The following is a 54,609-nucleotide window of genomic DNA, read 5'->3' as shown; positions in this document are numbered from 1 at the left end:
TTCTGCGGCGCGGGACGCGGCCTGACCGCGCGGAACGCCATCCAGGGCACGTTCGACGAACGTCGAGGTCCGGGTGCCCGCTTCTGGCCGATGACCAGCAGCGTGGTTGGCTACTACTTGCGTACCAGCATCTGTAGCGCTGATGCCCGGCGCCCGTTCATGGTCGCGGTGTCGACATGGCGTTCGCCGATCAGATCGAAGCGTGCGAAGAGCCTGCGCAGGTGTCCCGGGTCATGATGCCGGCACACAGCACCGTCCTCGGTCATGAAAGTCCCGTACGGCTCGCGGGCCGACCGGACGTACGCGGCATAGCGCTGTCGATTTCGTTCGTCGGGTTGCAGCACGAGATCACTGACATAGATCAGGCCACCGGGAGCCAAGACGCGATCCAACTCCGCGACGAGCGCATCCTGTACCTGATCGTCAGGAATGCAGGTGAGCACCGCCAGCACCATGATGACGTCGAAGCTGGCAGCCGCGTGGGGCACAGAAGGCGGTGAGTCGATGACGGACAGGTCAAGACCGGGCCGAGTACGGCGGCCTCGTTCGATCAGCGCTGTCGAGATGTCCACGCCGGACACGTCGGCGAAGCCCAGATCACGGAGCTCGGTCATGGTCCGGCCGTAGCCACAGCCGTAGTCGAGGATGCGCGCGCTTCGGCCGACTGTTGCCAACCATGCAACCTCGAGAGGATGCATAAAGGTCTTACCCGCGCCGGCCGTGTCCCAGTAGCGCGTCTGATGCGCAAGGTCATCCATGCGAGGTCACCATACCGATCAGCACCATGGCAGCCGTCGGAAGAAACAGGGACGTACCGCCACCGCACTGCTCAGCGCGTCACCTTCTCCAGAGCCGCGGCAGCGCCGGCGTCAAGAATCGTACGCACGTGCTGAGCGACTTCAACGGCGAGCCGCTCCGCTGCGGCGGGAACCGCACCCGGCAGAGACGGCAGCAGTCCGGCGAGCCAGGTATCCGGATCGGCCGTCGAGAAGCCGTCCCGTACCCGGCTGATCACCTCGGCATCGTCGCGGGCCGGGTAGGTCCCGAGCCCGCCCGCGTACCCGGTCAACAGCACTGCCAGCGCGAACGCGGTCAGCGGCGCGTCGCCGCCGGCTTGCCAGCGGTCGAGCAGGACGGGCAGGTTGCGGGTGTGCCACTTGGCGACCGCGTTGAGCGAGATGTCGGCGAGACGGTGCTGGAGGGCGGGGTTGCTGAACCGTTCGAGGGTCGCGCCGGCGAACTCCACGGCGGCCGGCGGCAGCGTCGGCAGCACCTCGTCGTCGAGCAAGCGCCGCACGTAGCCGCCGGCCAGCGGGTGCGCGACCGCCTCCGCCACGGTCGTGCAGCCCAGCAGCGGGCCGACCGCGGCGAGCGCGGTGTGCGCGCCGTTGAGCACCCGGACCTTCTTCTCCCGGAAGGGCCGGATGTCGTCCAGGAACTCGACCGGCAGCCCGGCCCGGTCGAGCGGGAACTCGTCACGGATCGCCGGGTCTCCGGCGATGGCCCAGCGGGCGTAGTGCTCGGCGCGGACGGCCAGCCGGTCCCCTTCGACGTCGGCCAGGCCGGGCACGATCCGGTCCACGATGGTGTCGTAGAACCGGCAGTGCGCCGCGACCCACCCGGCGAAGTCCGGCGACAGCTGCCGGGCGTGCCGCAGCACGGCGTCCCGCAGCGCCTGCCCGTTGTCCTCGTTCAGCTCGCACGGCAGGAAGAACAGTCCCCGCGCCGGGTCGCCGCCGAAGTGCCGCCACCGCTCGTGCAGCAGCACGGCCATCTTCGCCGGGAAGGAGGCGGGTGGCGTCGCGGTGAGATCGTCGTCGACGTAAACGATGCCGGCCTCGGTGGTGTTCGAGACGACCAGCCGCAGATCGTCGCCGCACGCCAGCTCGCGGCAGCGGTCCCAGTCCGCGTACGCGTCGACCGCCTCCCGCACCACGTCGACAAGCGTGACCTCGGTGAACGGCTGCCCGTCGCGCATGCCGTCGAGCACCACGTGGAACCGGCCGTCCTGCTCGGTCAGGCCGCTCATCACCTCGCCGGCCCGGGGCGTCACCTTCAGCACCGCCACACCGTGCTCCAGCACGCCGGCCACGTTGGCCTGGTGGATCATCCAGTCGGCGAATCCGCGAAGGAAGTTACCGGCACCGATCTGCATGACGCGTACCGGCAGTGAGCGCCGTTCGATGACAGCGTTGCCGAGTGGACTCACGCGTGTCTCCCTCCGGGCCGGTGGACGCCACCGGCGAAGCCGTGTGATGATGCGTTTTGCAAACGTTCCCACAATTTCCAGCGCTGCGGAAGGGTGCCGCCATGTCCGACAAAGCCGCACCGCTGGCCGAGCACGCACTGCTGCTGAGCCCGGATGACGACGTCGCGGTCGCGCTGCGCGACCTGCCGCCGGGACTTCGCCTGCGGCACGGCACGGTGAGCATGACGGTCACGGCTGCGATCCCCCAGGGTCACAAACTGGCGGTACGCGCACTGCCGGCCGGTTCCGCCGTGCACAAGTACGGCCAGGTGATCGGCTTGACGAGCTCCGACGTGCGGCCGGGCGACCACGTGCACGGTCACAACCTCGCGATGGGGACGGTCGAGCAGACGTACGAGTTCGGCACCGCCCGCGTACAGCTGCCGGTCGCCCCGCTCACCCGTACCTTCGAAGGTTTCGTCCGGGCCGGCGGCGCGGCCGCCACCCGCAACTACGTCGGCATCGTGACCTCGGTGAACTGCTCCGCCTCGACGGCCCGGATGATCGCCGACCAGTTCCGCGGCCCGATCATGGACGCCTACCCGAACGTCGACGGCGTGGTCGCGCTGACCCACGACTCCGGCTGCGGGATGGTTCCGACCAGCGAGGGCGGGCAGTTGCTGCGCCGCACCCTGCGCGGCTACGCGGCCCACCCGAACGTCGGCGCACTGCTGGTCGTGGGCCTCGGCTGCGAGATGCTCGCCGTCGAGTCCCTGCTCGACGACCTCCCCGCGCCGGCCGACACGCTCGTCGAACGCCTCGTCATCCAGGAGCAGGGCGGCGTACGCGCCACCGTCCGCGCCGGAATCACCGCCGTACGCAACCTGATCGAGCAGCTCGACCAGCGGACTCGCAGCACCGTGCCGGCGTCGAAGCTGATCCTCGGCCTCAACTGCGGCGGCTCGGACGGTTACTCCGGCATCACCGCCAACCCCGCTCTCGGGCACGCCTCGGACCTGCTGGTGGCCCAGGGCGCCACCACCGTCCTGGCCGAGACCCCGGAGGTGTTCGGCGCCGAGCACCTGCTCACCCGGCGTGCGGTGAGCGAGGAGGTCGGCAAGCGCCTGCTGGATCGCATCGACTGGTGGCAGCGGTACGTGCAGGCCGGCGGCGGCACCCTGGACAACAACCCGTCGCCCGGCAACAAGGCCGGCGGGCTGACCACCATCCTGGAGAAGTCGCTGGGCGCCGTCGCCAAGGGCGGCACGGCCGAGCTCACCGCGGTCTACGAGTACGCCGAGCGGGTCACCGCGTCCGGCTTCACCTTCATGGACACCCCCGGCTACGACCCGGTCTCGGTGACCGGCCTGGTGGCCGGCGGCGCCACCATCGTCTGCTTCACCACCGGGCGCGGCTCCGTGCTCGGCACCAAACCGGTTCCCACCATCAAGATCGCGACGAACACCCCGATGTACGAACGGATGCGCGACGACATGGACCTCGACGCCGGCGGGATCGCCACCGGAGACGCCACGGTGGAGGGGATCGGCGAGCGAATCCTGGACGAGATCCTCGCGGTGGCATCCGGCCGGGTCACCGCGAGCGAGGATCTCGATCTCGGCCGCGACGAGTTCGTCCCCTGGCAGATCGGCGCCGTCACCTGATCCTTCCGGGGCACGGTGAGCCTTTCACTCACGCCTTTTCGAGGTACGCGTCCGCGCAGTGACGACGATTCACCCCGTCCCGCACTCCCGCGCGATCCAGGCGCTCCGTCCCGGCCGCAGCGCGGCCGCCGGGAAACACCAGTCCGTCCCGCCCGGCGCCGATTCAGTAATGGGCGTGAACCTGCGTCACCGGATGCCCCAGAACGGCCCCGGCCGCGGCCAGTTCCTCGCCGCTGAGTTCCCATGCACCGCGCGACCAGTTCCGGACGCTCACCTCGAATCGCGCGAATCCGATCGGCGCCTCGAAACGCAGTGCGGACAAGGAAAGCGCGGCCCCACAGCACGGAACTGTCACGCCCAGGTCCCCGACTGCGGCCTCCGCGTGCAGCAGTTCCCAGAACCAGTCCATCCCGATAGCACCGCCGCACCGGGGGCAGAAGACGTCCTCCATGTACTCGCCGCCGTCGATGAGCGTGACGCGCTCGTAAAACACCGGCTCGACCGCCTCGACATGGTCGCCCGACCCGGCGAACAGCCCAGCCACGTACTCGGCAGTCCCGGCGGCCGCCTCGGCCGTGGGCTGCCATTCGGGATCTGTGGGAATCACCCTGATATAGAGCTCGCTCATCCCGTCCCCCGCAGTACTCGCCGGACGCCCGCCGACGCAGATTACCCGGGACAGTTCGTCCACCGGTTCCGTCAGAGCGAGGGACGCTCACCGTCCACCAGATCCAGCGAAGCCGCCGTATCCGGGCTTCGCTGCGCGCAGGGCAGGCGCAGCACGAACCGGCCGCCGTGCGGAACGACGTCCTCGTACCAGACCTGGCCCTGGTTGGCCTCGGCGAGCAGCCTGGACAGGTACAACCCGAAACCGGCGCCGGTTCTCGCTCCGCCGGACTGCTCGGCCTGGGTGAACCGGTCGAACAGGTGCTCGACGAAGTCCGGCGGTACCCCGTTGCCCTCGTCGGTGACGGCGAGCAGGACTTCGTCGCCCGTCTCGTCGAGGGCCGCCGACACGTGGATGTCGCCGGGGCTGTACTTGACCGCGTTCGTGACGAAGTTGGTCAGCACCTCGTGGGTGTGCACCGGGTCGGCCCACACGGCCGCGCCGGGCGGGCCGTAGTTGACGCTGACCCGCACACGGGCCTGCTTGGTCAGGTTCTCGGTGACGCGGGTCAGCGCCTGCTCGACCGGCAGAACGACGGGCTTGGTATGGATCTCGCCCGGCTCGGTGCGACAGAGCGAGAGCAGGTGCGCGGCCATGTCGAGCAACTGGTTGACCCGGTTGCCCAGCGCCTGGACGGCGGCGCGGCGTTCGTCGTCGGTGGTGGAACCCCACTCTTGGGTCAGTTCCTCGGAGTAGGCCGAGATCACGGCCAGGGGCTGGTTGATCTCGTGGGAGAGGGTGGCGATGATGTCGCTCTTCCAGGTGCCCGCGGCCTCCAGCTCACGATTGACGGTGGCCAGATGTTCGGCCCGGCGGCTCAGCTCGCGGTGCGCCCGGTCGAGGTCCTCGTGGGCTGCCGAGAGCCGGCGGTAGAGGCTCGCGGTTTCGGCGAGCAGGGCCAGCAGCACCACCCCGGAGGAGAGCAGCAGAGTAATCCGTGCCACGTAATAGCCCAGCGTGTAGCGATACGGAGCGAACATGAACAGCGTCGCGGTGGCCACAGATGCGCTGATCGCCACCACTACCCACTGTTCCACCGGTGGCCGGTAGCACAGATTTCTGATCACCGCCAGCAGGCTGAGCGCCGTGACCAGCAGCGTCGCGGCCACCACCCATCGACCGGCCACGGTCGGCGTACCGCTCTGATATATCCGGGGCAGCCGGTCCGCGGCAGCGAGGACGCTGCCCGTTATCGCGACCACCAGCGCGAGCACCGCGGTGGCGGCGATCGCGACCGCGGTCCGCCGCCGGGTCCGGGCCAGCTCGCTCAGCCGGGCTGGTAGCGCCGCGACAACGTACTGTTGCGCCGTCACCAACGCGGGAAAACCGCCTAAAAGTAGCAAAAATAGCCACGGTCCGCTGACCTCGGACCAGGTGGAGTCGGCGCCCAAGCGCTGTATCTGGGTGACGATGACGGCGTAAGGCACCATCAGCAGGGTGGAGTAGAGGTAGGCCGACGACAGGCCTAGCGTCGCCAGCCGGCCACCGGCCAGGAACTGCTGGATCAGTAGATGCGCGGTCAGCAGATCAGCCGACGCCATGAGGACGAAGAACGCGTTTATCAGGTTCGTGTGAAGGGCCAGGCGGTAGTCGGCGATCGGCACGACGACAAGGGTTACCGCGATCACCGTGGCCGCGCACACCCACAAACCCCGGCGTACCGGGACCTCCTCCGGCCGCCCCGCAACGCTCCCCGGGTTCACGGCCATCGCCCCCAAACCATCACCGATTCCCAGGTCAAAGGCTACCCGGGGCGGCCGCCGGACTTGCCGGAATCCGAGGACGGCCACTCTGCGTCCTAGCCCGGACTCTCGGCACCGCTACCGGTCAAGATCTGCCGGACGATCATGAAACATGCCGGTGACGCGTTCGCACGTACCCTGATCTTCGCCGTGATGGCCGACCACAGTGGAGCCCGCGCCTACGGATCAGATCTTGCCGAGCAGAGCCGGGAGATCTCGCATGTCGTCGAAGACGATCGTGTCGGGGCCTTCGAGCCGGTCGGCGGCGGTGAGTCCCCCCGCATAACCCAGGCACCGCATGCCCGCCGCGCGGGCCGCCTGAACCCCGTACTGGCTGTCTTCCACCACGACGCACGCCTCCGGTGGCACGCCCATCCTCGCCGCGGCGTGCAGGAACAGATCAGGGGCGGGCTTGCCGACGGGAACCTCGGTGGCGCTGAAGATCCGGCCGGCGAAGCGCGGGTACAGGCCGGCACGGCCCAGGGTGTGCCGCAACTTCTCGTGCGTGCCGCTGGACGCCACACACGTCGGTACGGTGATCTGGCTCAACGCCTCCGCGATCCCGTCCACCGCCGCCAGCTCGGCGTCCACAGCCTGGTGGAGCTGGGTCTCGAACCGCTCCGTCCAGGTCGCCGCCGCCTCGTCGCCGAGCTTCGCACCGATGATCTCAGCAATGGACGCATGGGAGCGGCCGATGAAACGATCGATCACCTCGGCCGCCGTCATCGGCCAGCCGAGGTGGGCCGTGATGGCCACGTTGACGCGCACCGCGATGCTCTCGCTGTCGACCAGCACCCCGTCGCAGTCGAAGATGACAAGCCCCACCCCGTTGATCATCGCGCCAGCATAGTCACGGGGAATCGGCTCGCCTGGCACGAAAAGCCAGCCAGGCTGTCCAGTGGAGGAGCTGATCGCGTTGCGCCCGCGTAGGGCGCCGGAGTGACTTGAAGTCGGCAACGGCGACGTCGAGCCGGCCGAAGGCGAAGTCGGGCCGGACGCCCGCCGGTGGCTGCCAATCGCCGACCTGGACGACCAGACAGATCCAGGAGGCTTCTGGAGAACCCTCGTACAGGTAAGCGATAAGCGCGAATGCGTCGTGGCTTCCCGGGTGGAGACCCTTCGCGGTACGGCTGAAACCCCGCTGCGCGGCAACCTTGATGAGTCTCATCAATTCGTCGCCCGAGGCGACACGCGGCTCAGCGGGCACAGGCCAGCCGAAGTATGACCGCACCGAATTCCGCCTCACGCCACGACCGCTTCCTTGACCTCAGAGACGGAGCCGGGCGTTGTCCGCTGTGCCCCACAGCTCGGCGATGCGCCCAGCGGTAATCCGGTACATGGCGAACTCGTCGGTCTCGACCGCAGACAGATCGCCGGGTGCGCCGAGGAATTCCTGATGTCGCGTACCCGTGTCGTGAAGGTGGACCGCGAGCCAGGGCGGCTCTTCCACCACGTGCCGGAGCTCCCAGACGTAGTCCGGGAACACCGCGATCGTCTTTCTGATGTCGTCCACATATTGCTCCCGGGTTCGCGGGATGCCGTTCACGAGCACCGACGAGTGCACAAAGTCCGCGATCGTCTCCCACGCCCGGTCATTGCAGGCGGCGAGATAGGCCGTATACATCTTCAGCATTTCGCCTCTTCTACCGGCGCCGGCTCCAGCCGCACGCGGCGCCGCGGCCGGTCCACCTCGGCGATCGTGACGGTCACCATCGTTCCCATCGCCGGCTCCTGAGTCAGGACCGACTCGTGAAGGAGTCCCGCGATGCCCGGCGCCACGCGAACGAAGACACCGAACGGCACAACCTTGACGACAGGCCCGGACAACACCTCACCGACCCGATCGGCGAACCGGACGAGTGGGTCCTCCTGCAAGGCTTTCAACGAGAGCTGCACTGTCCGCGAGTGGAGTCGAAGTCAAGCACCTCAGCGGAGATCTGCTGGCCTACGTGCACCACGTCGGCGGGGTCGTCGAAGTACTCCCAGGTCAGCTCCGGAATCCGGATGAATCCGGACCCGGACTGGTCAGCCGGATCCCCGGCAAGGCGCACGAAGACGCCGAAGTTGCGAATCTCTGAAACGGTTCCGCACACCACCGTGCCGCGCTTGGGCTGACCATCGGACACGCCCGGACTATATGTGCAGCCACTGACCAGCGCGAGTGCGCGCGCCCGTAGAGTGTGGCCGGTGGGGTGGGAGGCACTCGGGCAGTGGGGTGAAGACGCCGCGCGCACCGAACCGCTTGCTGGCGGGGTCGCCAACGACGTGTGGAGCGTACGCGTCAACGGGCACCGCGCGGTCGGTCGCCTCGGTGCCCGAAGCGATGCCGATCTGGCGTGGGAGACCGAGCTCCTGCAATACCTCGACCGTGAAGGCCTGACCGTGCCGGTCCCGATCCCGACCAGGGACGGCCGGCTGTTCGCCGACGGTCTGGTGGTGATGACCTTTCTGGAGGGTGGACCGCCCGAGACGCCGGCCGACTGGCGTCGCGTGGCCGGCACGCTCCGGGAACTGCACCGGTTGACACAGGGCTGGCCGCAGCGCCCAGGTTGGCGATCGTCGACCGATCTCCTCCGTGTCGAGTCCGGCACGAGGATCGACCTCGCTGCGATGCCCGTGGAGAGCGTCGCTCGGTGCCGGGCAGCGTGGGCGCGGCTCGCCGGGCGTCAGACATGCGTCGTCCACGGCGACCCCAACAACCTCGGCAACGTCCGGATGACCGCGGATCGCGTCGCGCTGATCGACTGGGACGAGTCGCACGTCGACGTCCCCGACCTCGATCTGGTGCTGCCCGACAACGCCGCCGGCCTCGACGACGGCGCCTACGACATCGCCGCGCAAGCGTCAGCCGCGTGGGAGGCAGCTGTCTGCTGGGACGACGAATACGCCGTCAAGCGGCTCGCCGAAGTCCGAGCCGTCCGAGAACGGTGACATGCGGCGGACCGGATCCTTCCGCTCAGGACCGATGAAGGCCGGACATCCCGCCTAGCGTGGGATACCCGATCACGGCGAGGTCGTCGCGCAGGTCCGCAACGGTGATGCCGGGGTTCAGGGCCTGGACCACAGCGTCGGTAAGCGGGCGATGCCTCACGATGTCCTCGACGCTCGCCCGGTTGGTTTCCATCTCGTAGTAGTCGTCAGCGAACTCGAGATCCTGCTCGACGATGTCGTCGAGCAGGATCTCGAGCATCGCGGTCCCGTCAGGATCACCGTCGTACGGACCGCGCCGGAGCGCTTCGCCGTCGCCCCACGTCGTCGTATAGACGTAGGACGGCTCACCCCGGTCGATGATGCGCTCGAGGACGGCGAGAGCCTGGCAACGGCTACGCAGTACATCGATTGCGGGCAGCTTCGTGCAGAGCTCGTACACGGTCACCGGCCGACCCTACGCGGATCATTCCGCCAGCTAGGTCGAGGTCTTGTTTCTTTCGGGGTACGCGTGACCGGTCGTCCCGCCGAAGCCGACCCGTCCCCGCTCTCCCGGCGCAAGCCAGGCTTCCCCTCACCGCCCCAACGCGACCGCCGGGAAACAGCATCACCTGCCGGTCACGACCGTCCACGGCCCGCCGCCTGGTATGTCTACGGGTCGGCCCACGGCTGAAGTGACATCGGGTAGCCGGGGCCGGCCGGGGTTGCGGCCGGTCTCGCGGATCATGGTGGTTCGGGTGGGTGAAAGCGCGCCGGATCCACCGCATTCCGCAACCCACCACGCAACGGCGACTACCGTCAGTGGTTGCCGCGCCGATCGCCGAGCCGTGGGGGGAGGGATCGTATACGAAGCAGGGCCGTCGCTCTCCCCGACGTCGCTGCCGTTCGCCCCCCGATCGCAAGCCCGCCACCCCCGCCAGTCATCATCCTCCGATGATCAACTACCGGGCCGGCCTCGCCGTCCTCGCGACGCTTTCGGCGGCTGCCTGCGCCGCTCCCGGGACCACCCCGGCCACCGTTCCGTCCGGCTGTGCACCTGCGGAAGTGCGATGGTCGGCTCCGACGACGGAGCCGCGCCTGACCCGGGTCACGCTCAGTGAGAGGCCCGAGGACCTGGCCGGCCGGGACGTTCTCAACGAGCCGTTCGCGCCGTCGATCACCGGCGTGACCGCCCCGGCCGACTGGACCGGCATGCTCGCCACCTCACTCGGCGCCGAGACCGGCACGAAGGTCGAGACCGGTCCGGCCCAGCTGCCGGACGGCGGCTACAGCTTCCCCATGGGCTCCGCGGACGTTCCCGGCATCCCGCAGAGCCTGTTCTACGAGGGCGTGACGAGCCTGTCGGCCGAGTTCACCGTCTCCTGCGCCACTCCGGTCACCGGCGTCTTCACCACGTGGACGACGATCGAGGTCGGCGGCCTCCAGTGCGGCAGCTTCACCCCGCCGGAGGATCCGCTGGGCCGCCTGGCCCGGGTCCACTGCCCGGCCACCCCGGCGCCTCTCCCTTCCGGGTACATCGACGCCATCCCGTTCGACGAGCCCACACCGTTCTGAGCGACCGTCAGGGCCCAAGTCACGCGTGAGTGGGCCGCAACGGCGCGAGAACCGGATACGGTTGGCCGCTATGACCACCTATTCCGGTCCGGCGAGGCTGACCCTCGTCGACGGCACACACGTCTCCGGCATGGCTTCGCTCAGTACCAATCAGCGCGGAGGTACCGATGGCTGGGGCGGCACGTTCCGCCCGGACCAGACCAGCGCGGACATCCGCAACGCGACTGACGGCCTGTCGTTGGAACTGCCCTACGACCAGATCGGCACGGTGGCCGTCACCGGCGTCCGGAAGCTGCTCGCGACCCAGATACTGGTGTCACTCACCGGCAGCGGCCCCGCGCCCTTCTGATCCTGCGTCAAGGCGGCGGACAAGTCGGCCATCTAGGCGGGAACGACGCCGGAGGACGCCCGCACGACCAGACCGGTCGGCAGGGTGACCTCGCGGTCGCGTACCGCCGTGGCCGGCTTGCCGGCGCCGCCGGCCCGGCGCAGGAGCAGCTCGAGCGCGGCCGCGCCGGCCTTGTCCTTCGGCACGGCGACCGTGGTCAGCGGCGGGTGGCTCATGGCGGCCAGGCTGATGTCGTCGTAGCCCACGACGCTGATCCGCTCCGGCACGGCGGCACCGCGCGCCGCGAGCCGGTGCAGCAGGCCCATCGCGACCAGGTCGTTGTAGGCCAGCACCGCGGTCGCCGGGCTGGCCAGCACCAGGTCGCCGGCGAGCACGCCGCCCTCGAAGGTGGGCGAGACGGAGCCGAATCGGAGGATCTCGGCGCCGCCGCCGTCGGCGTACTCGGCGAGGGCGGCCAGCCGCTGCCGGCCGGCCCAGGAGTCGTCCGGGCCGGCCAGGAAGGCGATCCGCCGGTGGCCCAGCGCGCGCAGGTGGTCGATGGCCTGCCGGGTTCCGGCGGCGATGTCGGCCGCGATCGACAGCATGCCGGGGACCTGGCGGTGCACCAGAACCGTGGTGTCCGGGTCGGCCGCCTCCAGCAGCTCCGCGTCGGTGGCCCGGGGTGAGCAGAGCAGCACGCCGTCGGTGTTGCGGCCGAGCGTGGCGAGGGCTTCCAGCTCCGCCGCGACGTCCTCGTCGGTGTCGGTGATGAAGACACCGCAGTCGACGGCGCGGGCGCGGGCCGTCACGCCCTTGGCGATGTCGGCGAAGAACGGGTTGCGCAGGTCCGGAACGATCAGACCGTAGTTGCCGGTCCGGCCGGTGATGAGCCCGCGCGCGGTCCGGTTCGGCCGGTAGCCCAGCCGCTCCGCGGCGGCCATCACGGTCTCCCGGGTCGCCGGGCTGACGCTGCCGCCGGTGAGGGCACGCGACACCGTCGACACCGACACTCCCGCGGCGTCCGCGACGTCGTGCACGGTCTTGCGCACCGGCTGTCCCCCTCGCCATCCGGCGCCAGCATATGACACGTTCTGCAAATTCTGTGGATACGTTTCCAAGAGTAGGCTTGGCGCGTGCGGATCTTGGTCTACAGCCGGACCACCGAGTACCGGCACGAGTCCATCCCGGCCGGTGTCGCGGCTCTCACCGGGCTGGGCCGGGCGCACGGGTTCACGGTTGTCGCGACCGAGGATCCCGCCGTGCTCACCCCCGGCGAGCTGTCCGCCTTCGCGGCCGTGGTGTTCCTCAGCACGAGCGGTGAGGCCAGCGGTGGACCGGAGGGCCGGGCCGCGCTCGAAGGCTACGTACGGGGTGGAGGCGGGTTCGCCGGCATACACAGTGCGTCCGCGAGCGAGTACGACTGGCCGTTCTACGGCGAGCTCGTCGGCGCCTGGTTCGACCAGCACCCGGAGCCCCAACCCGGCCGGATCCTGGTCGCCGACCGCGGTCACCCGGCGACGGCACACCTGCCGGCCGTGTGGGAGCGCACCGACGAGTGGTACGACTTCCGCACCCGTCCGCGACAGGTAAAGGTCCTGCTGCGACTGGACGAGACGTCGTACGAGGGCGGCCGGACGGGCGCGGACCATCCCCTCGCCTGGTGCCACGAGAACCTCGGCGGCCGGTCCTTCTACACCGCACTGGGCCACACCGCGGAGTCGTACGAGGAGCCGGCCATGCTGGCCCACCTGCTCGGCGGCATCCAGTGGGCTATGCCTCACGTCACCCTCGATGATCGATAAGACGACTCCCGCTGATGGGTACGGTGGGACCCGTGGCCCAGGACCCGTCGCACGCCCTGCCGTGGTGGTCCGTCCTGCGCCACCGTGCCCGGCGACGGACCGACGCGGTCGAGGCCCAGCGCTATGCCGACGAGGTCTCCGTGGCCGCCTCCCGGGCGGACGACGCCGCCCAGCGCTGGCAGAACTGCCGGCGCCAGGCCGAGCGCCACACCGACGAAGCGTGGCACGCCTGGCAGGAGGCCGAGCAGCGGCTGACCCGGACCCGCACCGCCGCGGCGTTCCCCGCGCCCTACGGCTTCGGCACGGCGACGGAGTTCGCCGACCGCGAGCGGTTCATGCGCCGGTCGGTGGCGGCGGCCGTCGAGCGTGGTGACCTGCCCGCCACGGTGATGACCGACCTGACCACCGGCGACGGCGGCTGGAATCCACGACTCCATCCGGTGGAGCAGGAACTGGTGCTCCACCGGGCGATCGCCGCGGTCCGGCACCACCTGTACCGGCAGGCCACGGCCACCGAGGCGACCGCCCGGCACGACGCCGAGCTCGCCAGGGCGGCGCGCGACAGCCTGCGCCTCGAGGCGGACGCCGCTGCCACGCGAGCCGCCGCCCTGCGTCAGTACCTGCCGGCCCGGGATCGCCGCGTCATGCCGGCACGCCGCCGGGGCTGGGTCCAGCAGACCGCCTGACAGCAGGCCAGGCGCCGCGGTGACGGGCGTGTTTACCACCGCCCGTGCGGGGAATCCGACGTCTCCCCGCAGAGAGGACGGCGCTGACATGCCGAAACCGCTATCCGAGCAGGTCGTCGTGATCACCGGCGCGTCCAGCGGCATCGGGCGCGCGACCGCGCTGGCCTTCGCCGCCCGGGGCTCGACGGTGGTCTGCGCGGCCCGGGGCAAGCCGGCGCTGGACTCGCTGGTCGACGAGATCACCGGAAGCGGCGGGACGGCCGTGGCGGTACCCACCGACGTGGCGGATCCGGAGGCGGTGCGAGCGCTCGCCGAGGCCGCCGAGCAACGGTACGGGCGCATCGACACCTGGGTGGGCTGCGCCGCCGTCGGGGTGTGGGGCCGCGTCGAGAACATCACCGGCGCCGAGTTCGAGCGGGTCATGCGGGTGAACTTCCTAGGCCAAGTCCACGGCGTGCACGCCGCCCTGCCGGCGCTGCGGCGCGCCGGCGGTGGCACGCTCATCGGGGTCGTGTCGGCCGAGGGCGTACGGTCGATGCCGCTGCAGAGCCCGTACGTCGCCAGCAAGTTCGCGATGCGCGCGTTCTACGACAGCCTGCGCGTGGAACTCGCCCAGGAGGGCGCGCCGATCACGGTGACCACGATCCTGCCCGCGTCGATCGCCACCCCGTTCTTCGAGCACGCCCGGTCCAAGCTGGGCGCCATGCCGAAACCTCCGCCACCGGTGTACGCACCCGAGGTGGTCGCGAACGCCATCGTCTACGCGGCCCGCCACCCCCGCCGCGAGATCCCGGTCGGCGGCGCCGCGGCCGCGATGTACCTCGGTCAGCGCCTCTCCCCCGCGCTGACCGACGCGCTGCTGTCTGTGCGGCGCCTCGGCGCGGGCACGCAGCACACGGACCGCCCCGACAACGGCACCGACAACCTGGAGGCGCCGCTCGACGAGCCCGGACGCGTCCACGGCACGCACCCCGGGCGGATGCTGCGGCGCAGTGTGTTCACCACGCTGCTCGGGCGGCAGCGGCGGCCCGGTGAGCTCGTGTTCGAGGCCGTGCGCCGCGGGCGTCAGCGGCCGGCGTCCGCCCCGGTGCGCGCGGCTGCGGTCGCGCGTACCGGATGGGCCGGCGTCCTGCTGCTCGCCCCCATCGTGCTGCGGCGCGCCGGCCGGCGGCCTCCGGCGGCCGCCGTCACCGTCGCCCGGGTACTCGCCGCACGCCAGCTGGTCCAGGCCGCGGCGACCGCCACCGAGCCGGCACCGCGGGTAGCCGGTGTGAGCGCCGCGGTGGACGCGCTGCACGCCGGCACCGGGGTGGCGTTGGCCGCCGTGTCGGCACGCTGGCGCCGCGTCGCCCTCCTGGACGCCGCTGTCGCCGGCGCCCTGGCCGCCTCCGGATGGCGCACCGCCCGGCAAGCGAGGAACTCCCGCTAGGGGTCGAGGTCTGCCTGCCGGTTTCGCTTCTTCGGGGTACGCGTAACGGCGTCCCGCCGAAGCCGACCCGTCCCCGCTCTCCCGGCGCGAGCCCGGCTCAGCCTCACCGCCCCAACGCGACCGCCGGGAAACGGCATCACCTGACGGCGAACGCGGGCAATCGCGGCCCGCCGCCGGCAGCCCGGCGAGCGACCACGCCCGGTTCTCCCGCAGCGGGACGGACTGGTGTTTCCCGGCGGCCGCGCTGGGGCCGGGGCGCAATGCCCGGCTCGCGCCGAGCAGGGCGAGCAGCCGTCGGCTTCGGCGAGACGCCGGTCACCCGTACCGAAAAAGGAGGGTGACCGGCGAGCAATCCCGGCGTCAGCTCCGGTCGGCCGGCAGGCTGTCCATGAACGAGCTGACCGAGAAGACCGCGTTACCGGGACCGGCCGGGCCGTATCCCGGCGGGCTGGCCAGGCCGTACTCGTCCATGGTCGCGCGGTACGCCTCCAGCAGGCGGATGTGGTACTCCAGCGGCGCACCGTGCGGGTTGGTCCGGCCGAGCGGGGTCGTCGGCTCCGGGCACCACGTGGTGAACCGCGGGGTGATGCCACGCGACATGAAGTAGTGCAGGCCCTCCGTCGTCGACGCGATGGCCTCGTCCACGGTGGTGAACCCGAACGGCTCGGCCATCTCGATGCCGGCGACGAAGTTGGGGATTACATTGCGCGGCCCGAAGATCTCGGCCGAGTCCAGGATGCGGCGGTGCCACTCCTCGCGCCCCACATAGCGCTCCTTGCCGGGGCAGTAGAGCTCGAAGAGGCGTTTGTCCCAGACCTCGTAGTTCGGGTGGTAGATCTGGATGCCGTAGTCCTTGAACCGTTGCACGTCCGCCCTGGGCAGCGCCTGGGCGACGACCTTGCCGATCCACCGGCCCGGGAACCGTTCCTCGATGGCCTGGGCGTACTGGCCGTAGAAGTCCGCCTCGGCCTTCCCGCCGACGTGCGAGGTGACGCTGCCGCCGGTCAGTGTGTACGCCGTCGACACCTTCAGCGTGTCGTGCTTGTCGATGATCTCGAGCGCCTCGAGGACCTCGTCGACCGGCTTGACCCCGGTGTACGGCCGCCCGGCCGCCTTGTGCTGGCGCCAGTTGTGGTTGATGTCGCAGTACTGGCACTCCTCCTTGGCGCCGAAGTACTGGCACACGCGGAAGACGGTCAGGTAGACGAGATAACCCCACTGGATGGTCGGGGCGACCTCCATCACCTGCTTGCCGTTGGCCAGGGTGTGCCGGTAGTAGTCCGGCATCGGCGGCAACCCCACCTCGGCGATCGCCCGGCCGTCGAGGAACAGCATCAGCCGGCCGTCCGCGTCGGGCTTCACCCGGTACGGCGAGTCCGGGTTGATGCGCACCGACACCACCGTGCGCCGCAGCCCGTACGGTCCCCCGGTCAGCACGATCTCCTCCGGCGGCCGCCGCAGCGCGGCCTCGCCGAGCTCGGGCAGCGTGCGGTGGTCGAACGAGAAGATGAAGTACGACTTGGGCTTGACCTCGCCGTTCTCGTTGTCGGTGAGCGCCGAGTCGTCGAAGGCGAGCCCGCCGCGCAGCAGATCCTCCTTGATCACCGCCTCGCGCGGCACGTGCGGGAAGCGGGCCATCAGGTCTTCGACGAGATCGGTACGCGACTCCATGCGTCCTCCTGTCAGCTGCTTACCGGGGTCTGCCGGTCAATGGTGCGTCACCACATCCCATGCCATCACATCCGGGCGCCGTCATCGGGGTCGGAGAATAGAGACGCTCGCGACAGCCCGGTGTGATCTTGTAGCCTCCGGCGATGGCGAGTTGGCAGATGAGAGGCGTCGCGGTGTTCACGCGGCTGGCCTACCGGCGGAAGTTCGGCACCGAGGCGGCCGGTCATCGCACCCTCGCGCGTGCCAAGGGGCCGTCGGCACCGCCGAGCGCGCTCACCCGGCGGTTCGACGTGACCCGCGACAGCGTCCAGGGCTTCGACGTCTACCGGGTCCGCAGCCGGCCCGCGGACGACAAGCCGGTCGTGATCTACCTGCACGGTGGCGCGTACACCAGCGAGATCGTCGCGGAGCACTGGTCGCTGATCGGCCACATCGCCGACCGGACCGGCTACGAGGTGCACGTGCCCATCTACGGGCTCTCTCCGCACCACACCGGTCTCCAGGCGCTGGAACTGGTCACCGGCATCGTCCGTGACCTGGCCCGGGCAGGCCGCCGCTGCTATCTGGCCGGCGACTCGGCCGGCGGCGGCCTGGCACTGCTCGCCGCCCAGGCCACGCCCGGCGACGTCGCCGGGCTGACCCTGCTGGCGCCCTGGCTGGACCTCACCATGTCGAACCCGGGCATCGACGCGATCGAACCCTACGACCCGTGGCTGGCCCGTCCCGGCCTGCGCCCGCTCGCGGCCGCCTGGGCCGGCGGGCTGGCCCTCGACGATCCCCGGCTCAGCCCGATCTACGGCGATCTGGACCACCTGCCGCCGCTCCAGGTGCTGGTCGGGACCCGCGACATCACCCTGGCCGACTGCCGGACGCTGCGTGACCGGCTGCCGGCCAGGGTGCCGCTGACCTACCACGAGGAGCCGGGCGCGCTGCACGTCTATCCGCTGCTGCCCGTGCCCGAGGCGAAAGCCGGCCGGCGGGCCATCGTCGAACACATCCGCGGCCGCTAGCGCCGGTCGAGCACCCAGCCACCGCCCGAGCGCCGCCACGGCAGCCCGTCGTCGGGACGTGAGCCGTCGGGGCTGTACCGGGCGGGTGCCGGCTCCCACCCGCCGCCCAGCTCACGCATCCACCGGTAGGCCAGCTGGACGGCGAGCCGTTCCCCGTACCTCCGGTTGTCGAAGACGTACGCCGCCTCGCCGTCGTAGCGGGCGGCGACGCCGTAGCCGGCGCACTGCGCGAACCACCGCCCGTCGCGCAGCTGACCGACGGTCACCTGAATCAGGAACGCCGACCCGGATACGGCGTTGCGCCACTTCCGGCGCCGCTGAACACCGTATTCGTACGTCAGTTCGATGCGCTCCACGCAGGAGACGATAAATGATCTTGGCGTACCGCGGGTCAGGACTTGAGGGCTTGCTCCACCAGCGCGCAGGTCTCCGCGGTGTGGACCGCTCCGGCCCCGGCCGCCTTGAAGAGCAGCCGCCGGAACACCGCGCGCTCCTCATCGCCCAGGGCGCCGAGCGCAGCGTCCTCCGCTGCCCGGACCCGCCCGCAGAGTTCTTCGAGCGTGCCGCGCCCACGATCGGTCGCCACGATGCGCCGCTGCCGCCGGTCGTCCGGGTTGGGCCGGCGCTCGACCAGGCCGGCCTCGACCAGGTCGTCGATCAGGTACGTCATCATCGTGCGGTCGATGCCGAGCCGGGCCGCCAGGGCCGCCTGGCTGGGCTGCCGGCCGTGCACCACCTCGCACATCGTCTGGTAGCCGCGGGAGCCGTGCGGCAGGTCGCCGAGTGCTGGTGTCACGGCCTCCGCGTACGCCCGCAGCAGCAGACCCAGTGCCGCCCCGAGGTCCTCGGGCGTTGTCGACTTGCTCACGGCGCCATACTATCTCTTGGAAATACCGTCTTCCACAAATACCTTCTGTGGGACAGACGAAAGAGGATCGAGTGGCGGATGAATGGGGAATCGCCCTGTGCCTCGCCGGCGCCCAGGCCGAGCCCGAGCAGTTGACAGCGCTGGCCGGCCGAGCGGAGGCCGGCGGCCTGGACGTCGTCGTTCTGCGTGACGACGAGGGCGGGCTGGACCCGTGGACGACGGCGGCCTGGCTCGCCGGCCGGACCGATCGCATCCAGATCGGCGTGCCCGGCGCGCTGGACGGCCTGACACCCGCGATGGCCGGCAAGGCGCGCGAGAGCCTCGGCATCCTGGCCGGCACGCGCGTGGTCACCACGGAGATGGCATGGGAGGCGGTGCCCGCGGCGGCACCCGAGGACGTGGATCGCCTCATCCAGGAAGTCGGCGTGCGGGACCGTCCGCGACGGCCGGCGGCGGTCCGGGCCCTGCGCCGGGACGGCATCGACTACGACGGGATCCCGGCGTCCCTCGCCGACGTGGCGATCGAGCCCGGCGATCCCGGCTACCGCGGGCACCGGTCGACCTACATGCGGGGCGGCTCGCCGGGGCTGGTGCTGCGTCCGCGTACCCCGGCCGAGGTCGCCGACGCCCTGGCGTTCGCGCGCCGGCACCGGCACCTCCCGCTCGGCCTCCGCAGCGGCGGGCACGGAGTCAGCGGCCGCTCCACCAACGACGGCGGCCTGATCATCGACCTCGGTGCGATGAACGAGATCCGGGTGCTCGACGAACAGCGGCGCATCGTCCGCGTCGGGCCGGGCGCGACCTGGAAGCAGGTCGCCGCCGTCCTGGACCGGTACGGCTGGGCGCTCGGCTCCGGCGACTACGGCGGTGTCGGGGTGGGCGGGCTGGCCACCGCCGGCGGGATCGGCCTGCTGTCCCGCGAGCACGGCCTCACCATCGACCATCTGCGAGCCGTCGAGGTGGTCCTCGCCGACGGCACACCGGTCCGGGCGAGCGAGCGGGAGAACCCCGACCTGCTCTGGGCGATCCGCGGCGCCGGCGCGAACTTCGGTGTGGCGACCGCGTTCGAGTTCGAGGTGAGCGAGGTTGGCGAGGTCGGCTGGGCTCAGCTCGTGCTGGTCAGCCCGGACATCGAACAGACCCTGAAACAGTACGGCGCGGTGGCCCGCACCGCCCCGCGCGACACGACGGTCTTCCTCGGCTCCGGCCCGGCACAGCCGGGGCAGTCGGTCGTCCAGCTCTACGGCATAGTCGACAACCCGGACCCCGAGGTCGTCGTGGAGCGGCTCACCCCGTTCGCGTCGACCGGTCTGCTCGTCCAGCAGCGGGTGGTGCTCACGTCGTACGCCCAGGTCATGGCCGAGGCCGCCGACGTCGGCCCGGACGGCCACCACAGCCGCGGCGAGCCGGTGTCCCGGTCAGCCTTCCTGCCGCGGCTCACCGACGAGTTCGCCCGCGACGCGGCCCGGCTGCTGCACTCCGGTGAGGTCTACTTCTTCCAGCTGCGGCACATGGGCGGCGCGATCACCGACACCCCGCCTTCCGCGACGGCGTTCGCCCATCGCACACCGGAGTTCCAGCTCACCGTGATGGGCAGTGACCGGGATGCGCTCAACCGGGCGTGGGACCGACTCGCCCACCACTTCGACGGCCTGTACCTCAGCTTCGAGACGGACCCGCGCCCCGAACGCCTGCTCGACGCCTTCCCACCGGACGTGCTGACCCGGCTGCGCACCCTGAAGCGCCGCTACGACCCCGGCAACCTGTTCCGCGACAACTTCAACATCGACCCGGAGGTGCAAGCATGACCGACTACGGACACGACCTGCTGTTCGGCACGTTCGTGACACCCGGCGAGAAGGCGCTCGACCTCACCCTCACCGCCGACCGTGCCGGGCTCGACCTGGTCACCTTCCAGGACCACCCCTACCAGCCGGCCTTCCTGGACACCTGGACGCTGCTGTCGTACGCGGCCGCGCGCACCGAACGGGTACGGCTCAGCGGCAACGTCCTCAACCTCCCGCTGCGCCCACCCGCCGTCCTCGCCCGCGCCGCCGCGTCGCTGGACATCCTCAGTGGCGGCCGCCTCGAACTCGGCCTCGGCGCCGGCGCTTTCGGCGACAGCATCGCCGCGATGGGCGGACGCCACCTCACCCCGGCCCAGGGCGTCGACGCCCTAGCCGAAGGCATCGGCATCATCCGCGACCTGTGGAACGTCGACGCCCGCGGCCGCGTCGACCACCAGGGCACCTACTACACCGTCAGCGGCGCGAAACGCGGTCCGCGCCCGGCGCACGACATCAGCATCTGGGTCGGCGCCTACAAACCCCGGATGCTCGCCCTCACCGGCGCACTCGGTGACGGCTGGCTACCCACCATGGACTACCTGCCGCACGGCCCCGCCTCCCTCCCGGACGCCAACGCCCGCATCGACGAGGCCGCCGCCGGCGCCGGCCGCTCCCCCGCCGCCGTACGCCGCCTGATGAACTTCATGCAGGTCGGCTTCTCACCCACCGGCCGCGGCCTGCTGGACGGCCCGCCCGCACAGTGGACCGACCAGCTCGCCGACCTGGCCCTCACTCACGGCATTTCCGCCTTCATCATCGGCGGCGACGACCACGCGGTCGCCGAACGCTTCGCCGCCGAGGTCGCGCCTGCGGTCCGCGACCTGGTCAAACGCGAGCGCGGCTAGGCCCCTGGATCTCTGCCTGCCAGTCCCGCTTCTTTGGGGTACGCGTAACCGGCGTCTCGCCGAAGCCGACCCTGTCCCCGCTCCCCCGGCGCGAGCCCGGCTTCCCCTCACCGCCCCAGCGCGACCGCCGGGAAACGGCATCGCCTGCCGGTTACGGCCCGCCGCCTGGGTATATCTGCGGTCGGCACTCGTGTGCGCGCACGACTGACGTGACATCGGGTAGCCGGGTTTACGGCCGGTCTCGCGGATCGTGGTGGATCCGGTGCGCGCGGGCGCACCCGATCCACCGCATTCCGCAAACCCACCACGCAACGACGGCTACCGCCAGTAGTCCCCGCGCTACTAGCTCGGTGATCGACAAGGCCGGGCTTTGCGGGCCGGCTGTGCCTGATGGCTGTCACCGCCTCCCGAACCGCGCCGAACCGGGCCGAGCCGAGCCGGTTCCTTGTCGCGCCGCGCCGCGCTGGGCCGCGCCGCGCTGGCCGCCGCCTACGGGCTTACCGCCCGACTGCCGCAACGGTCGCTCCTGGAGCGGTTACGACCAGACCTTGACGCGAAAGCTGTCCAGAGAGCCTTGCTGGTCAGGGCCTTGTCCGGCCCAACGTGGGTGCTGTCTGGCGGCCGTTGAGCCAGCATTGAGCGTGGGCCGAGCAAGATCACCCTGACTAGGGAAGCGCTCTAGCCGGTCCGACCGGGAGCCGAGCCGCCATCAAGGGCCTCACGTGGCGCGCCGAGCGCGGATGCCTCACATTGAAGAGGTTCAGCGCCGAGAGCGAAAGGGTGTGGATGGCGGCTCCCGAAAGTGACAGCGACGCGACGACGGAATACCTGATTCTGACTCCGGATGACTGGCTTCTGGCGCGCGAGGCCCGCCTCGCCGCGCTGCGCGACTCACCGGAGTTCTTCCTACCGGCCGAACCGCACGAGTCGTCGTGGAGCGCCGCGAAGTGGCGCACCTCCTGCCGGACGGGGCGGTGGGCTGTGGCACGGTTGAACGGGACGGTCGTGGGAATGGCGCGGCTGACCCACGAGCCGGACGGCCCGCACATCGGGTGGGTCTGGACCGACCCACGGCACCGGCGCAAGAAGATCGCCTCCGAGCTGATCGGCATGCTGCTGGACGACGTGCGGGAACACGAGGTCTTCGTGTGGGTCATCCACCCCAACCCGGACGCGTTGAAACTCTACGAATCGCTGGGCTTCGAACGGACGAAGGAGTATCAGGAGCTCGGCACCGCCGGCCGCGTCGAGGAACGGTTACGGCTCAGCGACGCTACCAGCCAGCGCTGACCGGCAGCCTCTCTATCCCGAACCGGGCCTCCTGCCAGCGGTACAGACCCAGCGCGTCGAAAGCCTCGCGGTAGTCGTAGTCGCGCCCGAACGCCAACCGGCTCGCCTTCCCGAACCGGCGCTGATCCTCCTGCCAGACATCGAGGAAGCGCACGCAGTCGTCCGCGTTGGTGATCTCCAGCTGGCACTGCGCCGCCTGCAGCGACTTGGCCGCCTGCACCGCCTCGTGCGTCGCGTTCTCGTCGAGCTTCCGCCGGATCTCGCTGATCAGTGCCCACCGTTCGTCGATGAACTGTCTCCAGAAGTCGGTCGTCGCCCGGTGGAGACCGCCGCCATCGGTGAAGAGGGTGTAGAGGCCCTCGGCGATCAGGTCGCCGAACTCCTCGAACGTCGCTCGCCCGGAGTCCTTGAACGGATTGAACGACAGCTGCCCGACGTCCCCGACGTGCGCGACGCCGTTGGTCTCCGCCTCACCGGCGAAGGCGAACCAGTCCTCGTTGTAGATGTCGGGGAACACCTCCAAGGGGCGATGACCGGCGGTGTTCACGCCGAGCGCGGCACCGCTGACGAAGATACCCTGGGGCCGGTCGACCAAGCGGTTGGCGTGACAGACCACGGAGTTGTCCGGGAAGTCCACTGTCTTGAAGCCGGCGAACCGGTTGCTGTCCAGGTGATGCGCGACCCGCGCGACCTGCTCGGGGGTGATCCTGATGATGTCGTCGTCCAAGAACATGATCTTCTGCCACCCGCGGTAGCGAGCCAGCAGCAGTCCGATGTTCCGCTTGAGGCTGAGGTTGCTCGACCGATCACCGCTCAGGGCGCGGATGTCCTCCGCCGAGGTGACCAGCCGCAATGCCTCATGATCGGTTTGCAACGGGACCTCGGCCAGGACCGCGCGCGCCTTGCCGGGGCGCTTGGCGATCAGCGCCGCGACCTCGTCGATGTCGCACTGGTGCGAGGCGAGAATGACGAGTGTGGTCTCGCAGCGGGACGCGAGGTCGATCACCGCACTCAGCCGATTGGCTCGCCGGGAGGCGGGCACGATGATCGCGTCGAGTGGCCGCCCGGACGGCCGCACTTCCGGGCTCCAGTCGAGCCTGCGGAGCAGCCGGTCGTGGTCGGACCGCTGAGTACCTGCCCTGGTGCTCATGGGCGGTCCCGCCGCGGCTTGACTCCTGCGCTCTGCGGCCACGCGTACAGGACGTTCGCCGGGTCCTGGAGATCCGGGGAGAGCGCTTCGCCGTGGAAGACCGGGACCCGGACCAGCAGCCCGTACTCGTCGTTGGCGAAATGCTCGGCGAGGTACGCCTCGTTGGCCTCCCGGATGCGGGCATCGGTCAGCGTCCGGACCGCGCCGAGAACGCCCCGGCTGTGGATGCCGTTGCACAGGGTCAGCGTCTTGCTGGAGTTGAACGGGTTGGGCACCCGGGCCAGCAGACCGACGTCCTCCTCGAGCTCCGGGGAGGGTTCACCGTTGGCCTTGGACCAGACCGGCAGGAACCGCCGCTCCGCCGCACCGTGGCCGACCGCGAAGATCTCCCCCGAGGTCAGTTCGGGCATCTCCATCTGACGGATGGGAAGCCGTTCCAACTGGCGGAGCAGCCGCCGCGTCACCGAGTTCCACGCGATGCCGCCCAGGAGAACGAGGTGGCCGGAGAGGTCGTCAGCGGTGACCGTCGACGCCCGCTTGAACCGGACCGGCAGCGAGGGGTCGTTCTCGGCGCGAATGTGCCCATGGAGTTCGATCAGGGCGTCCTGATCCGCGAACAGGTGCAGGGCCGTGTAGTTCGGATCGGCATCGTCCGCCAGGGGCCCCATCGCCCAGGCGGGCGCATCCGGAGCGATGATCACGATCGGGCCGCCGTCAGAGAAGAACCATGACCGGTACGTCGGGACACGAGCCGCCTCGGCCGCCGCCGTCCCGCCGCGCGCCTGGTCGGAGAGGACCGTCAGATCCAGGAGCAGCTCGTCACGCTCGGCCAGCTGCGACTGCGTGAGGTCGTCCTCCGCCCGCAGTCGCGGAGGATCACCGGCCAATAAGGGCAGCCGCGAGTAGGGCTCGATCCGGTTCTCCGGCACCAGCACGGGATTCCTCAGCCGCTCCCACGAGGAGATGGCGGCCGCGCCCACCTTCCGACCGTCCTTCGTGAAGATCTCGGCCAGCTCGCCCTGCGTGAGGCCGGCCTTCTCGCGGAGCGTGCGGAGCCGGTGCGCCAGCTGTTCCGCTGCTGGTGTAGCCACGATGGCCACCTCCCAACCCGACGGCTGACGGTGGGCACTTCACGCGCCGTCCCGCCCGCCTCAGTGAGCACTTGAATACCTTGAGTAAACCGGCGTAGCTTTAATGGACAGTAGCACAGTAGACAACACGAGAATCGAGCATATCTAGCTTCAATCTAGTCGATTCAAGTCTACTAAATCTCGATTCCAGTTTAGCGCAATCAGCCGGGGGTGTCCCCGTATGGACCAGAAGGCGTCGCCGCCGCGGATGACGAAAGCGCAGCTCATCCGGCGTGGCACCAAGCGCGTCGAGCCCAAGCACCTCCGGGACTTTGCCGCGAGCCTCCTCTCCGACCCCACGGCTCTCCCCGCGCGCTGGCTCAAGCAGAAACAAATAGCGTTTGTTGAACTCGACGCGAAGTCGACTGTGGACGTCGCAATTCATCCGGCCGCGCTCGAATTGACCGAGCGGGTCGTCCAACTCTGCCGACTCGTACATGGACTGATCGAGGACTTCGCGCGCCGGCACCAGACAGCCGACCTGTGCCGGGCCGGCGGCCCCGCCGCCGTGTGCCGGGTGATCTTCAAAGAGTGCGCCACCTGGCCCGCAGACCCGAAACGCCTCGGTAAGCCGGCGCGCGACGCTATCGAGGACGCCCTTCGCGAGGTGGTCCGGCAGCAGCCTTCGAAGCCCCAGGAAACGCCGCGCGGACCCGCCGACTACTACGACTTCGCGGTCTGGCACATGACGCGGGCCACGAACGACGGCGAGACGCTGAAGCGGTACCTGCTGTACGAGGCGTTCAAAGTCGTCGCCGGGCTGGCTGCCGTCGCGGGCCTCGCCGCCATCTACCTCGTGCTGTTCCTTGTCCTGCGCGAGCTCACACCCGAACTCACCACACACGAACAGATGATCCTCGCCGGCGCGGCGATCACCACCGCCCTGGGCGGCACCGGTGCGACGATCGCCGGCCGAGCCGTCAGGGCTCGCCTGGAGCGCGGCTCCCGGCGGCCGGGGCGCCGGGGCGCCGCGGCCCGTCCAGTCGACGGTGCAGAGTAGACGACGCGACGAGGCTGCCGTAAAGGCTGACCGCGACCGTCGTCGCCAGCGCGACGGCGAACTCGATGCCGGGCCCGGCGAACCGGGTGGTGACGATCGCGAATCCCACCGCGACAGTGGCGATCGCGCCGATGAGCAGGACCACATGCCCGACCGCGGTCAGGAGTTGGACGCGGGTTCGGCCTGCCACATCGGGCACGCTACGCCTCGCGGGTCAAGCCCGGCATCCCCGCAACGGCTACACCGGGGTGCGCACGTGGTGCCGGCCGATCGGCAGCATCAACGGCTTGCCGGACACCGGGTCGTCGATCACCTGGCTGTCCAGGCCGAAGACCGCGCGTACGCAATCCTCGGTCAGCACCTCGGCCGGCTCGCCGGCGGCGTGCACGCCGCCGGCGGCCAGCGCGATCAGGTGGTCCGCGTAACGGGCCGCCATGTTCAGGTCGTGCAGGACCATGACGATCGTGGTGCCGCGGTCCCGGTTCAGGTCGGTGAGCAGGTCCAGCACCTCGACCTGGTGGCTGACGTCGAGGAACGTGGTCGGCTCGTCGAGCAGCAGCAGCTCGGTCTGCTGTGCCAGGGCCATCGCGATCCACACCCGCTGGCGCTGACCGCCGGAGAGCTCGTCGACCGAGCGTTCCGCCAGGTCCGCGGTGTGCGTGGCGTCCAGGGCGGCGGCCACCGCGACGTCGTCGTCCCGGCTCCACCGCGACAGGATCCGCTGGTGCGGGTTGCGGCCCCGGCCGACCAGGTCGGCGACGGTGATGCCTTCCGGCGCGATCGGTGACTGCGGCAGCAGGCCGAGGGTGCGGGCCAGCTCCTTCGCCGGCATCCGGTGCACCTCGCGGCCGTCCAGCAGGACGTGCCCGGCCCGCGGTGCGAGCAGCCGGGACATCGAGCGCAGCAGCGTCGACTTGCCGCAGGCGTTGGCGCCGACGATCGCGGTGATCCGGCCCGGCGGCACGAGCAGGTCGAGCGACTCGATGACGACCCGGTCGCCGTAGCCAACGGTCAGCTTCTCGGCCGTCAGGGAGTGGTCGGTGGTCACAGGGAGCCTCCCGCGCGGTTCGTGCGGACGAGCAGATAGATGAGGTACGGGGCGCCGAGCACGCCGGTGATCACACCCACCGGGAAGCGGGTGTCGAAGGCGAACTGGCCGAGGAAGTCCGCGACCAGCACCAGCAACGAGCCGACCAGGGCGGACGGCAGCAGCACCGAGCCGCCGGAGCCGACCAGCCGGGCAGCGATCGGCCCGGCGAGGAAAGCCACGAACGCGATCGGGCCGGTGGCCGAGGTGGCGAACGCGATCAGGCCGACAGCGGCGACGATCGACACCAGCCGGGTACGTTCCAGCCGGGTCCCCAGAGCCGCCGCGGTGTCGTCGCCGAGCTGCAGCATGGTCAGGTTCCGGGCCTGGCCGAGCAGCACCGGGCCGAACACCAGCAGGGCGAGCAGCACCGGAAGCGCCTCGTTCCAGGTGGACCCGTTCAGGCTGCCGTTGAGCCAGCGCGTCGCGGCCTGCAGGTCCCACTGCCCGGCCTGGTTCAGGATGTACGAGGTGGCGCTGTTCAGCATGGCGGCGATGCCGATGCCGATCAGGACGAGCCGGGTGCCGGCCACACCGTCCTTGAACGACAGGACGTAGATGACCAGGGCCACGCCGAGTGCCGCGGTGATGGCGAAGACCGAGACGCCGGTCTCGCCGAGGTTGAGCACGATGATGGCGAAGGCCGCCGCCGCGCCCGCCGCGGAGCTGATACCGATGATGTCGGGGCTGGCCAGCGGGTTGCGCATCATGGTCTGGAAGGTGACCCCGCCCATCCCGAAGCACAGCCCGGTGATCAGGGCAAGGACGGTCCGGGGCAGCCGGAGCTCACCCACGGTGAACGAGGCACCCGGCACGGTCCCGCCGAGGATCACCCGCAGTACGTCGCCGGGCGGGTAGAAGGTCTGCCCGACCATCAGCGAGACGAGGAACATCACGGCCACCGCCACACCGAGGACGGCCAGTACGGTCTGCCGTCGCCGGCCGCGCCGGACCCGGCCGCGGGTGACGGCCGTCAAGGTGGTGCTCACAGCTCGCGTACCTTCTGCCGGCGGACGATGTAGATGAAGAACGGGGCGCCGATCAGCGCGGTGATGATGCCGGCCTCGATCTCGTCGGGCCGGTTCACCACCCGGCCGACGACGTCCGCCGCGGTCAGCAGCGCGGCGCCGACGAGCGTGACGAACGGCAGCAGCCAGCGGTGGTCCAGGCCGACGAGCAGCCGGCACAGGTGCGGGACGATCAGGCCGACGAAGGCGATCGGCCCGGCGACCGCGGTGGCCGCGCCGCACAGCACCACCGCACCGAGGGCCGCGACGGCGCGTACCAGGGCGACGCGTTCACCGAGGCCGGCGGCCAGTTCGTCGCCGAGCGCGAGGGAGTTCAGCGACCTGGCGCAGAGCAGGCAGATGACCAGGCCGCCGATCAGGAACGGCAGCACCTGGCCGATGCTCTCCCAGCTCGCGCCGCCGACCCCGCCGACCTGCCAGGACTGGAAGTTCTCGGCGATGTCGCCGCGCGGGAGCACGACCGCGACCACCAGCGACGCGAGCGCGGCGGAGGTGGCCGCACCGGCCAGTGCGATCTTGAGCGGGGTGGCGCCGCCACGGCCGAGCGAGCCGACCGCGTAGACGAACAGGGTGGACACGGCCGCTCCGGCGATGGCGACCCAGATGTACGCGGTCGCGGTGTACAGCCCGATGGTCACCATGCCGACCGCGATCGCGAGCATGGCCCCCATGTTCACGCCGAGGATGCCCGGGTCGGCGAGCGGGTTACGGGTGACGCCCTGCATGACCGCGCCGGACAGGGCGAGCGCCGCGCCGACGAGTGCCGCGAGCACCGTACGCGGAATGCGTTTGACCACGGCCGCCTGATCGAGCGTCTCGTCGCTGCCGCCGAAGGCGGCGGTGATGTCGGCCCAGCCGACGATCCGGGAGCCGAAGGCGACCGATGCCAGCAGGACCAGGATCAGGACGGCGAGAACGGCCAGGAGCCAGGCCAGGCGCACCCGGGCCGGGCGTCGCACGTCGGCGACGTCCGGCCCGGACCTGGTTTCGACGAGCGTCATCAGATCTTGTCGGCGGCCTTGCCGAGCAGGTCGACGTAGTCCTTGAGTACGAACGAGACGGCCAGCGGCGTCGGGTTGGCGGCGGTGGCCACCGGGGTGCTGCCGGGCAGCGAGACGAACGAGCCACGCTTGATCGCCGGGATCTTGGAGAGCAGCGGGTCCTTCTGCAGGGTGGCCAGGGTGGTGCCCTCGGCGTCACCGTAGGTCACGATGATGTCCACGTCGCTGAGGTTCTGGACCTGCTCGGCGCTCTGCGTGAGGCTGAACTCGGTGGTCGCGGCGGAGGCCTTCTCGATGCTCGCCGGGTGCTTCATGCCGAGGTCGGTGAAGAACTGCGCCCGGGTGTCGTGCGTGGTGTAGAAGCTGATCTTGCTGAGGTCGGTCGGGTCGAGGTGGGTCAGGAACATCACCGACTTGCCGGCCAGCTTCGGGTAGCGCGCGGCCTCGTCGGTCATCTGCTTCTCGATCTTCGCGATCAGCGCGTCGCCCTCGGCGGCCAGGCCGAGAGCCTGGCTCTCCAGCTTGATGCTGTCGCGCCACGAGGTGGCCCAGGCCGCCTTCGGGTACGCGACGACCGGCGCGATCTTGGTCAGCGTGTCGTAGTCCTGCTGGGTCAGACCGGAGTAGGCGGCCAGGATGACGTCCGGCTTGGTGTTGGCCACGCCCTCGAAGTCGATGCCGTCTGTCTCGTCGAACAGCACCGGGGTTTGCGCGCCCAGCTCCTTGAGCTTCGCGGCGTCCCAGGGCAGCAGGCCGTCGCCGTCCTCGTCGCCGAAGTTGGCCTTGGCGTAGCCGACCGGAACGATGCCCAGCGCGAGGGGCACCTCGTGGTTGGCCCAGTTGACCGTGGCGACCCGCTCGGGCTTCTTCGCGATGGTCGTGGTGCCGAACGCGTGGGTGACGGTGACCGGGAACGACGCAGCGGCGCTGCCGGACGCGGCGGGGGTGTCTTCGGTGTCGGACGAGCCGCCGCAGGCAGCGAGTGCCAGTGCGGTGGTGGCGGCGACGATTCCCGCGAGGAACCGGGTTGCGCGCATGGCGGGGGACTCCACTCTGTGTTAGGTAAGGCAGGCCTAACTTAGCAGGCTCAAGATCGGCTTCTCGGCCGGGTGACGCGCCTGCCGATGACGCACCGCTTGTCCGGTTCGGCGATCCCCTCCCGGCGCGGGGCCGCGATACGCTCAGCCAGGCCGGCGGGTCGGGCCGAGGAGGTGATCGCCGTGCTCGCCATCCAACCGGGTGACCACATCAGCGCCACCTTCGCGGCGGAGGCACAGTTCGCCGGCAACACCATCCGCTTCGCCGAGCAGGCCGTCGCCGCGTCCGCCCTGGTCATGGTTTTTCCCGGTGGCCCGCACCGGAGCTGTTTCCAGCACCGCCTCGGTGCGAGCAGCCCGGTGATCGCCGGGGCGGTCCGCAGCGGTCAGGTACAGATCGCGGACAGCCGGCAGGTGCAGCTGGCGCCCGGCCGATTCGACCCGGCCTACCTGAACGAGGCGTACGCGGGCGCGACCCGCCAGGCCGTCGACGCCGGCTTTTCCGGGTTGTGGGTCAGTGTCGACATGACCTGGGCGGCCGGGGTCGATCCCGACGCGCTCACCGACTTCGAGGCCGAGTCGGCCGGCCTGTTCACCAGCCGCGAGCTGACCGCCATCTGCCAGTACGACACCCGCGTCTTCCCGGCCAAGCAGGTCGCGGCGGCCTGCCGGGCCCATCCCGCCGGCGTCCAGGACAGGTCGCCGCTCCGCCACCGGCGCACCGGCCGGACCCTGCGACTCTCCGGCGAGACCGACCTGGCGAACTCCCTCGCGTTCGCGGCCCTGGCCCGCACCCTGCGGCCCGGCGACGTCCTGGACATCACGGCGATGACGTTCCTGGACGTACGAGCCCTCGCCACCATCGTCCGCGGCTATACCGAGCTCACCGGCCTGACCATCAGGGCCAGCCGAGACCAGATCGAGCTGCTCGACCTGATCCGGGCGGGCGACGGAATTCCGTCCCGGTCGGATCAGCCCTAGTCGGATCGGCACAGCTGGGCGTGCAGCGTGTCGCCGGCCCATCGCTGCCAGCGCTGGGCCGACCAGCCGCGCTCTTCCACGAACACCAGGTACAACTCCGGGCTGAGCAGGCCGTACAGCAGGTCGGCGACCTCCTCCACCGGCACGTCCGGGTTCGCGCCCGGTTTTCCGGCCAGCGCCTCGGCGGCGTGCTGGTGTACGACGTACCGCGGGTCGGTCCCGGCTGGCCACAGCGTGCCGACCTCGGGATCGCTCGCGGCCGCGGCCCGCAGCATCCTGCCGATCGGGGCGACCCGCTCCAGCACGGACGTGGTGCCCGCGACGTAGGCGCGCAGCATCTCCGGAGCCGTGCCGGCGGCTAGCGCATCGGTGTACCAGGGCCGGTTCATCGTGGCCACCGGCTCCTCGTCGCCGGCGATCGTGACGTCGACCAGCTCCTTGAGCAGGGCGCGCTTGTTGCCGAAGACGAAGTAGATCGTCTGGATCGCGACGCCGGCCCGGTCGGCGACGTCCTGCAGGTTCGTGGCGCCGTAGCCGTCGCGGGTGAACAACTCGAGCGCCGCCTGCCGGATCCGCCCGCGCGTCTCCTGAGACTTCTGTGCCCGCTTGTTCGTCCGCTTGACGTCACTCATGACTGGAGACTATATCTAGACCTCGTAACTAGAAGTCGACTCTAGAGAAGAGGTCTAGTCATGCCAGTGGTCACCGTTACCCGCTTCCAGATCGATCCGGCCGACGCCGACGAGCTGCGTGCCCGCCACGCCGCCCTGGTCACCGCCACCCGGGCGGCCGTCCCCGGTCTCACCGAGGCACGCCTGGGCCGGATCGACGACGAGAACTGGGTCGGCATCTGGCGCTGGGACTCGGCCGACAGCCTGCGAGCGGCCCGGCAGGCGGTGCCCGGCGGCGCCGAGGCCACCACGGCGTTCGCGCTGGCCCGGGGACCGGTCGCCAGCGACATCGAGATCGTCGACGAGCACTGACTCCGGACCGAGGAGAGACATGATCGAAATCAACGCTCTGACCAAGGTGTACGCCACCGCCGGGTTGCCGGCGGTCGACAACCTGTCACTGCACGTCCCCGCCGGATCGGTGATCGGCTTCCTGGGACCGAACGGTGCCGGCAAGACCACGACGATCAAGATGATGGCCGGCCTGCTGACCCCCACCTCGGGCCAGGTCCGGCTGGGCGGTTTCGACGTCACCCGGCAGCGGCCGGCCGCGATGACCCGGATCGGCGCGGTGCTGGAAGGCTCCCGCAACGTCTACTGGAGCCTGTCGGCCTGGCAGAACCTGATGTACTTCGGGCGGCTCAAAGGCATGCGCAGGGCCCGGATCAAGGACCGGGCGCGCGACCTGCTGACCGAACTGGGTCTGTGGGAGCGCCGTGACGACAAGGTCGGCGGCTTCTCCCGCGGCATGCAACAGAAGGTCGCGATCGCCGCCGCGCTGATCGCCGACCCGCCGATCGTGCTGCTGGACGAGCCCACCCTCGGCCTCGACGTGGAGGCCACCCGCACGATCAAGCGGTGGATCGCCGAGCTCGCCGGCGAACTCGGCACCACCGTCCTGATCACCACCCACCAGCTCGGCGTGGTCGAAGAGGTGTGTGACCGGGTGGCCGTCATCCGCCAGGGCCGGCTCGTCGCCGACCTGCCCACGCGTGAGCTGCTGGCCGGTTCCCGGGAACGCGACCGATACGAGATCCGGGTGGAGGGAGCGGCGCCGCCCGGGTTCGACGGCGTCACGCGCGACGGCGTCACCACGATCACGCTGCGGGTCGACGCGCCGGGCGAGGTCTACGACCTGGTCGAACGCCTCCGCGCGCACGGTGTGGTGCTGCAGTCGCTGACCCAGGTCCGGCCCGACCTGGAGGACGTGTTCCTCGCCCTGATCCAGGAGCCGGCGCATGCTTGACGTCCTGCGCGCCGAGATCGGCAAGGGCCTGCGGATCCAGCTCGCCCACCCGGCCGGTCACGTCATCACGCTCCTGATCAGCACGATGATGTATCTGGGTCTGCAGTTCGTGCTCGGTCAGGGCGAGCTACGCCAGGACGTCCTGCCCCAGACACTGGTCGCCATCGGTGCGTACTGGTTCCTCCAGTACGCCGGTCTGGTGATGGTGGCCGACCTGATCGAGGAACAGCGCACCGGCACGCTCGCTCAGGCTCGGATGAGCCCGGCGCCGCCGTGGCTGCCGATGCTCGGCCGGTTGATCACCGCCTCGATCTTCGGCCTGGCGGTGGCGGCGGTCGCCGCCACCGTGCCGATGCTGGTTGCCGGGATCACCCTCCCGCTGTCCTGGGCGGCGCTGCTTCCGGTCCTGCTGCTGGGGGTCGACGTGCTGGCCTTCACCTTCCTGCTGGCCGCCGTCGCACTGCGCTCGCCGATGATCGGCGCCCTCCAGTCGCTGCTGGTCTCGCTGGTGCTGCTGCTCAACGGGTCGTTCCTGCCGCTGGCCCTCTACCCGGACTGGCTGGCCGTCCTGGCCAGACTCCTGCCCACCACGCTGGGCATCGAGGCGATCACCAGGACGCTGTTCGACGGCCGTACCGTGGCCGAGCTCTGGACCGGCGGCACCCTGCCCCAGCTGCTCGCCCACACCGTGGTGCTCACGGTCGCCAGCGGCCTGCTGTTCGTCCGCAACCACCGCCGAACCCTGCGGGAGCCGTCATGACCTTCACCCGCGGGTTCACCGCGGAGGTACGCAAGGGCCTGCTCAACGTCGTCGCCGGATGGCGCGAGGTCCTCGTCAACCTCATCACCTTCCCCGTCTTCTACCTGCTCATCGTCCTGTTCATGGGACGGGGCCAGCTCCGCGCCGAACTGCTGCTGCCGGCCCTGCTCGGCATGATGGCGCTGACGTTCATCCACGAACAGGTCAACCGCATGTTCTGGGGATACCTCGGCGACATCCAGTCCGGTGTGCTGGAACAGACCTACCTCACCCCGCTCCCCTCGTCCGCGCTCATCCTCGGCCGGCAGGTCGCCGCCGCGATCGCCGCCCTGCCCACCGCGCTGGCCGTGCTGGCCACCGGCGCCGTCGTCATCCACGCCCAGGGTGGACGCGTACCGTTCGACGCGCGGGTGATCGTGCCGCTGGCCGCCATCGTCGTGGGCACCTGCGGGCTGGCGCTCGTCCTGTGCGGACTGACGCTGGTGTTCAAACGCATCGAGATCATCACTCAGCTGTCCGTCGCCGTCTACGCCATCGTCGGCGGCACCCTGGTACCGCTCGCCGCCATGCCCGACGCCGTCGCCGCCGTCAGCCGGCTCGCCGTGCCGATCGCACCCGGCGTCGAGGCCATGCGCGACATCCTGATCGGTGGTCACACCCTGACCGACCTGCCCAGTGGCTGGGGTCTCGGCTGGCTTCTCATCCAGCCGCTGCTCATCCTGACCGCCGGGAGCATCGCGTTCAACCGGCTCGAACACCTCGCCAAACGCCGCGGCACGCTCGGCCGTCCCTGACCCTGGAGCCCACATGACAACCGACTCCGTGACGCTGCGACCCGTCGGCCAGGTGATCGGCGGCCGCCACGAGATCTTCGAGGACGACTGGCACGACGTGCGCGCAGTGATCCGGCTGGACGCCACGTCCTACGACGAGTCCGCCCTGCTCGGCCTGGAACACTTCTCCCACTTGGAGGTCGTCTTCCAGTTCGACCGGATCGACCCGTCCGCCGTCCCGCGCGAGCCTCGCCCGCCGCGGGGCGACCCGGACGGGGCACCCGTGGGAGTCTTCGCGCACCGGGGCCCGTACCGCCCCAATCGCCTGGGCGTCTCCCGTTGCCGCCTGCTCACCGTCAGCGGCCTGGACCTGCACGTCGCCGACCTGGACGCACTGTCCGGCACTCCGGTGCTCGACATCAAGCCCTACCTGGCCGAGTTCGCCCCCCGCCACCCGGTCATCCAGCCCGGCTGGGCCACCCGGCTCATGCGCCGCTACTACTGAGACCGCCCGGCGCGGAGGGCGCGCGTGGCGAGCAGGCCGCCGACGCCGGGGATGGCGGCCAGCAGCCGTGTCCGCCGGGAGGCCGCCGGGTGCCAGGCCGTCAGGATCACCACGAACAGGTAGGCGCAGCCGTGCACCGGGCCGCCCAGGGACGTGACCTGCGGGACGTGGGCGGTCGCCAGGTTGACCAGCAGGACGGCGAGGGAGAGCAGCTCGGCGACGGCGGCGATCTCCAAGGGGCGCCTGGGCACGGTCAGGCTCCGGTCGTCGAGCCGGGACGGACGATCATCAGCACCACGACGACCGCCCAGAGCAGGTTGAAGACGCCGGTGAGCATGCCGAGCCGGGCCGGCGGCAGGGGCGCGCCGGCCAGCACGCGCCGCTGGCCGGGCAGGATCAACAGGGCCAGCAGGGCGGCGGCGATCGCGGTCAGCAGCATCGAGGTGATCAGCCAGGCGTCGCCGAGGACGCCGAGGCTGCTGGCGGTGGCCAGGCCGAAGACCGGCACGGCGATGCCGAGCAGGGCGTACACGCGGCAGATGCGGTGCAGCAGGCGCAGCGCGGCGCGGTCGCGGCCGGTGCCGGTGGGTGCGAGGGCGCGGCGGGTGGCGGCCGGGAACATGCTGGCCGCGACGGTTACCGGGCCGATCGTGATGATCGCGGCGAGGACGTGCAGGCTGAGCAGGAGCTTTGTCACGCGAGGAACGCTATTGACGGTTCCGGCCGGTCGGAACTGGCTGGATTGCCCGCCTCCAACGGATTCTGGCCACCGGCTCCGTAGGATCGGGCGATGCATGTCGTCGCCGTCCTCGCCCTGGACAAGGTGATCCCGTTCGACCTGGCCACCCCGATCGAGGTGTTCGGACGACTCCGGCTCGCCGACGGCGGCAGACCCTATGAGGTACGCGCCTGCGCCGCGAGCGCCACAGTGGACGCCGGAGTGTTCACTCTCCAGACGCCGTGGGGACTGGACACCCTTCTCGACGCCGACACGATCATCCTGCCGGGCTGCGAGGATCCCGCTTCACGCGTACCGGAAGAGGTTCTTGATCATCTTCGCAAAGCCGCCGCCGGCGGCGCCCGGCTCGCCTCCGTCTGCGTCGGCGCCTTCATCCTGGCGGCGACCGGGCTGCTCGACGGGCTGCGCGCCACCACACACTGGCTCGCCGCGCCGGCCCTCGCCGAGCGCTTCCCGGCCGTCGACGTCGACCCGCACGTGCTCTATGTGGACAACGGCCAGTTCCTCACCTCGGCCGGCGCGGCCGCCGGCCTGGATCTGTGCCTGCACCTGATCCGCCGCGACCTCGGTTCCGCGGTCGCCGCCGACGCCGCCCGCCTGGCGGTGATGCCCCTCGAGCGGGAGGGCGGCCAGGCGCAGTTCATCGTCCCGGAGCAGCCGCCGGCCCCGCGCGGCGCCGGCCTGGAGCCGCTGTTGCGCTGGATGCAGGAGAACACCGACATCGATCTCTCGCTCGCCGATCTGGCCGCGCGGGGCGGGATGAGCATCCGTACGCTGAACCGGCGCTTCCGCGAGCAGACCGGGACCACGCCGTTGCAGTGGCTGCTGCGCGCTCGCGTCCGCCGGGCGCAGCACCTGCTGGAGACCACCGATCAACCGGTCGAGCAGATCGCCGGGCAGGTGGGTTTCGGCTCGCCCACCGCCTTCCGCGACCGCTTCAAGCGGATCACCGGGACGAGCCCGCAAAATTATCGGACGACGTTCCGGTCGAGGCTGTCGAGAAGTGATGCCGCCCATTCGTCACCCGGGAGCAACAGCCCTTCACGAGCAACGAGGAGCAGCCCATGAAGTTCGCGATGCTGATCTGCGGCGACGACCGCGAGTGGTCCTCCCTGGCCCCGGAGGACGAGCAGGACGTCATGAAGCAGGTCTACTCCTGGTACGAGCGGTGGCAGCCGACCGGCAAGATCGCGGACGGCGGCGTCGAGCTGGAGCCGCGGGCGACGGCGAAGACGGTACGCGCCGGGGCGGACGGCGCGCCGGTGATCACCGACGGGCCGTACATGGAACTGAAAGAGGTGATCGGCGGGCTCGTCATCCTGGAGTGCGACGACATCGACGAGGCCGCCCGGATCGCGGCCACCTGGCCCCTGGCCGCCGGCATGACCGCGCTGGAGGTCCGGCCGCTGATGAGTCGCGAGTAGGGGTTCACAGCCGGCGTCTCAGCTCGCCCACCCGGCGCGACATCAGCTCGCGTTCGGCCGGGTTGGACGCCAGTTCCAGGGCCCGCTCGGCCGAGGCGAGGGCCTCGGCCGGGCGGTCCAGGGTGGCCAGCAGATCGGCCCGGGTGGCGTGCCACAGGTGGTAACCGGCCAGCCGGTCGGCGAGCGCGTCGACCTCCTCGAGGGCCTGGGCCGGGCCGGCCGCGAACCGGGTGGCCACCGCACGGTTGAGCAGCACGACCGGGGACGGGTCCAGCGCGTACAGCCGGTCGTACAGTGAGCGCACGTCGGCCCAGTCGGTGGCGGCGTAGGAGACGGCCAGGGCGTGCAGGGCGGCGATGCCGGCGCGTACCTGGTAGGGGCCGGGGCGGCCCTGGCGTACCGCCGACCGCAGCCGCAGGGCGGCACGCTCGATGGCGGGTTCGTCCCACAGCCGGCGGTCCTGCTGTTCGAGCAGCACGATGCGGCCCCACGAGTCGAACCGGGCGGCGGCGCGGGCGTGGTGCAGCTCCAGGAGGGCGGCCAGGCCGGCGGCCTCCGGTTCGCGGGGCAGCAGTGCGGCGAGCTGACGGGCCAGTTCGACGCCCTCGCGGGCCAGTTCGCCGCGCTGGGCGGAGCGGCCGGTGGACAGGTAGCCCTCGTTGAACACCAGATAGATGACCGCGAGCACGGAGGACAGCCGGTCGGCGTACTCCTGCGGTGTTGGCATCTCGAACCGGATGCCGCGCTCGCGGAGCTGGCGTTTGGCCCGGGACAGGCGCTGCGCCATCGTGGGCAGCGGGACCAGGAACGCGGCGGCGATCTCGGCGGTGCTCAGGCCGCCGGCGGCGTACAGGGTCAGGGCGACCCGGGCCGGCTCGGCGAGATCCGGGTGGCAGCAGGCGAAGATCATGGCGAGCCGGTCGTCCACGCCCGGTTCCGGCGGCGGTTCGGCGGCGAGCCGGGCGGTCTTCTCCCGGGCGACCGCGTCCCGGCGCAGCCGGTCGAGGGCCTTGCGCCAGCCCGTGGTGACCAGCCAGCCGGCAGGGCTGTCCGGCACGCCCTCGCCGGGCCAGCGTTTCAGCGCCTCCGCGAGGGCATCCGACAGCGCCTCCTCGGCCCGGTCGAAGTCGCCGAGCCGCCGGCTGAGCGCGCCGAGCATGCCGGCCGCGTCGCTGCGCCAGATCCGGTCGACAAGTGCGGCCACATCGTCCACCGCACCAGAGTGCAACATCCCGGTGCCCGCCGGGAAACGGGGAGGTTTGTTGACAGTTATCGATGGGTTGTCAAGAATCAGCCGCGAGAGCGCTCTCTCATCCCCGGTGAAAGGACGACCCATGCCACGCAGAGCCCTCGTCGTCGCCGCGGTGGTGCTCACCGCCCTCGGCGTGACGCCCGCCCCGTCCCCCGCCGCACCATCCCCCGCCGCCCCGCAAGCCGACCTGGATCCCGGCATGCTGACCGCGATGCGCCGAGACCTCCAGCTCGACGACAAGGAGATCGCCAAACGGCTCACCACCGAGGCCGCCGCCCCGGTCATCGAGAAACGGCTGCGCGCTCAACTCGGCACCAGGTTCGCCGGCGCGTGGATCCCGGACGGCGCGACCCGCCTCACCGTGGCCGTGACCAGCGAGGCGGCCGCCGCCAAGGTCCGCGCGGAGGGTGCCACCGCCACGATCGTGAAGCGCGGCGAGAGTGACCTCGCCGCGGCCCGGGCGAAGCTCGACCGGTACGGCGCCCAGGCGCCGGACGCCGTGCACAGCTGGTACGTGGACCCGGCGGCCAACAGTGTCGTGGTCACCGCGAAACCGGGCGCCGAGGCGCAGGCCCGCCAGTTCGCCGCGAGCAGCGGCGCCGGCGCGGTCACCGTCCGGACCAGCGCGCGACGGCCGGAGCCGATGTACGACATCCGCGGCGGCGACCAGTACGTGATCAACGGCAACACGCTGTGCTCGGTCGGGTTCTCGGTCGCGGGCGGGTTCGTCACCGCCGGCCACTGCGGCGGCGTGGGCAGCCCGACGCTCGGCTTCAACAACCAGGCACAGGGTACGTTCGCCGGCTCCTCGTTCCCCGGCAACGACTACGCCTGGGTACGCACCAACGGCAACTGGGTCCCACAGCCCTGGGTGAACAACTACGCCGGCGGGAACGTGCTGGTCGCCGGGTCGCAGGAGGCGGCCGTCGGCAGCTCGATCTGCCGCTCCGGGCGTACCACCGGGTGGCGGTGCGGCACCCTGCTCGGCAAGAACGAGACGATCAACTACGCGCAGGGTGCGGTCTCCGGCCTGAGCCGCAGCAACGCCTGCGCCCAGCCGGGCGACTCCGGCGGCTCGTGGATCTCCGGGAACCAGGCGCAGGGCGTCACCTCGGGCGGCTCCGGTAACTGCACGACCGGCGGCACCATGTGGTTCCAGCCGGTCAACGAGATCCTCCAGGTGTACGGCCTGTCGCTGACCACCACCGGCGGGGGCGGTGGCGGCTCGGCGATCGTCAGCAACTGGAACAACAAGTGCCTGGACGTGCCGAACGGCAACTTCTCCGACGGCGTGCTGGTGCAGATGTGGACGTGCAACGGCACCGCGGCGCAGCGGTGGGAGGCGGTCGGCGGCGCGCTGCGTACCGGCAACAACAAGTGCCTGGACGTGCCGTGGGGCTCCACCGCCAACGGCGTGGTCATCCAGATCGTCACCTGCAGCGGGAACCCGGCCCAGCAGTGGGTGCTCAGCGCCGCCGGTGACCTGGTGAACCCGCAGGCGAACAAGTGCCTGGACATCCAGGAGTGGAACGGCAACGACGGGGCCCGGGTGCAGCTGTGGGACTGCGCCGGCACGCTCAACCAGAAGTGGCGGCGCGCCTAGGCAACGACAGCAACTCCGAGACCTGCGGTGAGTAGGCGGCGTACAGCACCAGCGCGGCCGCGCCGACGACGGCGGCATCCGCACCGAGCGGGGACAACTCCACCCGCACGGTGTGGATGCGCCGGGCGAGCGTACGGGTGGCGAGCGCCCGGCCCACCGCGCTGCGGAACCGTTCCCCGATGTGCCGGATGCCGTGCCCGCCGAGGACCACCAGATCGACGTCGACGATGTTCGCCACGTTGACGACGGCGGTGGCGAGCCATCCGGCGGCGGTGTCGACGACCTCGGCCGCCAGGGGGTCACCGGCCGCCGCGGCAAGCCGGAGCGCGTCGTAGTCCACAGTCGCCGGGTCGTCGCGGAACGATGCGGCGAGCCGCGAATCGGCGCCCGCGAACAGCCGTCGCCGCACGTCGGCCGTGAGTGCCGCCGGGCTGATCAGGCTCTCCAGGCAGCCCGGGTTGCCGCAGTAGCAGAGCGGACCGTCCGGCCGTACCGAGGTGTGCCCGAACTCGGCCGCGTTCATCGAGCCGCCGCGGTGCACCTGGTGACCCAGGATCAGTCCCCCGCCGATGCCGGAGCCGAAGAAGAAGTAGGCGAAGTTGGCCACTCCCCGCCCGACGCCCGCCCAGCGTTCGCCGATCGCCGCGGCGGTTCCGTCGTTGTCGATGGTCACCGGCAGGCCGGTGGCCCCGGCCAGCATCTCCTTGAGCGGAACCCGGCCCCAGCTGGTCAGTTGCGGCGGTGCCACCAGGTCGCCGAGCGGCTGGTCGATCGGGCCGGGTGCGGCGACCCCGAGGCCGAGGACCTGGCCGCGCCGCACCCCGGCGGCCGGGAGGACCTCATCGACCAGGCCGGCGACGGCCGCCGTGATGCGGGCCGGGTCGGCACCGGCCGGCGTCGGCCGTTGCGCGGTGGCCAGCGGGCGGCCCAGCAGGTCGACGACCACACAGGACAGCCCGGCCGGATCGAAGTGGACGCCGACGGCCAGGCCGGCTCCCGCGTTGATGCGCAGCCGGGTCCGCGGCTTGCCGCCGTTGGACAGCCCCGACCCGTCCTCGCGGACGATGCCCTCGTCGATCAGCCGGCGGACGATGCCCGACACGGCCTGCGGCGTGAGGCCGGTCAGCTCGGCGATCTCGACGCGGCTGATGCCGTCGGCGTGCTGGATCTGGTCCAGCACGACGGCCCGGTTGTACTGGCCGACCTTCGGCAGATTGGTACCTGTGCGTCGCACGCAGTCATGATGCCCCAGACGATTGACTTAGTAAAATATTTGGATTTACAGTTCCGGCACACAAACTTTCCCGTTGTGAAACAGCTGAGGCGCACATGGACGAACACGCTCCACCACTGCTGGAGATGCGCTCGATCACCAAGGAGTTCCCCGGCGTCACGGCACTGTCGGACGTCAGCCTCGTGGTGCGTCCCGGAGAGATCCACGCGATCTGCGGGGAGAACGGCGCCGGCAAGTCGACCTTGGTGAAGGTGCTCAGCGGCGTCCACCCGTACGGGTCGTACCGCGGGTCGATCGTCTATCAGGGCTCGGAGACCCGGTTCGCCGACATCCGGGCCAGCGAGCAGGCCGGCATCGTGATCATCCACCAGGAACTGGCCCTGGTCCCGGGCATGTCGATCACCGAGAACATCTTCCTCGGCAACGAACCGCGCCGCTTCGGCCGGATCGACTGGAAGGCCGCCAACCACCGGGCCCTCGAGCTGATGGCGCTGGTCGGCCTCAAGGAGGACCCGGACACCCTGGTCAAGGACATCGGCGTCGGCAAGCAGCAGCTGGTCGAGATCGCGAAGGCGTTCGCCAAGGACGTCCGGCTGCTGATCCTCGACGAGCCCACCGCGGCCCTGAACGAGACCGACTCGCGGCACCTGCTGGATCTGCTGCGCGGGTTCAAGCAGCGCGGCATCACCTCGATCATGATCTCGCACAAGCTGAACGAGATCGAGGCGATCGCCGACTCGATCACCATCCTGCGCGACGGCCGCAGCATCGAGACGATCGACGTCGCGGCGGAAGGCGCCGACGAGGACCGGATCGTACGCGGCATGGTGGGCCGGGACCTGGAGAGCCGCTTCCCGGACCACGCACCCCAGATCGGCGAGGTGTTCTTCGAGGTCCGTGACTGGACGGTGCGCCATCCGATCTCCGCCGAGCGGCTGGTCTGCAAGAACTCCAGCTTCACCGTGCGGCGCGGCGAGATCGTCGGCTTCGCCGGCCTGATGGGCGCCGGCCGCACCGAACTGGCGATGAGCCTGTTCGGCCGCTCGTACGGTGTCTATCTCGGCGGTCGGATCTTCAAGGACGGCAAGGAGATCGAGCTGAAGTCGGTCGCCGACGCCATCCGGCACGGCCTCGCGTACGTCAGCGAGGACCGCAAGGCGATCGGCCTGAACCTGCTCGACGATATCAAGACCTCGGTGGTCGCCGCGAAGCTGTCAAAGATCACCCGCAACGGCGTGCTCGACGAGGCCGCCGAGTATCGCGAGGCCGAGGCGTACCGCAGAAGCCTGCGGATCAAGACGCCGACCGTCGACGAGGGCGTCACCAAGCTGTCCGGCGGCAACCAGCAGAAGGTCGTCCTGGCGAAGTGGATGTTCACCGATCCCGATCTGCTCATCCTCGACGAGCCGACCCGGGGCATCGACGTCGGCGCCAAGTACGAGATCTACGGCATCATCCAGAAGCTCGCCGACGAGGGTAAGGGCGTCATCGTCATCTCCTCGGAGCTGCCCGAGCTGATCGGCCTCTGCGACCGCATCTACACCGTGTTCGAAGGCACCATCACCGGCGAGATCGCCCGGCGCGACGCCGATCCGGAACTCCTCATGAAGCAGATGACCTCGACGAAGAAGACACCTACGCGATGAGCCGAATCAGAGATCTCCAGAAGAACCTCTTCGGGGGTACGACCTCCAACGCCCGCCAATTCGGGATGATCTTCACGCTGGTGGCGATCATCCTGTTCTTCCAGATCCGCACCGACGGTCTCACCCTGACGTCCAGCAACCTGATCGCGCTGACCCAGCAGTACGCGTACATCTCGATCCTGTCCATCGGCATGCTGATGGTGATCGTCGCCGGTCACATCGACCTGTCCGTCGGCTCGGTCGCGGCGTTCACCGGCATCGTGGTGGCCAAAGCGGTCACCGAGCACCACGTACCCTGGCTGCTCGGCATCGTGCTCGGCCTGGCGGTGGGCGCGCTGATCGGCGCGTGGCAGGGCTTCTGGGTGGCGTACATCGGGGTGCCGGCGTTCATCGTCACGCTGGCCGGCATGCTGCTGTTCCGCGGCGGTAACCAGTACATCGGCAACGCCGACACGGTGCCGGTGCCGGAGGGCTTCCGGGAGATCGGCGCGGGCTATCTGCCCGAGGTCGGCCCGGACACCGGATACAACAACCTGACTTTGCTGCTGGGCGCGCTGGCCTGCGTCGCCGTCGCGGTGCGGGAGTTCCGGGCCCGCAAGGTACGCCAGCAGATGGAGGGCGCCGAGCCGGCTCCGCTCTGGGTCTCGCTGCTGCGGGTCGCCCTGATGGTCGGCGTGATCGTCTTCGCCACGCTGCGGTTCGCCGGCGGCCGGGTCGGCACCAGCTTCCCGATCTCCGGCATCATCCTGGCCGTCCTGGTCATCGCGTACTCGTTCTACACCCGCAACACGGCCGGTGGCCGGCACATCTACGCGGTCGGCGGCAACTCCCGCGCCGCGGAGCTGTCCGGCGTCAAACTGCGGCGGGTCAACTTCCTGGTCATGCTCAACATGGGAATCCTCTCCGCGCTGGCCGGCATGATCTTCGTGGCCCGGTCCGCCGCCTCCGGCCCGCAGGACGGGCTGAACTGGGAGCTGGACGCGATCGCCGCGGTCTTCATCGGCGGCGCCGCGGTCTCCGGCGGGCTCGGCACGATCGGCGGCGCGATCGTCGGCGGTCTCGTCATGGCCGTGCTCAACAACGGCCTGCAACTGACCGGCACCGGCTCCGACATGGTCCAGATCATCAAGGGCCTGTTCCTGCTCGGCGCCGTCGCCCTGGACGTCTACAACAAGAAGCAGGGCCGCTTCTCGATCATCGGATCGCTGATGCGGCCGTTCCGCCGGGACACACCGGCCGATCCCGTCGCCCTCGCCGAGGCCTCCCGTGAGCAGGAGAAGACCTCGGCCGCCCGATGAACACTTGAGAAGAAGGGTCCCTTTGTCATGCGCAAAATCCTTACCAGAGGCCTCGCCGCCGGTGCCGCGGCACTGCTGGCGCTGAGCGTCGGCGCCTGTGGATCATCCGAACGCGAGGGTGGTGAGTCCGGTGAACAGGCCGGGGCCGCCAAGGGATTCGCGGCCGACGCCCTGATCGGCGTCGCCCTGCCCTCGAAGACGTCGGAGAACTGGGTGCTCGCCGGTGACCTGTTCACCAACGGACTCAAGGAGGCCGGCTTCCAGGCCGACGTCCAGTACGCCGGTGCGTCGACCACCGTCGCCGACCAGCAGGCCCAGATCACCGCGATGGTCACCAAGGGCGCGAAGGCCATCGTGATCGGCGCGACCGACGCTGCCCAGCTGTCCACCCAGGTGGCGCAGGCCAAGCAGTCCGGCGCGGTGGTGATCGCCTACGACCGGCTGATCACCAACACCAAGGACGTGGACTACTACATCGCGTTCGACAACTTCAAGGTCGGCCAGTTGCAGGGTGAGGCCCTACTGGAGGGCATGAAGGCGAAAAAGGCGACCGGACCGTGGACGATCGAGCTGTTCTCCGGTTCGCCGGACGACAACAACTCGGGCGTGTTCTTCAACGGCGCGATGGACGTACTCAAGCCGCTGATCGACAAGGGCGAGCTGGTGGTCGGCTCCAAGCAGACCGACATCAAGCAGACCGCCACCCAGGGCTGGAAGGCGGAGAACGCGCAGAGCCGGATGGACTCCCTGCTCAACTCCACCTACACCGGCGACAAGACCCTCGACGGGGTGCTGTCGCCCAACGACACGCTGGCCCGCGCCATCATCACCTCGATCAAGGGCGCCGGTAAGCCGATCCCGGTGGTCACCGGCCAGGACTCCGAGGTGGAGTCGGTCAAGTCGATCATGGCCGGTGAGCAGTACTCGACGATCAACAAGGACACCCGCAAGCTGGTCGCCGAGACGGTCAACATGGTCAAGACCCTGCAAGGTGGGAGCGAGCCGCAGGTCAACGACACCAAGTCGTACGACAACGGGGTCAAGGTCGTGCCCGCGTACCTGCTCGAGCCGGTCATCGTGACCAAGGCGAGCGCCGCACAGGCGTACGCCGACGACCCGAAGCTGTCCCCGCTCACCAAGTAGGCGCACACCGCGTATCGGGTGTCCCCGGGAAGCTTCCCGGGGACACCCGTCGTCACCCCGGAGGTCCACGCCGTGGCCGTCACCCCTCAGGAGTCGGTGCGCCGCCACAACCTGGGCGCGGTGCTGCGGTACGTCCACCTGCGCGGCGCCACCTCCCGCGCCGAACTGACCAGCCGGCTCGGACTCAACCGCAGCACCATCGGCGCACTCGCCGCGGAACTCGCCGCCGCCGGCCTGATCCAGGAGGACACCCCACGCGCCAGCGGCCGGGCCGGGCGTCCCTCCCCCGTGGTCCGCGCCAACCCCACCGGCTTTCACGCGTACGCGTTGAGTGTCGAGCCGGACCACCTGCGTGCCGCACGCGTCGGGCTCGGCGGTGAGATTCTCGACAGCCGCACCACGGACCGGCCGCCCGGCGCGGATCTCAGCGCGACCGTCGCCGTGCTGGCGGACCTGGTCCAGCGGTTGCGGGCCGCCGCGCCGGCCGGCGTCCTCGTCGGCTGTGGCGTGGCGATCGCGGGTGGCGCCGGAATTCTCGGCGCCGGCCTCGCCGAGGCACTCGGCGGCGACCAGCCGCCCCTGATCGGCGACCCGGCCGCCCTGGCGGCGCTGGCCGAGCACGTCCGCGGCGCCGCCAGCGGCCTCGACGACGTCCTCTACCTGCACGGCGACGACGGCATCACCGCCGGCATCATCACCGGCGGCCACGTCGTCACCGGGCACCGCGGTTTCAGCGGCCAGGTCGGGCACATGATCGTCAACCCCGCAGGCCGGCCATGCCGATGCGGATCGCGCGGCTGCTGGGCGGCGGAGGTACGCCCGGACGAGCCCACCGCCGACAGCGTCCGCTGGCTGGGCCACGGCGTCGCCAACCTGGTGAACATCCTCAACCCGGAGGCCGTCGTGTTCGGCGGTACGCTGCGCGCGCTCTTCCACGCCGCCGGTGACGACCTCCGGGCCCATCTGCGGGCCACCGCGTTGCCGACCAGCCGGACCGAGCCGCTCCTGAGCGTCGCGGCCCTGGGCGAGGAGGCCCGGCTCATCGGTGCCGCCGAGCTCGCGTTCGAGCGGGTCCTGAACGACCCGCTCAGCTCCGCCTAGCTGCGGTCGAACCCGGCCAGGATCCGTGGCAGGGCCAGATCGGGTGCCCGGCCGTGGTCGACGTCAGCGCCGAGGTCGACCAGTACGGCGTGGGCGCCGTGCTGGTCGAGCCGCTGCCGGCAGTAGGCCGAACTCTGGATCGGCACATCGCGGTCGCCGCTGGAGGCGTAGAGCCGGACCGGCACCCGCGGGCGCCAGTCGCAGAACCGGTCCGCCTCGGTCAGGGCGGTGCCCAGCACACCGGCCGGCTGCTCCAGCCGAGCCAGATAATCGGGCGTGAACAGCTCGGTCACCGTGGCCGGGAGCCGCGGGAAGATCTCCTCGTTGGGGTGATCGCCGTCGAAGAGCGCCTCCACGGACGGGTCGCGGAAGGCCTCGGCCGGCGAGTCGTACAGGTGGTAGAGCCGGTTCCAGGCCACCGTCCAGTAGGCGAGGTACGCGACGCCGTTGGCGATCCGGCCGGCCAGGGCGTCGGAGATCAGCGCGCTCGGCCGCAGCGGACCGGCGATCGGCGCCAGCCCGCCGAGGCGCAACCGCGGGTCGGCGTGCTGCTGAAGTGCCTGGCCGAGCGCCATCGTGGCATGCCCGCCCTGCGAGTGACCGGTGACCAGCACCCGCGGGTCGGGGCGGCGGCCCTCCCGTCCGGCGAGTTGGCGGGTGGCACGCAGGGCGTCTACCGAGGCGGTGACCGTGGAGCGGGCGTGCGCGTACGGGTGGGCGCCCGGACCTACGCCCAGGCCCAGATAGTCGGGGGCCGTGGTCAGGTAGCCGGCGGCGGCGAACAGCAGGGCGGCAGCCCGGTCGTTGCCGTCGCTTACCGAGGCCACCGAGCCCCGGTAGGCCGTGGTGCCGTGCAACCAGGTGACGTGGCGGGGCGTCCGGTCAGAGTTGTGCGGTACCGCGACGAGCGCGCTGGCCGAGGTCGGGCGGCCTCGCGGGTCGACGGTCCGGTACACGATCCGTTTCGCGTCCACGCCGTACCGGACCTGTGACGGATCCAGGCCGAACCGGGTCAGATAGCGGGAGACCTGATCGGCGTCCAGCTCGGCCACCGGGGTGACCGAGACCAGCGCACCGCGCGGCCGGCCGGTGGCGGAGCCGGCCGCCGGGACGGCTCCCACCAGCAGGGCGCCGCACGATACGGCGGCGGCCAGGCGCATCGACAATCCCAAGGACCTCATGGCCCGACTATGTCGGGCGGTCGCGGGCCGGTCGGTAGTGCTGCCTCCCGAAGCGTGGGTAGGGACAGCCTCACCCCGCGGGGATGATTCAGGCCGGTTCGGGCACCGCGTCCGGTGGAGTCGGATCCGGGGACGGCTCGGACGGTACGGGTGTGACCGGCACCGGCTCGGTCGGCGGCGGGGGCAGCGGGACCGGGCTGTCCGGCGAGAGTTCGCCGGGGTCGTCCGGGATCGGCGCCCCCGGGTCGAGCGGCGGGTATTTGTCGGGGTCGGACGGCATGCTTGGCATGATCATCACGTACCCCGCCGCGTCTCGGACAAACCGGACCTCGGTCTTGCGGGCCGTCTGGGCGCGGGGTTGAGGACCGCCTGGTTGCGCCGGATCGTTGGTCGGGCCGGTCCGGCGCCGGCAACCGGGCCGGGCGGCCCTCTGGCGATCGCTGCGCTGGCCTGGCAGGCAGAAACAGCGGCGCCGAACCGCCGCAGGGCCCGTCAGGGCAGCGGCCGCGCCGGGTCGCGGCCGAGAAGCAGCAGGATTTCGGTGAGAGCGTCCGCTCCGGGCGGGACCGGCAGGGCCGGGCGGAACGGGGACTCGGGTGCGAGGCGCTCCGGCCCGTCGGGGACGGCACGCACGATCTCCAGCGTGCTGGTCAGAATGTCGGCGTCCGGCTGGTACAGAGTGTCGATGCTGCGGGCCACGTCCCACCCATGGACCACGAAATCCACGAGATGGAAGCCGATCGCCATCCGGCCGAGGATCGGGCGACCGAACTCTGGCAAGTAGAAGGCGCGGTCCAGCACGTCCTCTACCGCGAACGCGGCGATCACGTCGTGGGCAGCCTCGGGGTACTCCTGGAGCGGGTCGGTGGCCGGCGCCTGGCCTGCGCCGGAACCCCGCGCGGCGGCGGCGAAGCCGCGATGCTGCTCGGTCATGTGAGCGAGCAGGGTGGCCAGATCCCAGCCCGCGCAGGGTGTCGGGCGAGTGAGATCTGCCTCGGTCACCCGGCGGACGAGGTCGACGGTAGCGCGTACGGCGGCGGCGTCGGCCGCTCGGAGGTCATCCGTGATCGTATGCATGCGCTTATGATGTGCACGAGCGTATGGATACGTCAAGCCTTGCGGAGGTGGTAGGAGTAACGGCGTGGAACGCACGGAAGATCTCGGCGTGATGGTGTTCCGGCTGGGACGGCGGCTGCTCGCCATGGAGCAGCCGATCCTGGCCCGGCACGGGTTGTCCATGTGGGCATATGCCGTCCTGAGCGCGCTGAGCGAGAGCCCGATGCGGACCCAGGCGGCCCTGGCCGCGAGCATCGGCGCCGACAAGACCCGGCTGATCCCGGTACTCGACGAACTCCAGCAGCGCGGCCTCATCGAGCGGGAGCCGGATCCGGCCGATCGCCGCGTCCGCCTGCTCGGCCTGACCGCCGACGGGCAGCGCGTGCACCGGGCGATCCAGACCGAGGTCCGGGCCGGCGAGAACGAGATCCTCGCCGAGGTGCCGGCCGAGGATCGGGACGCCTTCCTCCGGACGCTGATGACCATCTCACCGCGCTAGCGCACGGAAGCCCGGCCGGGGCAGCCCTGCCGACGCGCGTCTGCGCTCCGGCCGATGCCTTCCAGGGTCCATGTCGACGCTGGTCAGGGCCGGTCGGCAGCCGTCGGCCATGCCGACAAGCGCGATGTCATGCGGGATCCGCTTGCCGGCGTCGCGCCGGGAACTCCCGGCGCCGGCACCGTCGTCAGCCCGCCGATCCAGGCGGTGACGCCGTCCGCGGTGCGCTCCGCGGTGGCGAAGACCGTCGAAGCGCGACCGAGCGTGTCGCCCTGGTGGACCTCGATCCGGCCGTCGCCGCGCGAGTCGAGCAGGTGGGCGGCGAGGCAGCCGGCGCTGTTGGCGTTGACGACGTCCTCGTCGACGCCGATCGCCGGCGCGAACATGCGCCCGACCGCCACCTGTCCCGGCGTGAGCGTGTATGCGAAGCAACCCAGATAGCCGAGGCGGCGGCAGGCGGCCGCCAGCAGCTCGAAGTCCGGCCGCAGCGCGCGTAGTTTCCGCTGGTCCCGGACCGGGACGAGCAGACGCGGCGTCCCCGGGGAGGCCACCCGCGTGTCGTCGCCGGCGACGTCGTCGGGACCGAGGCCGAGCGCCGCGAAGAGGTGATCGGTGGCGGCTTGCTCCCGCAGGGCGATGACGCCCTGATCGAACCAGACCTCGATGCCCTCCGGCCGCCGGACCGCCGTGGTGGCGAAGGTGCGGCCGCCGGTCCGGAGACGGTCGCCCGCGCCGCCCCGCTCCAGCAGGACCGCCTGTGCGGCGATGGTGCCGTGGCCGCAGTTCCGGAGCTCGCCGGCGGTGGTGAAGAACCGCACGGTCGGTACGTCACCCGGGCCGGTGTCGACGAAGGCGGCGTGGGAGGTGCCGGCCGCCCGTACGATCGCGCGCCGCTCGTCGTCGCTTTGCGTGCCCGGATCGACGACGACCGCGGTGGGGCTGCCGCCCGCGCCGTCGCGGGTGCAGGCGGCGACGATCGTGTGGCCGCCGCGCGTCATGGACCGACGTGACCCGGGTATCCGGCGAAGCGGGGCGCGCCCGGCTCCAGCTCCACCCGGGCGGCGCGGGCGGCGAAGCTGATCGCGTGGTACCAGCCGCAGAGCAGGAACAGATCCAGCAGCTCGGCCTCGTCCAGCAGGTCGCGTGCGGCCTCCCACAGCGCGTCGCCGAGGTCCGCGGTGTCGTGCAACGCGTCGGCCACCTCGATCAGGATCCGTTCACGGCCGGCCGTCCAGCAGGGGTCGTCCGCTGATCCGTGGGTGAGGGAGGTGATCTGGGCGTCGGTGAACCCGACCCGGGCGGCGAAGAACATCACGTGTACGCCCCACTCGTACTCACAGCGGCAGCGCGCGCAGGTGCGGAGGATGACGATCTCCCGCTCCCGCATGGTCAGCGACAGATCGCGGCCGAGCTCGTAGCGGCCCCATCCGCTCATCGCGACGGTCATCGGCAGGTTGCGAGCGAACGTCCGGAACAGCCCGATCGGCGGCACGCCCGGCGGCATCATCGCCTCGAGCTGGGCGGCGACGCCCGGCGGATAGGGCGCGTCGAGCGGAGGAATTCGGGTCACGGCATTCTCCATGCTTCGGAATTAGAAGCAGCCTACCCCTGTCGCCGTACGGGTCAAGTCGTAGTCTTCGATGCATGAGGAAGCCGGTCGCCACCCTCACCGCCGCGGCCCTGTGCCTGGCCGCCTGCTCCAGCGACAACCCGCCGCCACCCGCACCGCCCTGCCCTACCGACGCCCGTATCGCACCGGCCGGCGATGACGGGCCGGTGCTGGAAGGCACCGGGCGAGACGCGACGCTGTGGGCGCTCTTCTTCGTCCAGCCGCTGACGACCAGCGCGGACAGCAAGGTGGTCTGGCGGATGACCGGGAGCGGCGAGCTGGCCATCGTCGCCGCCGGCCCGGACGGCCGGACCATCGATCCGCTCTGGGTGGAGGAGCACGGCGACAGCTCGTTCCAGCGGCCCGGCGACGAGTGGGGCACCGGCTGGCGGTTCCCCGCCGCGGGCTGCTGGACCTTCCGGGCCACCCGGGACGTCGGATCCGGCGAGCTCACCGTCCGGGTCGCGGAGTAGCCGCGGTACGGACCGCGCCGATGCTCGCGGCGATCACCAGGGCGATGGCCACCAGCTCGACCGGCGCCAGACTCTGGTGCAGCACCAGGTATCCGGCGAGGGCGGCGAGCGCCGGGCCCAGGCTCATCAGCACCCCGAACGTGGCGGTGGTCATCCGGCGCAACGCCAGCAGTTCGAGGGTGTAGGGCAGCACCGACGACAGCATCGCCACCGCGGCGCCGAGCGCCAGGACGCCCGGGTTCAGCAGGGCGGACCCGCTCGCCACCAGGCCCGCGGGCAGGGTGAGCAGCGCGGCGGCGGCCATCGCCAGGGCCAGGCCGTCGGCCTTCCGGAAGCGGCGCCCGACGCGGGCGCTGAACACGATGTACGCCGCCCACATGACCGCCGCACCCAGCGCGAACGCCGCACCCGACGGGTTGAGCCGGCCGAACCCCTGATAGCCGAGCAGGACGACGCCGAGGAGCGCCAGGCCCGCCCACAGCCAGCTCGCCGCGCGACGGGCCGCGAACACCGACAACGCCAGCGGGCCGAGCACCTCCAGGGTCACCGCCGGCCCCAGCGGAATCCGGTCGATGGCCTGGTAGATCAGCGTGTTCATGCCGGCCAGCGCCATCGCGAACCCGCCGACGAGCAGCCAGTCGGACCGCCGGTATCCGCGCAGCCGGGGCCGGCAGACCACCAGCAGGAACACGGCCGCGATCGTCAGCCGCAGGCTCACCACCCCGGCGACCCCGGCCCGCGGAAACAGCAGCGCGGCCACCGCCGAACCGAACTGCACCGACACCGCGCCGGCGAGCACCAGACCGACGGCCCCTCCCCCGGCGCCGCGGTGCACGGTACGAACGGTCGTCAGTGTGTCGGTCACGGCTCGACCCTAGACAGGCCGCCCGCAGCCACGGAGACGCCGGGGGCAACTGTTGACCATTGCCGGTTGAATCAGGTGATGGCCGTGCGAACCGTGGTTCTCGATGTGGGTGGTGTGCTGGCGCTGGTGGAGCCGATGGACTTCGACAAGCGCTGGGAAGCCGAGTTCGGTTGGCCCTCCGGCACGATCGGCACCGTCCTGGCCGACGTCTGGGAGGCCGGTGCCGTCGGCCGGGTGACCGAGGCCGAAGTGCACCAGGCCATGAGCGACCGCCTCGGCCTGACCCCGGCGCAGGCCGACGCCGTGATGGCCGACATGTGGCGGCAGTATCTGGGCGTGGCCAACACCGAGTTGATCGGCTACGTCCGCACGTTGCGGCCGGCGTACCGCACCGCGATCCTGAGCAACAGCTTCGTCGGGGCGCGCGACCGGGAACACCGCAGATACGGCTTCGGCGACCTGGTGGACGAGCTGATCTATTCGCACGAGGTCGGGATGAACAAGCCCGACCCGAGGTTGTGGGAGCTGACGTGCCGGCGGATGAGCGTGGCGCCGCACGAGATGGTGTTCGTGGACAACGTGCTTGAGCTGGTGGAGAGCGCGCGGGCCTTCGGCATCCACGGCGTGCTGTTCGAGAGCACCACCCAGGCGATCCGCGACATCGGCGCCCAGCTGCGCTGAGGCCGGCCACGAAGGCCGGCATGCGGTCTGCCGGGTCCGCCTTTCGGTTCCGCACATTCGGGGTACGCGTTTCCGCAGTCACGACGATTTTCCGGCCGTCCCCGCTCTCCCGCGCGAGCCGGTCGCCCACTCCCGGCCCCAGCGCGACCGCCGGGACCATGCACGGGGTCCGGCCCGGCGGTCGCGTTGGGGCCGGGACCGGATGGTGGGCTCGCGCGGGAGAGCGGGGACGTCTTCGTCACCCGTACCCCGCCGGGTTCTTTATGCAACTTGTTGCATAGGCGGCCTTGGGCGGCATAGCATCGCGGGACCGACGAGGAAGGATGGCCCATGGCACTCCCGACCCTGCTCAAGGACGCGCTCTCGATCCCGGTGGTGGCCTCGCCGATGTTTCTGTGCTCCGGGCCGGAGCTGGTGATCGCGCAATGCCAGGCCGGGGTCGTCGGGTCGTTTCCGGCGCTCAACGCCCGGCCGGCCGGCCTGCTCGGCGAGTGGCTGGCGCAGATCGCGGCGGCGAACGCGGCGTTCGCCGCCGGCAATCCGGGCGCCAAGGTGGCGCCGTTCGCGGTCAACCAGATCGTGCACCGCTCCAACCGGCGGCTCGAGCAGGACATGGCGGTGATCGTCGAGCACCGCGTGCCGATCGTGATCACCTCGCTGGGTGCCCGGCCGGAGATCAACGACGCGGTGCACTCGTACGGCGGAATCGTGCTGCACGACGTCATCAGCAACGAATTCGCGCGCAAGGCGATCGACAAGGGCGCGGACGGGATCATCGCGGTGGCCGCCGGCGCCGGAGGCCACGCCGGCACGCAGTCACCGTTCGCGCTGCTCCAGGAGATTCGCGCCTGGTTCGACGGGCCGCTACTGCTGTCCGGTGCCATCGCACACGGGCGGTCGATCCTGGCCGCGCAGGCGGCGGGCGCGGACCTGGCGTACGTGGGCAGCGCCTTCCTCGCCACCACCGAGGCGAAGGCCGATGCCGCCTATCAGCAGATGATCGTGTCCGGCAGCGCGAAGGACATCGTCTACAGCAACCTGTTCACCGGCGTGCACGGGAACTATCTGCGCGGCAGCATCGAGGCGGCCGGGCTGGACCCGGACCACCTGCCGGTCTCGGATCCGTCGGCGATGGACTTCGGCTCCGGCGGCACCACGGACAGCAAGGCCTGGCGCGACATCTGGGGCGCCGGCCAGGGCATCGGCGCCGTCGACGCGGTACGGCCGGCGCGCGACCTCGTCGCCCGCCTGAAGAGCGAGTACGAGGCCGCGCGCCGGGACCTGCTGACGTACGCCTGAGGGCCTTGACGGCCGGGGCGTCACTTCTTGAGCGTGCCGAGCGTGACCTGGATCGTCTGCGACACCCCGGCCCGGTTCACCGTGACGCTCGCGGCCTGTCCCGGGTTGACGGCGCGCAAGGCGGCGTTGAGGTCACCCGCGCCGGTGATCGGCCGGCCGGCGAAACCGACGATCACATCGCCGATCCGCGCGCCGGCGGTGGCCGCCGGCCCACCCTGCTCCACCTGCCGGATCAGCGCTCCTGTGCTCACCGTCATGCCGAGTGAGCGCGCGACGCTCGCGGTCAGCGAGGCGACCGACACCCCCAGGTACGGGTGTGCCACCGCACCACTCGCCAGCAGCTGATCGGTGACGTCGACGACGGTGCTGGCCGGGATCGCGAAGCCCAGCGACACCGCTCCGGCCGCCGGTGGGATGTAGGCCTCGTTGATCCCGACGAGCCGGCCCTGCCGGTCGATCAGCGCGCCGCCGGAGTTGCCGGGCGAGATCGCCGCGTCCGTCTGAATGAGATCCACCTGCGGGCGTCCGCCGGTCGTCGCGGCCGGGATCTGCCGCCCGACACCGGAGATGATCCCGAGGGTCGCCGTGTTCTCGAAGCCGAGCGGGCTGCCGATCACCAGC

At 70.7% G+C, this 54,609-nt stretch carries 61 protein-coding genes (1 of these 61 cut by a window edge); 29 read left to right on the top strand and 32 right to left on the bottom strand.

The annotated features are described in order from the left end of the window. Positions 1–113: 113 nt before the first annotated feature. Complete coding sequence (locus I4J89_RS23815) at positions 114–758, bottom strand: class I SAM-dependent methyltransferase (protein ID WP_196416259.1); 645 nt, start codon at positions 756–758, stop codon at positions 114–116. A 71-nt stretch (positions 759–829) separates the two neighbouring features. Continuing rightward, positions 830–2,209, bottom strand: coding sequence for a tagaturonate reductase (locus I4J89_RS23810; protein ID WP_196416258.1), 1,380 nt, complete (start codon positions 2,207–2,209; stop codon positions 830–832). Between the two features lie 101 nt (positions 2,210–2,310). Here I4J89_RS23810 and I4J89_RS23805 point away from each other — a divergent pair, with 101 nt between their 5' ends. Continuing rightward, the gene (locus I4J89_RS23805; protein ID WP_196416257.1) at positions 2,311–3,852 is read left to right on the top strand and encodes a UxaA family hydrolase; all 1,542 of its coding nucleotides are present in this window, start codon (positions 2,311–2,313) and stop codon (positions 3,850–3,852) included. 163 nt (positions 3,853–4,015) lie between these two features. Here the strand turns inward: I4J89_RS23805 and I4J89_RS23800 are convergent, their stop codons facing one another. The 6 genes from I4J89_RS23800 to I4J89_RS51575 form a co-directional block, all read right to left on the bottom strand. Next, positions 4,016–4,480: a hypothetical protein gene (locus tag I4J89_RS23800; RefSeq protein ID WP_196416256.1), complete on the bottom strand. Its 465-nt coding sequence runs from the start codon at positions 4,478–4,480 to the stop codon at positions 4,016–4,018. 71 nt (positions 4,481–4,551) lie between these two features. Beyond that, complete coding sequence (locus I4J89_RS23795) at positions 4,552–6,228, bottom strand: sensor histidine kinase (protein ID WP_196416255.1); 1,677 nt, start codon at positions 6,226–6,228, stop codon at positions 4,552–4,554. A 219-nt stretch (positions 6,229–6,447) separates the two neighbouring features. After that, positions 6,448–7,098, bottom strand: coding sequence for an HAD family hydrolase (locus I4J89_RS23790; protein ID WP_196416254.1), 651 nt, complete (start codon positions 7,096–7,098; stop codon positions 6,448–6,450). 430 nt (positions 7,099–7,528) lie between these two features. Beyond that, complete coding sequence (locus I4J89_RS23785; RefSeq protein ID WP_196416253.1) at positions 7,529–7,894, bottom strand: ester cyclase; 366 nt, start codon at positions 7,892–7,894, stop codon at positions 7,529–7,531. Continuing rightward, a complete protein-coding gene (locus I4J89_RS23780; protein WP_196416252.1) occupies positions 7,888–8,145 on the bottom strand; it encodes a S1 RNA-binding domain-containing protein in 258 nt (85 codons plus the stop codon). Before I4J89_RS23780 ends, I4J89_RS23785 begins: the two co-directional genes overlap by 7 nt. Next, entirely contained in the window at positions 8,142–8,387 is a 246-nt protein-coding gene (locus I4J89_RS51575) for a S1 RNA-binding domain-containing protein (protein ID WP_196416251.1), read from the bottom strand. Before I4J89_RS51575 ends, I4J89_RS23780 begins: the two co-directional genes overlap by 4 nt. 61 nt (positions 8,388–8,448) lie before the next feature. Here I4J89_RS51575 and I4J89_RS23770 point away from each other — a divergent pair, with 61 nt between their 5' ends. Then, positions 8,449–9,192 carry a phosphotransferase enzyme family protein gene (locus tag I4J89_RS23770; protein ID WP_196416250.1) on the top strand — a complete coding sequence of 248 codons (744 nt, stop codon included), beginning with the start codon at positions 8,449–8,451 and terminating at the stop codon, positions 9,190–9,192. 25 nt (positions 9,193–9,217) lie between these two features. Here the strand turns inward: I4J89_RS23770 and I4J89_RS23765 are convergent, their stop codons facing one another. Further along, positions 9,218–9,637 carry a hypothetical protein gene (locus tag I4J89_RS23765; RefSeq protein ID WP_196416249.1) on the bottom strand — a complete coding sequence of 140 codons (420 nt, stop codon included), beginning with the start codon at positions 9,635–9,637 and terminating at the stop codon, positions 9,218–9,220. Between the two features lie 485 nt (positions 9,638–10,122). On the opposite strand from I4J89_RS23765, the gene I4J89_RS23760 reads away from it, so the two are divergent. Both I4J89_RS23760 and I4J89_RS23755 read left to right on the top strand, forming a co-directional pair. Next, positions 10,123–10,743 carry a hypothetical protein gene (locus I4J89_RS23760; protein WP_196416248.1) on the top strand — a complete coding sequence of 207 codons (621 nt, stop codon included), beginning with the start codon at positions 10,123–10,125 and terminating at the stop codon, positions 10,741–10,743. A gap of 70 nt (positions 10,744–10,813) precedes the next feature. Continuing rightward, on the top strand, positions 10,814–11,092 hold the full coding sequence (locus I4J89_RS23755; RefSeq protein WP_196416247.1) for a hypothetical protein: 279 nt from the start codon (positions 10,814–10,816) through the stop codon (positions 11,090–11,092). Positions 11,093–11,124: 32 nt separating this feature from the next. Here the strand turns inward: I4J89_RS23755 and I4J89_RS23750 are convergent, their stop codons facing one another. Beyond that, positions 11,125–12,120 (bottom strand): LacI family DNA-binding transcriptional regulator, encoded by a 996-nt coding sequence (locus I4J89_RS23750; protein WP_196416246.1) that lies wholly within the window; start codon positions 12,118–12,120, stop codon positions 11,125–11,127. An 84-nt stretch (positions 12,121–12,204) separates the two neighbouring features. On the opposite strand from I4J89_RS23750, the gene I4J89_RS23745 reads away from it, so the two are divergent. The 3 genes from I4J89_RS23745 to I4J89_RS23735 all read left to right on the top strand — a co-directional run bounded on the left by I4J89_RS23745 (position 12,205) and on the right by I4J89_RS23735 (position 14,988). Further along, positions 12,205–12,873 (top strand): ThuA domain-containing protein, encoded by a 669-nt coding sequence (locus I4J89_RS23745; RefSeq protein ID WP_196416245.1) that lies wholly within the window; start codon positions 12,205–12,207, stop codon positions 12,871–12,873. Positions 12,874–12,905: 32 nt separating this feature from the next. Continuing rightward, complete coding sequence (locus tag I4J89_RS23740) at positions 12,906–13,559, top strand: hypothetical protein (RefSeq protein ID WP_196416244.1); 654 nt, start codon at positions 12,906–12,908, stop codon at positions 13,557–13,559. A gap of 88 nt (positions 13,560–13,647) precedes the next feature. Continuing rightward, entirely contained in the window at positions 13,648–14,988 is a 1,341-nt protein-coding gene (locus I4J89_RS23735) for an SDR family oxidoreductase (RefSeq protein ID WP_230859457.1), read from the top strand. A gap of 360 nt (positions 14,989–15,348) precedes the next feature. Here I4J89_RS23735 and I4J89_RS23730 read toward each other — a convergent pair whose 3' ends face one another. Continuing rightward, the gene (locus tag I4J89_RS23730; RefSeq protein ID WP_196416243.1) at positions 15,349–16,659 is read right to left on the bottom strand and encodes a radical SAM protein; all 1,311 of its coding nucleotides are present in this window, start codon (positions 16,657–16,659) and stop codon (positions 15,349–15,351) included. A gap of 143 nt (positions 16,660–16,802) precedes the next feature. Here I4J89_RS23730 and I4J89_RS23725 point away from each other — a divergent pair, with 143 nt between their 5' ends. Next, complete coding sequence (locus tag I4J89_RS23725; protein ID WP_196416242.1) at positions 16,803–17,669, top strand: alpha/beta hydrolase; 867 nt, start codon at positions 16,803–16,805, stop codon at positions 17,667–17,669. On the opposite strand, the gene I4J89_RS23720 is transcribed toward I4J89_RS23725, so the two are convergent. Both I4J89_RS23720 and I4J89_RS23715 read right to left on the bottom strand, forming a co-directional pair. Continuing rightward, positions 17,666–18,025: a hypothetical protein gene (locus I4J89_RS23720; protein WP_196416241.1), complete on the bottom strand. Its 360-nt coding sequence runs from the start codon at positions 18,023–18,025 to the stop codon at positions 17,666–17,668. The two genes, I4J89_RS23725 and I4J89_RS23720, sit on opposite strands and share 4 nt — an antisense overlap. Before the next feature lie 35 nt (positions 18,026–18,060). After that, entirely contained in the window at positions 18,061–18,537 is a 477-nt protein-coding gene (locus tag I4J89_RS23715) for a MarR family winged helix-turn-helix transcriptional regulator (protein ID WP_196416240.1), read from the bottom strand. A gap of 71 nt (positions 18,538–18,608) precedes the next feature. Here I4J89_RS23715 and I4J89_RS23710 point away from each other — a divergent pair, with 71 nt between their 5' ends. From I4J89_RS23710 to I4J89_RS23700, 3 genes are all read left to right on the top strand, one after another. Then, positions 18,609–20,345: an LLM class flavin-dependent oxidoreductase gene (locus tag I4J89_RS23710; RefSeq protein ID WP_196416239.1), complete on the top strand. Its 1,737-nt coding sequence runs from the start codon at positions 18,609–18,611 to the stop codon at positions 20,343–20,345. After that, complete coding sequence (locus I4J89_RS23705; RefSeq protein WP_196416238.1) at positions 20,342–21,229, top strand: LLM class flavin-dependent oxidoreductase; 888 nt, start codon at positions 20,342–20,344, stop codon at positions 21,227–21,229. Before I4J89_RS23710 ends, I4J89_RS23705 begins: the two co-directional genes overlap by 4 nt. A 786-nt stretch (positions 21,230–22,015) precedes the next feature. Then, the gene (locus tag I4J89_RS23700) at positions 22,016–22,519 is read left to right on the top strand and encodes a GNAT family N-acetyltransferase (protein ID WP_196416237.1); all 504 of its coding nucleotides are present in this window, start codon (positions 22,016–22,018) and stop codon (positions 22,517–22,519) included. Here the strand turns inward: I4J89_RS23700 and I4J89_RS23695 are convergent. Next, positions 22,503–23,669, bottom strand: coding sequence for a hypothetical protein (locus I4J89_RS23695; RefSeq protein WP_196416236.1), 1,167 nt, complete (start codon positions 23,667–23,669; stop codon positions 22,503–22,505). The genes I4J89_RS23700 and I4J89_RS23695 overlap by 17 nt on opposite strands. Beyond that, positions 23,666–24,760: a helix-turn-helix domain-containing protein gene (locus I4J89_RS23690; protein ID WP_196416235.1), complete on the bottom strand. Its 1,095-nt coding sequence runs from the start codon at positions 24,758–24,760 to the stop codon at positions 23,666–23,668. The genes I4J89_RS23695 and I4J89_RS23690 overlap by 4 nt, the downstream gene beginning before the upstream one ends. A 220-nt stretch (positions 24,761–24,980) precedes the next feature. On the opposite strand from I4J89_RS23690, the gene I4J89_RS23685 reads away from it, so the two are divergent. Continuing rightward, positions 24,981–25,799, top strand: coding sequence for a hypothetical protein (locus I4J89_RS23685; RefSeq protein ID WP_196416234.1), 819 nt, complete (start codon positions 24,981–24,983; stop codon positions 25,797–25,799). Here I4J89_RS23685 and I4J89_RS23680 read toward each other — a convergent pair. The 5 genes from I4J89_RS23680 to I4J89_RS23660 are packed head-to-tail and all read right to left on the bottom strand — an operon-like array spanning position 25,720 to position 29,952. Beyond that, positions 25,720–25,989 carry a hypothetical protein gene (locus tag I4J89_RS23680; protein ID WP_196416233.1) on the bottom strand — a complete coding sequence of 90 codons (270 nt, stop codon included), beginning with the start codon at positions 25,987–25,989 and terminating at the stop codon, positions 25,720–25,722. The two genes, I4J89_RS23685 and I4J89_RS23680, sit on opposite strands and share 80 nt — an antisense overlap. 48 nt (positions 25,990–26,037) lie before the next feature. Then, on the bottom strand, positions 26,038–26,847 hold the full coding sequence (locus I4J89_RS23675; protein ID WP_196416232.1) for an ABC transporter ATP-binding protein: 810 nt from the start codon (positions 26,845–26,847) through the stop codon (positions 26,038–26,040). Beyond that, complete coding sequence (locus I4J89_RS23670; protein ID WP_196416231.1) at positions 26,844–27,875, bottom strand: FecCD family ABC transporter permease; 1,032 nt, start codon at positions 27,873–27,875, stop codon at positions 26,844–26,846. Before I4J89_RS23670 ends, I4J89_RS23675 begins: the two co-directional genes overlap by 4 nt. Beyond that, entirely contained in the window at positions 27,872–28,915 is a 1,044-nt protein-coding gene (locus I4J89_RS23665) for a FecCD family ABC transporter permease (RefSeq protein ID WP_196416230.1), read from the bottom strand. Before I4J89_RS23665 ends, I4J89_RS23670 begins: the two co-directional genes overlap by 4 nt. Then, positions 28,915–29,952, bottom strand: a complete 1,038-nt coding sequence (locus I4J89_RS23660) for an iron-siderophore ABC transporter substrate-binding protein (RefSeq protein ID WP_196416229.1) — start codon at positions 29,950–29,952, stop codon at positions 28,915–28,917. The genes I4J89_RS23665 and I4J89_RS23660 overlap by 1 nt, the downstream gene beginning before the upstream one ends. 183 nt (positions 29,953–30,135) lie before the next feature. Here I4J89_RS23660 and I4J89_RS23655 point away from each other — a divergent pair, with 183 nt between their 5' ends. Continuing rightward, positions 30,136–30,933 carry an MEDS domain-containing protein gene (locus tag I4J89_RS23655; RefSeq protein ID WP_196416228.1) on the top strand — a complete coding sequence of 266 codons (798 nt, stop codon included), beginning with the start codon at positions 30,136–30,138 and terminating at the stop codon, positions 30,931–30,933. On the opposite strand, the gene I4J89_RS23650 is transcribed toward I4J89_RS23655, so the two are convergent. After that, a complete protein-coding gene (locus tag I4J89_RS23650; protein WP_196416227.1) occupies positions 30,930–31,565 on the bottom strand; it encodes a TetR/AcrR family transcriptional regulator in 636 nt (211 codons plus the stop codon). The two genes, I4J89_RS23655 and I4J89_RS23650, sit on opposite strands and share 4 nt — an antisense overlap. Positions 31,566–31,625: 60 nt before the next feature. Here I4J89_RS23650 and I4J89_RS23645 point away from each other — a divergent pair, with 60 nt between their 5' ends. Genes I4J89_RS23645 through I4J89_RS23625 form a run of 5 tightly spaced genes read left to right on the top strand, consistent with a single transcriptional unit; the run spans position 31,626 to position 34,888 of the window. Beyond that, the gene (locus I4J89_RS23645; RefSeq protein ID WP_196416226.1) at positions 31,626–31,916 is read left to right on the top strand and encodes an antibiotic biosynthesis monooxygenase; all 291 of its coding nucleotides are present in this window, start codon (positions 31,626–31,628) and stop codon (positions 31,914–31,916) included. Between the two features lie 19 nt (positions 31,917–31,935). After that, on the top strand, positions 31,936–32,850 hold the full coding sequence (locus tag I4J89_RS23640; RefSeq protein ID WP_196416225.1) for an ABC transporter ATP-binding protein: 915 nt from the start codon (positions 31,936–31,938) through the stop codon (positions 32,848–32,850). Next, positions 32,843–33,610: an ABC transporter permease gene (locus I4J89_RS23635; protein WP_196416224.1), complete on the top strand. Its 768-nt coding sequence runs from the start codon at positions 32,843–32,845 to the stop codon at positions 33,608–33,610. The genes I4J89_RS23640 and I4J89_RS23635 overlap by 8 nt, the downstream gene beginning before the upstream one ends. After that, a complete protein-coding gene (locus I4J89_RS23630) occupies positions 33,607–34,404 on the top strand; it encodes an ABC transporter permease (protein ID WP_196416223.1) in 798 nt (265 codons plus the stop codon). The genes I4J89_RS23635 and I4J89_RS23630 overlap by 4 nt, the downstream gene beginning before the upstream one ends. 13 nt (positions 34,405–34,417) lie before the next feature. Continuing rightward, positions 34,418–34,888 carry an SAM-dependent methyltransferase gene (locus tag I4J89_RS23625; RefSeq protein WP_196416222.1) on the top strand — a complete coding sequence of 157 codons (471 nt, stop codon included), beginning with the start codon at positions 34,418–34,420 and terminating at the stop codon, positions 34,886–34,888. On the opposite strand, the gene I4J89_RS23620 is transcribed toward I4J89_RS23625, so the two are convergent. Both I4J89_RS23620 and I4J89_RS23615 read right to left on the bottom strand, forming a co-directional pair. After that, entirely contained in the window at positions 34,882–35,139 is a 258-nt protein-coding gene (locus I4J89_RS23620) for a DUF3817 domain-containing protein (RefSeq protein ID WP_309238450.1), read from the bottom strand. The two genes, I4J89_RS23625 and I4J89_RS23620, sit on opposite strands and share 7 nt — an antisense overlap. A gap of 2 nt (positions 35,140–35,141) precedes the next feature. Then, positions 35,142–35,585: a hypothetical protein gene (locus I4J89_RS23615; protein ID WP_196416221.1), complete on the bottom strand. Its 444-nt coding sequence runs from the start codon at positions 35,583–35,585 to the stop codon at positions 35,142–35,144. A 93-nt stretch (positions 35,586–35,678) separates the two neighbouring features. On the opposite strand from I4J89_RS23615, the gene I4J89_RS23610 reads away from it, so the two are divergent. Together I4J89_RS23610 and I4J89_RS23605 are read left to right on the top strand one after the other, a co-directional pair. Then, positions 35,679–36,695, top strand: coding sequence for a GlxA family transcriptional regulator (locus I4J89_RS23610; RefSeq protein ID WP_196416220.1), 1,017 nt, complete (start codon positions 35,679–35,681; stop codon positions 36,693–36,695). After that, positions 36,692–37,051, top strand: a complete 360-nt coding sequence (locus I4J89_RS23605) for a YciI family protein (protein WP_196416219.1) — start codon at positions 36,692–36,694, stop codon at positions 37,049–37,051. Before I4J89_RS23610 ends, I4J89_RS23605 begins: the two co-directional genes overlap by 4 nt. Positions 37,052–37,055: 4 nt before the next feature. Here the strand turns inward: I4J89_RS23605 and I4J89_RS23600 are convergent, their stop codons facing one another. Beyond that, entirely contained in the window at positions 37,056–38,264 is a 1,209-nt protein-coding gene (locus tag I4J89_RS23600) for an RNA polymerase sigma factor (RefSeq protein ID WP_309238449.1), read from the bottom strand. Positions 38,265–38,385: 121 nt separating this feature from the next. Between I4J89_RS23600 and I4J89_RS23595 the strand changes: the two genes are divergently transcribed. After that, complete coding sequence (locus tag I4J89_RS23595; RefSeq protein ID WP_196416217.1) at positions 38,386–39,906, top strand: ricin-type beta-trefoil lectin domain protein; 1,521 nt, start codon at positions 38,386–38,388, stop codon at positions 39,904–39,906. Here the strand turns inward: I4J89_RS23595 and I4J89_RS23590 are convergent. Continuing rightward, positions 39,881–41,140, bottom strand: a complete 1,260-nt coding sequence (locus tag I4J89_RS23590) for an ROK family transcriptional regulator (RefSeq protein WP_196416216.1) — start codon at positions 41,138–41,140, stop codon at positions 39,881–39,883. The genes I4J89_RS23595 and I4J89_RS23590 overlap by 26 nt on opposite strands. 95 nt (positions 41,141–41,235) lie before the next feature. Between I4J89_RS23590 and mmsA the strand changes: the two genes are divergently transcribed. The 4 genes from mmsA (at position 41,236) to I4J89_RS23570 (ending at position 46,328) form a co-directional block, all read left to right on the top strand. After that, on the top strand, positions 41,236–42,786 hold the full coding sequence (mmsA, locus tag I4J89_RS23585) for a multiple monosaccharide ABC transporter ATP-binding protein (RefSeq protein WP_196416215.1): 1,551 nt from the start codon (positions 41,236–41,238) through the stop codon (positions 42,784–42,786). After that, positions 42,783–44,084, top strand: a complete 1,302-nt coding sequence (mmsB, locus tag I4J89_RS23580) for a multiple monosaccharide ABC transporter permease (protein WP_196416214.1) — start codon at positions 42,783–42,785, stop codon at positions 44,082–44,084. Before mmsA ends, mmsB begins: the two co-directional genes overlap by 4 nt. Positions 44,085–44,111: 27 nt before the next feature. After that, complete coding sequence (locus I4J89_RS23575) at positions 44,112–45,227, top strand: substrate-binding domain-containing protein (protein ID WP_196416213.1); 1,116 nt, start codon at positions 44,112–44,114, stop codon at positions 45,225–45,227. A gap of 72 nt (positions 45,228–45,299) precedes the next feature. Next, a complete protein-coding gene (locus I4J89_RS23570; RefSeq protein ID WP_196416212.1) occupies positions 45,300–46,328 on the top strand; it encodes an ROK family protein in 1,029 nt (342 codons plus the stop codon). Here the strand turns inward: I4J89_RS23570 and I4J89_RS23565 are convergent. From I4J89_RS23565 to I4J89_RS23555, 3 genes are all read right to left on the bottom strand, one after another. Beyond that, entirely contained in the window at positions 46,325–47,509 is a 1,185-nt protein-coding gene (locus tag I4J89_RS23565; RefSeq protein ID WP_230859455.1) for a lipase family protein, read from the bottom strand. The two genes, I4J89_RS23570 and I4J89_RS23565, sit on opposite strands and share 4 nt — an antisense overlap. Positions 47,510–47,597: 88 nt before the next feature. Further along, positions 47,598–47,789, bottom strand: a complete 192-nt coding sequence (locus I4J89_RS23560; protein ID WP_230859540.1) for a hypothetical protein — start codon at positions 47,787–47,789, stop codon at positions 47,598–47,600. Positions 47,790–48,001: 212 nt separating this feature from the next. Beyond that, complete coding sequence (locus I4J89_RS23555) at positions 48,002–48,586, bottom strand: TIGR03086 family metal-binding protein (protein ID WP_196416210.1); 585 nt, start codon at positions 48,584–48,586, stop codon at positions 48,002–48,004. A gap of 64 nt (positions 48,587–48,650) precedes the next feature. Here I4J89_RS23555 and I4J89_RS23550 point away from each other — a divergent pair, with 64 nt between their 5' ends. Beyond that, the gene (locus I4J89_RS23550; RefSeq protein ID WP_309238448.1) at positions 48,651–49,064 is read left to right on the top strand and encodes a MarR family winged helix-turn-helix transcriptional regulator; all 414 of its coding nucleotides are present in this window, start codon (positions 48,651–48,653) and stop codon (positions 49,062–49,064) included. Positions 49,065–49,147: 83 nt separating this feature from the next. Here the strand turns inward: I4J89_RS23550 and I4J89_RS23545 are convergent, their stop codons facing one another. Then, entirely contained in the window at positions 49,148–50,059 is a 912-nt protein-coding gene (locus I4J89_RS23545; protein ID WP_196416209.1) for a PhzF family phenazine biosynthesis protein, read from the bottom strand. Continuing rightward, the gene (locus I4J89_RS23540; RefSeq protein WP_309238447.1) at positions 50,056–50,631 is read right to left on the bottom strand and encodes a carboxymuconolactone decarboxylase family protein; all 576 of its coding nucleotides are present in this window, start codon (positions 50,629–50,631) and stop codon (positions 50,056–50,058) included. The genes I4J89_RS23545 and I4J89_RS23540 overlap by 4 nt, the downstream gene beginning before the upstream one ends. 74 nt (positions 50,632–50,705) lie before the next feature. Here I4J89_RS23540 and I4J89_RS23535 point away from each other — a divergent pair, with 74 nt between their 5' ends. After that, positions 50,706–51,143 (top strand): hypothetical protein, encoded by a 438-nt coding sequence (locus I4J89_RS23535; RefSeq protein ID WP_196416208.1) that lies wholly within the window; start codon positions 50,706–50,708, stop codon positions 51,141–51,143. Here I4J89_RS23535 and I4J89_RS23530 read toward each other — a convergent pair. Then, a complete protein-coding gene (locus I4J89_RS23530) occupies positions 51,121–52,008 on the bottom strand; it encodes an EamA family transporter (protein WP_309238446.1) in 888 nt (295 codons plus the stop codon). The genes I4J89_RS23535 and I4J89_RS23530 overlap by 23 nt on opposite strands. 78 nt (positions 52,009–52,086) lie before the next feature. On the opposite strand from I4J89_RS23530, the gene I4J89_RS23525 reads away from it, so the two are divergent. Both I4J89_RS23525 and I4J89_RS23520 read left to right on the top strand, forming a co-directional pair. Further along, positions 52,087–52,689 carry an HAD family hydrolase gene (locus tag I4J89_RS23525; protein ID WP_196416207.1) on the top strand — a complete coding sequence of 201 codons (603 nt, stop codon included), beginning with the start codon at positions 52,087–52,089 and terminating at the stop codon, positions 52,687–52,689. A 330-nt stretch (positions 52,690–53,019) separates the two neighbouring features. Further along, positions 53,020–53,988 carry an NAD(P)H-dependent flavin oxidoreductase gene (locus tag I4J89_RS23520; protein ID WP_196416206.1) on the top strand — a complete coding sequence of 323 codons (969 nt, stop codon included), beginning with the start codon at positions 53,020–53,022 and terminating at the stop codon, positions 53,986–53,988. Between the two features lie 20 nt (positions 53,989–54,008). On the opposite strand, the gene I4J89_RS23515 is transcribed toward I4J89_RS23520, so the two are convergent. Further along, on the bottom strand, positions 54,009–54,609 hold the 3' portion of the coding sequence (locus tag I4J89_RS23515; protein ID WP_230859454.1) for a S1C family serine protease. 392 nt of this gene lie beyond the right edge of the window; the window shows 601 of its 993 coding nt (coding positions 393–993); its start codon lies beyond the right edge, outside the window; it ends in the stop codon at positions 54,009–54,011.

Source organism: Actinoplanes aureus (assembly GCF_015704865.1).
GTDB classification, from domain to species: Bacteria; Actinomycetota; Actinomycetes; order Mycobacteriales; family Micromonosporaceae; genus Actinoplanes; species Actinoplanes aureus.
This window is presented reverse-complemented; position numbering and strand designations above follow the sequence as displayed.

Coding starts and splice junctions, on each gene's coding strand:
- I4J89_RS23815 (WP_196416259.1), bottom strand. CDS start 758: ATGGATGACCTTGCGCATCAGACGCGCTACTGGGACACGGCCGGCGCG.
- I4J89_RS23805 (WP_196416257.1), top strand. CDS start 2,311: ATGTCCGACAAAGCCGCACCGCTGGCCGAGCACGCACTGCTGCTGAGC.
- I4J89_RS23800 (WP_196416256.1), bottom strand. CDS start 4,480: ATGAGCGAGCTCTATATCAGGGTGATTCCCACAGATCCCGAATGGCAG.
- I4J89_RS23795 (WP_196416255.1), bottom strand. CDS start 6,228: ATGGCCGTGAACCCGGGGAGCGTTGCGGGGCGGCCGGAGGAGGTCCCG.
- I4J89_RS23790 (WP_196416254.1), bottom strand. CDS start 7,098: ATGATCAACGGGGTGGGGCTTGTCATCTTCGACTGCGACGGGGTGCTG.
- I4J89_RS23785 (WP_196416253.1), bottom strand. CDS start 7,894: ATGCTGAAGATGTATACGGCCTATCTCGCCGCCTGCAATGACCGGGCG.
- I4J89_RS23760 (WP_196416248.1), top strand. CDS start 10,123: ATGATCAACTACCGGGCCGGCCTCGCCGTCCTCGCGACGCTTTCGGCG.
- I4J89_RS23755 (WP_196416247.1), top strand. CDS start 10,814: ATGACCACCTATTCCGGTCCGGCGAGGCTGACCCTCGTCGACGGCACA.
- I4J89_RS23735 (WP_230859457.1), top strand. CDS start 13,648: ATGCCGAAACCGCTATCCGAGCAGGTCGTCGTGATCACCGGCGCGTCC.
- I4J89_RS23730 (WP_196416243.1), bottom strand. CDS start 16,659: ATGGAGTCGCGTACCGATCTCGTCGAAGACCTGATGGCCCGCTTCCCG.
- I4J89_RS23725 (WP_196416242.1), top strand. CDS start 16,803: ATGGCGAGTTGGCAGATGAGAGGCGTCGCGGTGTTCACGCGGCTGGCC.
- I4J89_RS23705 (WP_196416238.1), top strand. CDS start 20,342: ATGACCGACTACGGACACGACCTGCTGTTCGGCACGTTCGTGACACCC.
- I4J89_RS23700 (WP_196416237.1), top strand. CDS start 22,016: ATGGCGGCTCCCGAAAGTGACAGCGACGCGACGACGGAATACCTGATT.
- I4J89_RS23695 (WP_196416236.1), bottom strand. CDS start 23,669: ATGAGCACCAGGGCAGGTACTCAGCGGTCCGACCACGACCGGCTGCTC.
- I4J89_RS23685 (WP_196416234.1), top strand. CDS start 24,981: ATGGACCAGAAGGCGTCGCCGCCGCGGATGACGAAAGCGCAGCTCATC.
- I4J89_RS23665 (WP_196416230.1), bottom strand. CDS start 28,915: ATGACGCTCGTCGAAACCAGGTCCGGGCCGGACGTCGCCGACGTGCGA.
- I4J89_RS23660 (WP_196416229.1), bottom strand. CDS start 29,952: ATGCGCGCAACCCGGTTCCTCGCGGGAATCGTCGCCGCCACCACCGCA.
- I4J89_RS23650 (WP_196416227.1), bottom strand. CDS start 31,565: ATGAGTGACGTCAAGCGGACGAACAAGCGGGCACAGAAGTCTCAGGAG.
- I4J89_RS23645 (WP_196416226.1), top strand. CDS start 31,626: ATGCCAGTGGTCACCGTTACCCGCTTCCAGATCGATCCGGCCGACGCC.
- I4J89_RS23640 (WP_196416225.1), top strand. CDS start 31,936: ATGATCGAAATCAACGCTCTGACCAAGGTGTACGCCACCGCCGGGTTG.
- I4J89_RS23635 (WP_196416224.1), top strand. CDS start 32,843: ATGCTTGACGTCCTGCGCGCCGAGATCGGCAAGGGCCTGCGGATCCAG.
- I4J89_RS23630 (WP_196416223.1), top strand. CDS start 33,607: ATGACCTTCACCCGCGGGTTCACCGCGGAGGTACGCAAGGGCCTGCTC.
- I4J89_RS23625 (WP_196416222.1), top strand. CDS start 34,418: ATGACAACCGACTCCGTGACGCTGCGACCCGTCGGCCAGGTGATCGGC.
- I4J89_RS23610 (WP_196416220.1), top strand. CDS start 35,679: ATGCATGTCGTCGCCGTCCTCGCCCTGGACAAGGTGATCCCGTTCGAC.
- I4J89_RS23605 (WP_196416219.1), top strand. CDS start 36,692: ATGAAGTTCGCGATGCTGATCTGCGGCGACGACCGCGAGTGGTCCTCC.
- I4J89_RS23595 (WP_196416217.1), top strand. CDS start 38,386: ATGCCACGCAGAGCCCTCGTCGTCGCCGCGGTGGTGCTCACCGCCCTC.
- mmsA (WP_196416215.1), top strand. CDS start 41,236: ATGGACGAACACGCTCCACCACTGCTGGAGATGCGCTCGATCACCAAG.
- mmsB (WP_196416214.1), top strand. CDS start 42,783: ATGAGCCGAATCAGAGATCTCCAGAAGAACCTCTTCGGGGGTACGACC.
- I4J89_RS23575 (WP_196416213.1), top strand. CDS start 44,112: ATGCGCAAAATCCTTACCAGAGGCCTCGCCGCCGGTGCCGCGGCACTG.
- I4J89_RS23565 (WP_230859455.1), bottom strand. CDS start 47,509: ATGAGGTCCTTGGGATTGTCGATGCGCCTGGCCGCCGCCGTATCGTGC.
- I4J89_RS23560 (WP_230859540.1), bottom strand. CDS start 47,789: ATGCCGTCCGACCCCGACAAATACCCGCCGCTCGACCCGGGGGCGCCG.
- I4J89_RS23555 (WP_196416210.1), bottom strand. CDS start 48,586: ATGCATACGATCACGGATGACCTCCGAGCGGCCGACGCCGCCGCCGTA.
- I4J89_RS23545 (WP_196416209.1), bottom strand. CDS start 50,059: ATGACGCGCGGCGGCCACACGATCGTCGCCGCCTGCACCCGCGACGGC.
- I4J89_RS23535 (WP_196416208.1), top strand. CDS start 50,706: ATGAGGAAGCCGGTCGCCACCCTCACCGCCGCGGCCCTGTGCCTGGCC.
- I4J89_RS23525 (WP_196416207.1), top strand. CDS start 52,087: ATGGCCGTGCGAACCGTGGTTCTCGATGTGGGTGGTGTGCTGGCGCTG.
- I4J89_RS23520 (WP_196416206.1), top strand. CDS start 53,020: ATGGCACTCCCGACCCTGCTCAAGGACGCGCTCTCGATCCCGGTGGTG.